Origin of the sequence: Streptomyces sp. NPDC050546 (assembly GCF_044457425.1) — a bacterium.
Lineage (GTDB): Bacteria > Actinomycetota > Actinomycetes > Streptomycetales > Streptomycetaceae > Streptomyces.
Genome location: NZ_JBITGX010000014.1, coordinates 1 through 55067 on the forward strand (window position 1 = coordinate 1; position 55067 = coordinate 55067).

At 71.5% G+C, this 55067-nt stretch carries 52 protein-coding genes and 1 pseudogene (1 of these 53 running past the window's edge); 19 read left to right on the forward strand and 34 right to left on the reverse strand.

Going from position 1 to position 55067, the window contains the following annotated elements; genetic code table 11:
• Window positions 1–599: 599 nt before the first annotated feature.
• Entirely contained in the window at window positions 600–1595 is a 996-nt protein-coding gene (trpS, locus tag ACIBK5_RS30515) for a tryptophan--tRNA ligase (RefSeq protein ID WP_399024478.1), read from the forward strand.
• Between the two features lie 40 nt (window positions 1596–1635).
• Here trpS and proC read toward each other — a convergent pair whose 3' ends face one another.
• The 6 genes and pseudogenes from proC to ACIBK5_RS30545 all read right to left on the reverse strand — a co-directional run bounded on the left by proC (window position 1636) and on the right by ACIBK5_RS30545 (window position 6123).
• The gene (gene proC / locus ACIBK5_RS30520) at window positions 1636–2448 is read right to left on the reverse strand and encodes a pyrroline-5-carboxylate reductase (RefSeq protein ID WP_399024480.1); all 813 of its coding nucleotides are present in this window, start codon (window positions 2446–2448) and stop codon (window positions 1636–1638) included.
• Window positions 2449–2568: 120 nt separating this feature from the next.
• Window positions 2569–3360, reverse strand: coding sequence for an ABC transporter permease (locus ACIBK5_RS30525; RefSeq protein ID WP_399024482.1), 792 nt, complete (start codon window positions 3358–3360; stop codon window positions 2569–2571).
• Window positions 3360–4169: pseudogene (locus tag ACIBK5_RS30530) on the reverse strand (ABC transporter ATP-binding protein); the annotation flags it as partial. The pseudogene ACIBK5_RS30530 and the gene ACIBK5_RS30525, both read right to left, overlap by 1 nt.
• Before the next feature lie 44 nt (window positions 4170–4213).
• Window positions 4214–5074 (reverse strand): class I SAM-dependent methyltransferase, encoded by an 861-nt coding sequence (locus ACIBK5_RS30535; protein ID WP_399024484.1) that lies wholly within the window; start codon window positions 5072–5074, stop codon window positions 4214–4216.
• Window positions 5075–5134: 60 nt separating this feature from the next.
• Window positions 5135–5617: an EamA/RhaT family transporter gene (locus ACIBK5_RS30540; RefSeq protein WP_399024487.1), complete on the reverse strand. Its 483-nt coding sequence runs from the start codon at window positions 5615–5617 to the stop codon at window positions 5135–5137.
• A 194-nt stretch (window positions 5618–5811) separates the two neighbouring features.
• Entirely contained in the window at window positions 5812–6123 is a 312-nt protein-coding gene (locus tag ACIBK5_RS30545) for an SH3 domain-containing protein (protein WP_399024489.1), read from the reverse strand.
• Window positions 6124–6305: 182 nt separating this feature from the next.
• On the opposite strand from ACIBK5_RS30545, the gene ACIBK5_RS30550 reads away from it, so the two are divergent.
• Window positions 6306–8456, forward strand: coding sequence for a PQQ-binding-like beta-propeller repeat protein (locus tag ACIBK5_RS30550; protein ID WP_399024491.1), 2151 nt, complete (start codon window positions 6306–6308; stop codon window positions 8454–8456).
• A 39-nt stretch (window positions 8457–8495) separates the two neighbouring features.
• Here ACIBK5_RS30550 and ilvD read toward each other — a convergent pair whose 3' ends face one another.
• The 4 genes from ilvD to ACIBK5_RS30570 form a co-directional block, all read right to left on the reverse strand.
• Entirely contained in the window at window positions 8496–10349 is a 1854-nt protein-coding gene (gene ilvD, locus ACIBK5_RS30555; RefSeq protein ID WP_399024493.1) for a dihydroxy-acid dehydratase, read from the reverse strand.
• A 166-nt stretch (window positions 10350–10515) separates the two neighbouring features.
• Window positions 10516–11214: a TetR family transcriptional regulator gene (locus ACIBK5_RS30560; RefSeq protein WP_399024495.1), complete on the reverse strand. Its 699-nt coding sequence runs from the start codon at window positions 11212–11214 to the stop codon at window positions 10516–10518.
• Entirely contained in the window at window positions 11211–12035 is an 825-nt protein-coding gene (locus ACIBK5_RS30565; protein WP_399024497.1) for a sugar phosphate isomerase/epimerase family protein, read from the reverse strand. The genes ACIBK5_RS30560 and ACIBK5_RS30565 overlap by 4 nt, the downstream gene beginning before the upstream one ends.
• 119 nt (window positions 12036–12154) lie before the next feature.
• Window positions 12155–13087: a Ppx/GppA family phosphatase gene (locus ACIBK5_RS30570; RefSeq protein ID WP_399024499.1), complete on the reverse strand. Its 933-nt coding sequence runs from the start codon at window positions 13085–13087 to the stop codon at window positions 12155–12157.
• Between the two features lie 71 nt (window positions 13088–13158).
• Here ACIBK5_RS30570 and ACIBK5_RS30575 point away from each other — a divergent pair, with 71 nt between their 5' ends.
• The gene (locus tag ACIBK5_RS30575; protein ID WP_399024502.1) at window positions 13159–13959 is read left to right on the forward strand and encodes a hypothetical protein; all 801 of its coding nucleotides are present in this window, start codon (window positions 13159–13161) and stop codon (window positions 13957–13959) included.
• Window positions 13960–14034: 75 nt separating this feature from the next.
• On the opposite strand, the gene ACIBK5_RS30580 is transcribed toward ACIBK5_RS30575, so the two are convergent.
• A complete protein-coding gene (locus ACIBK5_RS30580; RefSeq protein WP_399024504.1) occupies window positions 14035–15747 on the reverse strand; it encodes a hypothetical protein in 1713 nt (570 codons plus the stop codon).
• Window positions 15748–15992: 245 nt separating this feature from the next.
• Here ACIBK5_RS30580 and radA point away from each other — a divergent pair, with 245 nt between their 5' ends.
• Together radA and disA are read left to right on the forward strand one after the other, a co-directional pair.
• Window positions 15993–17402: a DNA repair protein RadA gene (radA, locus tag ACIBK5_RS30585; RefSeq protein WP_399024506.1), complete on the forward strand. Its 1410-nt coding sequence runs from the start codon at window positions 15993–15995 to the stop codon at window positions 17400–17402.
• Window positions 17403–17482: 80 nt separating this feature from the next.
• A complete protein-coding gene (gene disA / locus ACIBK5_RS30590) occupies window positions 17483–18607 on the forward strand; it encodes a DNA integrity scanning diadenylate cyclase DisA (protein ID WP_399024508.1) in 1125 nt (374 codons plus the stop codon).
• Between the two features lie 117 nt (window positions 18608–18724).
• On the opposite strand, the gene ACIBK5_RS30595 is transcribed toward disA, so the two are convergent.
• Window positions 18725–19621 carry a hypothetical protein gene (locus ACIBK5_RS30595; protein WP_399024510.1) on the reverse strand — a complete coding sequence of 299 codons (897 nt, stop codon included), beginning with the start codon at window positions 19619–19621 and terminating at the stop codon, window positions 18725–18727.
• Between the two features lie 175 nt (window positions 19622–19796).
• Here ACIBK5_RS30595 and ACIBK5_RS30600 point away from each other — a divergent pair, with 175 nt between their 5' ends.
• Window positions 19797–20438 (forward strand): phosphatase PAP2 family protein, encoded by a 642-nt coding sequence (locus tag ACIBK5_RS30600; protein WP_399024513.1) that lies wholly within the window; start codon window positions 19797–19799, stop codon window positions 20436–20438.
• Window positions 20439–20450: 12 nt separating this feature from the next.
• Here ACIBK5_RS30600 and ACIBK5_RS30605 read toward each other — a convergent pair whose 3' ends face one another.
• Complete coding sequence (locus tag ACIBK5_RS30605; RefSeq protein ID WP_399024515.1) at window positions 20451–21107, reverse strand: response regulator; 657 nt, start codon at window positions 21105–21107, stop codon at window positions 20451–20453.
• Window positions 21104–22666, reverse strand: coding sequence for a sensor histidine kinase (locus tag ACIBK5_RS30610; RefSeq protein WP_399024517.1), 1563 nt, complete (start codon window positions 22664–22666; stop codon window positions 21104–21106). The genes ACIBK5_RS30605 and ACIBK5_RS30610 overlap by 4 nt, the downstream gene beginning before the upstream one ends.
• Window positions 22667–22783: 117 nt before the next feature.
• Here ACIBK5_RS30610 and ACIBK5_RS30615 point away from each other — a divergent pair, with 117 nt between their 5' ends.
• The 5 genes from ACIBK5_RS30615 to cseC all read left to right on the forward strand — a co-directional run bounded on the left by ACIBK5_RS30615 (window position 22784) and on the right by cseC (window position 27404).
• Complete coding sequence (locus ACIBK5_RS30615) at window positions 22784–23725, forward strand: A/G-specific adenine glycosylase (protein ID WP_399024519.1); 942 nt, start codon at window positions 22784–22786, stop codon at window positions 23723–23725.
• Between the two features lie 282 nt (window positions 23726–24007).
• Complete coding sequence (locus ACIBK5_RS30620) at window positions 24008–24547, forward strand: SigE family RNA polymerase sigma factor (protein ID WP_030251439.1); 540 nt, start codon at window positions 24008–24010, stop codon at window positions 24545–24547.
• Window positions 24535–25191 carry a hypothetical protein gene (locus ACIBK5_RS30625; protein WP_399024520.1) on the forward strand — a complete coding sequence of 219 codons (657 nt, stop codon included), beginning with the start codon at window positions 24535–24537 and terminating at the stop codon, window positions 25189–25191. The genes ACIBK5_RS30620 and ACIBK5_RS30625 overlap by 13 nt, the downstream gene beginning before the upstream one ends.
• 152 nt (window positions 25192–25343) lie before the next feature.
• Window positions 25344–26045, forward strand: a complete 702-nt coding sequence (gene cseB / locus ACIBK5_RS30630) for a two-component system response regulator CseB (RefSeq protein ID WP_382490815.1) — start codon at window positions 25344–25346, stop codon at window positions 26043–26045.
• A 9-nt stretch (window positions 26046–26054) separates the two neighbouring features.
• The gene (gene cseC / locus ACIBK5_RS30635) at window positions 26055–27404 is read left to right on the forward strand and encodes a two-component system sensor histidine kinase CseC (RefSeq protein WP_399024521.1); all 1350 of its coding nucleotides are present in this window, start codon (window positions 26055–26057) and stop codon (window positions 27402–27404) included.
• On the opposite strand, the gene ACIBK5_RS30640 is transcribed toward cseC, so the two are convergent.
• The 4 genes from ACIBK5_RS30640 to ACIBK5_RS30655 form a co-directional block, all read right to left on the reverse strand.
• Window positions 27380–27505, reverse strand: coding sequence for a hypothetical protein (locus ACIBK5_RS30640; protein WP_399024523.1), 126 nt, complete (start codon window positions 27503–27505; stop codon window positions 27380–27382). The two genes, cseC and ACIBK5_RS30640, sit on opposite strands and share 25 nt — an antisense overlap.
• A gap of 65 nt (window positions 27506–27570) precedes the next feature.
• The gene (locus tag ACIBK5_RS30645) at window positions 27571–28794 is read right to left on the reverse strand and encodes an RNA-guided endonuclease InsQ/TnpB family protein (RefSeq protein WP_399024525.1); all 1224 of its coding nucleotides are present in this window, start codon (window positions 28792–28794) and stop codon (window positions 27571–27573) included.
• A 152-nt stretch (window positions 28795–28946) separates the two neighbouring features.
• Entirely contained in the window at window positions 28947–29348 is a 402-nt protein-coding gene (locus tag ACIBK5_RS30650; RefSeq protein WP_399024527.1) for a helix-turn-helix transcriptional regulator, read from the reverse strand.
• A 136-nt stretch (window positions 29349–29484) separates the two neighbouring features.
• Window positions 29485–31080 (reverse strand): MDR family MFS transporter, encoded by a 1596-nt coding sequence (locus tag ACIBK5_RS30655; RefSeq protein ID WP_399024529.1) that lies wholly within the window; start codon window positions 31078–31080, stop codon window positions 29485–29487.
• Between the two features lie 138 nt (window positions 31081–31218).
• Here ACIBK5_RS30655 and ACIBK5_RS30660 point away from each other — a divergent pair, with 138 nt between their 5' ends.
• On the forward strand, window positions 31219–31815 hold the full coding sequence (locus tag ACIBK5_RS30660; RefSeq protein ID WP_399024531.1) for a TetR/AcrR family transcriptional regulator: 597 nt from the start codon (window positions 31219–31221) through the stop codon (window positions 31813–31815).
• Window positions 31816–31841: 26 nt separating this feature from the next.
• On the opposite strand, the gene ACIBK5_RS30665 is transcribed toward ACIBK5_RS30660, so the two are convergent.
• Window positions 31842–32555: a M23 family metallopeptidase gene (locus ACIBK5_RS30665; protein ID WP_399024533.1), complete on the reverse strand. Its 714-nt coding sequence runs from the start codon at window positions 32553–32555 to the stop codon at window positions 31842–31844.
• Window positions 32556–32993: 438 nt separating this feature from the next.
• Between ACIBK5_RS30665 and ACIBK5_RS30670 the strand changes: the two genes are divergently transcribed.
• Window positions 32994–33635, forward strand: a complete 642-nt coding sequence (locus tag ACIBK5_RS30670) for an HAD family acid phosphatase (RefSeq protein ID WP_399024535.1) — start codon at window positions 32994–32996, stop codon at window positions 33633–33635.
• An 81-nt stretch (window positions 33636–33716) separates the two neighbouring features.
• Here ACIBK5_RS30670 and ACIBK5_RS30675 read toward each other — a convergent pair whose 3' ends face one another.
• Entirely contained in the window at window positions 33717–36242 is a 2526-nt protein-coding gene (locus ACIBK5_RS30675; RefSeq protein WP_399024537.1) for an ATP-dependent Clp protease ATP-binding subunit, read from the reverse strand.
• Window positions 36243–36672: 430 nt separating this feature from the next.
• Between ACIBK5_RS30675 and ACIBK5_RS30680 the strand changes: the two genes are divergently transcribed.
• Window positions 36673–37566, forward strand: coding sequence for an SCO3374 family protein (locus tag ACIBK5_RS30680; protein ID WP_399024538.1), 894 nt, complete (start codon window positions 36673–36675; stop codon window positions 37564–37566).
• A gap of 9 nt (window positions 37567–37575) precedes the next feature.
• On the opposite strand, the gene ACIBK5_RS30685 is transcribed toward ACIBK5_RS30680, so the two are convergent.
• From ACIBK5_RS30685 to ACIBK5_RS30730, 10 genes are all read right to left on the reverse strand, one after another.
• On the reverse strand, window positions 37576–37911 hold the full coding sequence (locus ACIBK5_RS30685) for an Lsr2 family protein (protein ID WP_184594809.1): 336 nt from the start codon (window positions 37909–37911) through the stop codon (window positions 37576–37578).
• A gap of 223 nt (window positions 37912–38134) precedes the next feature.
• Window positions 38135–38668, reverse strand: coding sequence for an amino-acid N-acetyltransferase (locus ACIBK5_RS30690; RefSeq protein ID WP_399024540.1), 534 nt, complete (start codon window positions 38666–38668; stop codon window positions 38135–38137).
• A 9-nt stretch (window positions 38669–38677) separates the two neighbouring features.
• Window positions 38678–39187, reverse strand: a complete 510-nt coding sequence (locus ACIBK5_RS30695; RefSeq protein WP_399024894.1) for a BlaI/MecI/CopY family transcriptional regulator — start codon at window positions 39185–39187, stop codon at window positions 38678–38680.
• Window positions 39188–39375: 188 nt separating this feature from the next.
• The gene (locus ACIBK5_RS30700) at window positions 39376–39558 is read right to left on the reverse strand and encodes a hypothetical protein (RefSeq protein ID WP_399024542.1); all 183 of its coding nucleotides are present in this window, start codon (window positions 39556–39558) and stop codon (window positions 39376–39378) included.
• Between the two features lie 18 nt (window positions 39559–39576).
• Entirely contained in the window at window positions 39577–40305 is a 729-nt protein-coding gene (locus ACIBK5_RS30705; protein WP_399024897.1) for a hypothetical protein, read from the reverse strand.
• A 222-nt stretch (window positions 40306–40527) separates the two neighbouring features.
• The gene (locus tag ACIBK5_RS30710) at window positions 40528–41325 is read right to left on the reverse strand and encodes a type III pantothenate kinase (RefSeq protein ID WP_382490849.1); all 798 of its coding nucleotides are present in this window, start codon (window positions 41323–41325) and stop codon (window positions 40528–40530) included.
• 14 nt (window positions 41326–41339) lie between these two features.
• A complete protein-coding gene (nadC, locus tag ACIBK5_RS30715; RefSeq protein WP_399024544.1) occupies window positions 41340–42314 on the reverse strand; it encodes a carboxylating nicotinate-nucleotide diphosphorylase in 975 nt (324 codons plus the stop codon).
• 5 nt (window positions 42315–42319) lie between these two features.
• Window positions 42320–44029: an L-aspartate oxidase gene (locus tag ACIBK5_RS30720; protein ID WP_399024546.1), complete on the reverse strand. Its 1710-nt coding sequence runs from the start codon at window positions 44027–44029 to the stop codon at window positions 42320–42322.
• The gene (gene panC / locus ACIBK5_RS30725) at window positions 44026–45027 is read right to left on the reverse strand and encodes a pantoate--beta-alanine ligase (protein WP_399024548.1); all 1002 of its coding nucleotides are present in this window, start codon (window positions 45025–45027) and stop codon (window positions 44026–44028) included. Before panC ends, ACIBK5_RS30720 begins: the two co-directional genes overlap by 4 nt.
• A complete protein-coding gene (locus ACIBK5_RS30730; protein ID WP_399024549.1) occupies window positions 45024–45962 on the reverse strand; it encodes a Rossmann-like and DUF2520 domain-containing protein in 939 nt (312 codons plus the stop codon). The genes panC and ACIBK5_RS30730 overlap by 4 nt, the downstream gene beginning before the upstream one ends.
• Before the next feature lie 220 nt (window positions 45963–46182).
• On the opposite strand from ACIBK5_RS30730, the gene ACIBK5_RS30735 reads away from it, so the two are divergent.
• Window positions 46183–47355 (forward strand): threonine aldolase family protein, encoded by a 1173-nt coding sequence (locus ACIBK5_RS30735; protein ID WP_399024551.1) that lies wholly within the window; start codon window positions 46183–46185, stop codon window positions 47353–47355.
• Window positions 47356–47423: 68 nt separating this feature from the next.
• On the opposite strand, the gene ACIBK5_RS30740 is transcribed toward ACIBK5_RS30735, so the two are convergent.
• Window positions 47424–47645 carry a hypothetical protein gene (locus ACIBK5_RS30740; protein ID WP_399024553.1) on the reverse strand — a complete coding sequence of 74 codons (222 nt, stop codon included), beginning with the start codon at window positions 47643–47645 and terminating at the stop codon, window positions 47424–47426.
• 158 nt (window positions 47646–47803) lie between these two features.
• Here ACIBK5_RS30740 and ACIBK5_RS30745 point away from each other — a divergent pair, with 158 nt between their 5' ends.
• Window positions 47804–48913 (forward strand): DUF5937 family protein, encoded by a 1110-nt coding sequence (locus ACIBK5_RS30745; RefSeq protein WP_399024555.1) that lies wholly within the window; start codon window positions 47804–47806, stop codon window positions 48911–48913.
• Between the two features lie 156 nt (window positions 48914–49069).
• Here the strand turns inward: ACIBK5_RS30745 and ACIBK5_RS30750 are convergent, their stop codons facing one another.
• Both ACIBK5_RS30750 and ACIBK5_RS30755 read right to left on the reverse strand, forming a co-directional pair.
• Complete coding sequence (locus tag ACIBK5_RS30750; protein WP_193483021.1) at window positions 49070–49741, reverse strand: response regulator transcription factor; 672 nt, start codon at window positions 49739–49741, stop codon at window positions 49070–49072.
• Between the two features lie 68 nt (window positions 49742–49809).
• Window positions 49810–50997, reverse strand: coding sequence for a sensor histidine kinase (locus ACIBK5_RS30755; protein WP_399024557.1), 1188 nt, complete (start codon window positions 50995–50997; stop codon window positions 49810–49812).
• A gap of 118 nt (window positions 50998–51115) precedes the next feature.
• Between ACIBK5_RS30755 and ACIBK5_RS30760 the strand changes: the two genes are divergently transcribed.
• Window positions 51116–52126 carry an SAM-dependent methyltransferase gene (locus ACIBK5_RS30760; protein ID WP_399024559.1) on the forward strand — a complete coding sequence of 337 codons (1011 nt, stop codon included), beginning with the start codon at window positions 51116–51118 and terminating at the stop codon, window positions 52124–52126.
• 59 nt (window positions 52127–52185) lie between these two features.
• Here ACIBK5_RS30760 and ACIBK5_RS30765 read toward each other — a convergent pair whose 3' ends face one another.
• Entirely contained in the window at window positions 52186–53337 is a 1152-nt protein-coding gene (locus tag ACIBK5_RS30765; protein WP_399024561.1) for an NADH-quinone oxidoreductase subunit D, read from the reverse strand.
• 31 nt (window positions 53338–53368) lie between these two features.
• Between ACIBK5_RS30765 and ACIBK5_RS30770 the strand changes: the two genes are divergently transcribed.
• Window positions 53369–53926, forward strand: a complete 558-nt coding sequence (locus ACIBK5_RS30770) for a PH domain-containing protein (protein WP_399024563.1) — start codon at window positions 53369–53371, stop codon at window positions 53924–53926.
• 44 nt (window positions 53927–53970) lie between these two features.
• On the forward strand, window positions 53971–55067 hold the 5' portion of the coding sequence (locus tag ACIBK5_RS30775; RefSeq protein ID WP_399024899.1) for a PH domain-containing protein. The gene runs 334 nt beyond the window's last position; the window shows 1097 of its 1431 coding nt (coding positions 1–1097); its start codon is at window positions 53971–53973; its stop codon lies off the right edge, out of view.

A 55067-nucleotide genomic window follows, 5' to 3' on the forward strand; every position in this document is an offset into this window, starting at 1 on the left:
CTTGCGTTTCCGACTCTATCAGATCTTTCCGATCCGATTTCCTCGGTGCTTTCCAGGTTCCCGCTTCCGCGTTTCCCTTTCCGGCGGTTCCGACTCTATCAGATCCTTTCGGGCCTGATCCCCAGTCAGTGGGGGTTGTCTTTGCGGCTGTTGGGCCGTTCCGACGAGTGAGACTTTAGCGGATTCCCCGGCTCCCGAGCGAATCGGGGGCCTCGTCCTTTCGAACGGGGATTCCTCATTCCGTAAATACGCATACCAATGAAACGACGACAGGTGTACTGCGCGTCGAAGAGTGGTTGGTACTTCCGGAGTGGCTGCCCGGGGACCGACCGGAGTCGGCGCTCACGTCGGGCAACTCGGAGAACACTACGGATGGGGGTTGGGCGTGTCAACTCGAGGGCGGGCGGCACTCCGGAGGCGTAGCGTGGGGTGCATGACGACGCGTACGTGTAGCCAGCTCTGGTGGGCCGCCTGACGGCGGCCGCTCTCACGTATGCATTCAACGGCCGCCGCTTCGGCGGCCGTTGTTGTTTCTCCCTCCGGAACCACCGAGGGGCGGCCGCCCGGGGCGGCGGTCCCGGCCAGGAGGTGGAGGAGAGATGACACGGGTCTTCAGCGGGGTCAAGCCGACGGGGCATCTGACGCTGGGGAACTACCTGGGAGCCATGCGGCGGTGGGCTGCCGTCGACCAGCACGAGGCCGATGCCTTGTTCTGCGTCGTCGATCTGCATGCGCTGACCGTGGAGCATGATCCGGCGCGGGTGCGCCGGCTGAGTCGGCAGGCGGCGACGTTGCTGCTGGCGTCAGGGCTGGATCCGGATGTGTGCACGGTGTTCGTGCAGAGCCATGTGGACGAGCACGCTCGGCTGTCGTACGTGCTGGAGTGCGTCGCCACCGACGGTGAGATGCGGCGGATGATCCAGTACAAGGAGAAGGCCGCGCGGGAGCAGCGGCGGGGTGGGAGTGTGCGGCTGTCGCTGCTGACCTACCCGGTGCTGATGGCGGCGGACATCCTGGCCTACAGGGCCGGTGAGGTGCCGGTCGGGGACGATCAGCGGCAGCATGTGGAGCTGGCGCGGGATATCGCCGTGCGGTTCAACCAGCGGTACGGGCATACGTTCGTGGTGCCTCGGGCCACGCGTCCCGACGTCGCGGCTCGGGTGATGAATCTGCAGGATCCGATGTCGAAGATGGGCAAGAGTGACGACGTCGGGCCGGGGATCGTCTATCTGCTGGACGAGCCGGACGTGGTGCGGAAGAAGGTCATGCGGGCGGTGACCGACAGCGGCCGGGAGGTCGTGTACGACCCGGAGGCCCGGCCGGGGCTCGCCAATCTGCTGGAGATTCTCGCCGCGTGCGCGGGTGAGGAGCCGGAGAGGTTGAGCGGCGCGTACGTGTCGTACGGGGATCTGAAGAAGGACACCGCTGAGGCTGTGGTGGAAGTGCTTCGGCCGGTTCAGAAGCGCCACAAGGAGTTGTGCGCGGACCCCGGGTATGTGGAGCGCGTGCTGCGGGACGGGGCGGAGCGGGCGCGGGGGATGGCCCGGCCGACTGTGGATGCCGCTTATCGCGCGATCGGGTTGCTTCCGGCGTGATGTGCCGCGGGGGCGGGTGGTCGGCCCGCCCCCGGGTGCTTCAGCTGTTGTTGCCGGAGGCCAGGGCGCGGCTGCGGTCGCGAGCGGCTTCGAGGGCGGCGATGAGGGCGGCTCGTACGCCGTGGCTCTCGAGTTCGCGGATGGCGTTGATCGTCGTGCCGGCGGGGGACGTGACGTTCTCGCGGAGCTTGACCGGGTGCTCGCCGCTGTCGCGGAGCATCGTCGCGGCGCCGATGGCGGACTGGACGATCAGGTCGTGGGCCTTGTCGCGGGGCAGGCCGAGGAGGATGCCGGCGTCGGTCATGGCTTCGACCAGGTAGAAGAAGTAGGCCGGGCCGGAGCCGGAGAGGGCGGTGCAGGCGTCCTGCTGGGACTCGGGGACGCGGAGCGTCTTGCCGACGCCGCCGAAGATCTCCTCGGTGTGGGCGAGGTGGTCGGCGGTGGCGTGGGTGCCTGCGGAGATGACGGACATCGCCTCGTCGACCAGGGCGGGGGTGTTCGTCATGACGCGTACGACCGGAGTGCCGGCGGCGAGGCGCTCCTCGAAGAAGGCGGTGGGGATGCCGGCCGCGCCACTGATGACCAGGCGGTCGGCGGGGACGTGGGGGGCGAGTTCGTCGAGGAGCGTGCCCATGTCCTGCGGTTTGACCGTGAGGATCAGGGTGTCGGCGGTCTTCGCGGCTTCCGGGTTGGTGACCGGGGTGACGCCGTAGCGGGTGCGGAGTTCTTCGGCTCGTTCCGCGCGGCGGGCGGTGACCAGGAGATCGGCCGGGTTCCAGCCGGCGCGGATCATTCCGCTGAGCAGGGCTTCGCCGATCTTGCCGGTGCCGAGGACTGCGACTTTCTGGGTCATGGCGCGGGGTGCCTCCGGGGGTGCGTCGTCCGGTGTCCATCGTCGCATCGGGGAGGGCGGGGTGGCTCGGGTGTCCGGTGGGCGGGATGTCGGGTGGACCGGATGTCGGGTGGCCCCGGCTCACGCCGTCCTGCGTCGCAGGGTCGCGGCGCCCAGGGCCAGGACCAGGAGGGCGCAGCCCGCCACGATCAGGACGTCGCGTACGAAGGTGGCCGTCATGTCGGTGTGGTGGAGGACCTCGTTCATGCCGTCCACGGCGTAGGACATGGGGAGGGCGTCGGAGATGCCCTCGAGAACGGGGTGCATGGTGTCGCGCGGGGTGAACAGGCCACAGAGGAGGAGCTGGGGGAAGATCACCGCCGGCATGAACTGGACCGCCTGGAATTCCGAGGCCGCGAAGGCCGAGACGAAGAGGCCCAGGGCCGTGCCGAGGAGGGCGTCGAGGAGGGCCACCAGGAGCAGGAGCCAGGGGCTGCCGGTGACGTCGAGGCCGAGGAACCAGACCGCGAGGCCCGTGGCCAGGGCGGACTGGATGATCGCGAGGGTGCCGAAGGCGAGGGCGTAGCCGGCGATCAGGTCGCCCTTGCCGAGGGGCATGGCGAGGAGGCGTTCGAGGGTGCCCGAGGTGCGTTCGCGCAGGGTGGCGATGGAGGTCACCAGGAACATCGTGATCAGCGGGAAGATCCCGAGGAGGGACGCGCCGATGCTGTCGAAGGTGCGGGGGTTGCCGTCGAAGACGTAGCGGAGCAGGAACAGCATCACGCAGGGGATGAGGATCAGGAGCGCGATGGTGCGCGGGTCGTGGGTGAGCTGGCGCAGGACTCGGGTGGTGGTGGCGGTGGTGCGGGCCGCGCTCAAGGCTTTCGGTGACGTGTTCGGTGAGGTGGGGGTCGGGGTGGACGTGGTCGTCATCGCGTCGTCTCCTTCGGGCGGGGTGCCGCCTTCGCCTCGTCCACCAGGTGCAGGAAGGCCTCCTCGACCGTCTCGGCGCCGGTGGCGGTGCGCAGGGCGTCGGGGGTGTCGTCGGCCAGGAGCTCGCCCTCGCGCATGAGGAGGAGGCGGTGGCAGCGCTCGGCCTCGTCCATGGCGTGGGAGGAGACGAGGAGGGTCGCGCCGCGGCTGGCCGCGATGTCGTGGAAGAGGCTCCACAGGTCGCGGCGCAGGACCGGGTCGAGGCCGACGGTCGGTTCGTCGAGGACCAGGAGTTCGGGGGTGCCGAGGAGGGCGACGGCCAGGGAGACGCGGTTGCGCTGGCCGCCGGAGAGGTTGCCGGCCAGGGCGTCGGCGTGGGTGGTGAGGTCGACGTCGGCTAGGACGCGATCGACATCGTCGCGGCGGTCGGCTGCGGCGCGGCCGGGGTCGAGGATCGCGGCGAAGTAGTCGAGGTTCTGGCGGACGGTGAGATCGTCGTAGACGGACGGGGCCTGGGTGACGTAGCCGATGCGGGTGCGCAGGGTGGGGTGGCCGGCGGGGTGGCCGAGGACGTCGAGGGTGCCGGTGACGTTGGCCTGGGTGCCGACGATGGAGCGCATCAGGGTCGACTTGCCGCAGCCGGAGGGGCCGAGCAGGCCGGTGATCTGGCCGCGGGGGACGGTGAAGGCGAGGGCTCGCAGGACTGTGCGGGGGCCGCGGGTGACGGTGAGGTTCTCGGCGTGTACGGCCGTGGGGTCCGGGGTCGTGTTCACGCCGGAGCATGGTGGGCCGGGAGCATTATTCATCATGTGATGAATAATGCTCCCGGCTGCGGGGTGCGTCAAGCAGGGGGTCAGGCCGGGGTCTTGGCGAGCAGCAGGACCACCTCGTAGACCTCCTCGACGGAGCCGTCCGGGAAGGCCCTGAGCAGGTGCTCGCGTTCCGCGGCGAGGAAGGACGCGGTGTGTTCCTCGTCGTGGACCAGGAAGACCGAGTGGCTGGCGAGGTTGGCGAGGTGGGTGTCGACCGGGACGCGGCGGCTCCAGCGCACCGTGCGGCGGGTGAAGTCGAGGCGGCCGGTGGGATCGGCGGCCCGGGCGTTGACGTTCCGCTTCTCGGCGGAGATGTCGATGCCGAAGTGGCGCCCTGTGCGGGCGGCTGCCTCGGCGATCCAGGGGACGTCCAGGGCGTCGGTGTTCCACCAGAGGGCGAGTGCGCCGCCGGGGCGCAGGACGCGGAGGGCCTCCGGGACGGCTCGGGCGGGGTCGGTCCAGTGCCAGGCCTGGGCGTAGGTGACGAAGTCGAGGGAGGCGGTGGCCAGGGGGAGGTCGTCGCCGGTGCCGCGGATGATCGGGATGGCGGGGAGGGTGCGGCGGAATTGCGCTGCCATGCCGTCGCCGGGTTCCACCGCGACGACGTCCGCGCCTCGGGCGTTCAGGAGGGCGGTGGCTATGCCGGTGCCTGCGCCGATGTCTGCGACGCGGGAGCCGGGGAGGGGGTGGCCGGCCAGGTCTTCTATCGCGTCGAGGAGGGCTGGGGGGTAGGAGGGGCGGTTGGCCGCGTACTGGGCTGCGGCGGTGTTGAAGGAGTGGGCCCGGGCAGTGCGGGTGGTGCGGGTGGGGTGGGGTTCTGTGGTGAGCGGTTCCGTGGTGAGGGGTTCTGTGGTGGTGTCGGCTCCGGGGGTGGGGTGGTGGGCGGAGGGAGGTGTGGTCATAGGGCCATCGTGGCCGGGGGTGGGGTGGGGCGCGGTGAGATTTCGGTGAGAGGGGGCGGGTTATCGGCGCTTCTTCGACGGGTTGCCCGAGCGGCGGGTGGTGCTCTTCTCGTGTCGCTTGCGGGCTGCCTCGTACTCCCCGCGGTGGAGCTTCTCGCCGGGGGCCTCGGTGAGGGAACGGAAGAAGTACGCGAGGAGGGAGCCGACGAAGCCGATGGCCAGGAGGCCGCGGAGGGATGCCTGGCGGTCGGGGTCGGGGCGGCGGGTGAAGCCGTCCCAGGTGTGGCGGAAGGCCATCGCGCTGCAGATCGCGAACATCACGATCATGAGGAGCGAGACGAAGCCGCCGATCGCGGCGATCTGGAGGCCCTGGTAGGCGAGGCGGAGGACCAGGCAGGCCGCTGCCGCGGTGACCAGTGAGCCGATGGCTACGGCGATGCGGCGGGGGGTGTAGCCGTTGTCGTGGTTCAGCCAGGTCGTGCCGAAGAAGCGGATGGGGTCGGGGGTCGGGCCGGGGGGTGGGGTGCCGTTTTCTGCGCTCACAGGGCGATTATCGCGCTTGGCTGTGGGGTGCCTGCGGCGGCCTGCGGGGCTTTGGTGGGGGTGCGCGTAGCGCACTCTCGCCGGGGGTGGGGCGGGGCCGTACGCGGGTGCGGGTGCGTCGCGGGTCGCGGTGTCCGCCCCGGCCGCGGGCGGCCCGCAGTGGGGGCGGGCCGCACGCGGGCGGGTGGTGCGGGTCAGGAGCAGCGGGGGCGGATGTAGCCGTCGCTGCCGGTGTTCACGTAGGCGTCCGAGATGTACTGGCCGCTCGCGATGTTGTCCCAGATGGTGGTCGTGCCGTACGGGCCCGTGACGCGGGTGCCGGGTGTCTGGCAGTGGATGGCTACCCGGGCGCCTGCCGACAGGGTCCTGACGACCGGGTAGCCGGTGCCGGGGCCGCTGCGGACGTTGAGGCTGACGCCGGGTGCGATCGAGTAGTACGTGGCCGCGGCGGCCAGTGTGGTGACCACCGGCTTGGCGGTGCTGGGTCTGACCTGTTCTACAGACATGAAAAACCTCCCCCGTTGAACCCCATGGCAGCCATGGGGTCCCGTTGATTCCCCTGAATCACGCCACCAAACACTTGTGCGTGATTCGCCAGCGGAGGCTAGCAAGCCGCCTCTGTCTCGTACGAGTCATCGACTAGGCTCCGTGCGTCGCGCGCGCGGACGATCAGCACGGGGGTGGTTCCATGGCGGCGCAGGGAAACGCCGGAGCGGGCCCGGAAGCGGAACTTCCTGAACATGCCGGTCACTACCGGCTCGAGGAGCGTCTGGGCTCGGGCGGCATGGGTGTCGTCCATCTGGCCCGGAGTACCTCCGGGATGAAGGTGGCCGTGAAGGTCGTGCACGCGCAGTTCGCCGAGGACCCCGAGTTCAGGGGGCGTTTCCGGCAGGAGGTGGCTGCCGCTCGGCGGGTCAGCGGGGCGTTTACCGCGCCCGTTGTCGATGCCGATCCCGAGGCCGGGCGGCCTTGGATGGCCACGCTGTTCATTCCTGGGCCGACGCTGGCCCAGGAAGTGAAGCGGAACGGGCCCCTGGCTGCGGCCCAGTTGCGGCGGCTGATGGCCGGGCTCGCTGAGGCGCTGCGCGACATCCATCGGGTCGGGGTCGTGCACCGGGACCTGAAGCCGAGCAATGTCCTGCTCGCCGAGGATGGGCCGAAGGTCATCGACTTCGGCATTTCCCGGCCAAAGGACAGCGAGTTGCGGACCGAGACCGGGAAGCTGATCGGTACGCCGCCGTTCATGGCGCCCGAGCAGTTCCGGCGGCCCAGGGAAGTGGGGCCCGCCGCCGATGTCTTCGCGCTCGGCTCTGTGATGGTGCACGCGGCTACCGGGCGGGGGCCGTTCGACTCCGACAGTCCCTACGTCGTCGCCTACCAGGTCGTGCACGACGAGCCTGAGTTGGCCGGCGTACCGGAACAGCTGGCGCCGCTCGTGCTGCGGTGTCTCGCCAAGGAGCCCGAGGACCGGCCCTCGCCCGACGAGTTGATGCGGGAACTGCGGTCGGTGGCGGCGTCGTACGACACGCAGGTGTTCATACCGGCGCAGCGCGGGGACGAGACGCCGGGTGCGGGTGAGACGCCGGGTGCGGGTGCGGGTGAGGCAGCGGGTGCGGGTGCGGCGGTGGTCGTCGCGGGGCCGCGTCGGGCCAGGCTGCGTCTTGGCAGGCGGGCCGCTCTGGGGGCCGGGGCACTTGGGCTGGCCGTCGTCGGCGCGCTCGCGGCGGTGCCCTTGCTCGGGGGCGGTTCCGCTCCGGCGCCCGCGGTCAGCGCGCCGCGGACCACGGCTGCCGCCTTCACCGCGTGGACGGCTGCGCCGTTGTCCAGGACGGGCACTCCTCTGTGTTCCTACGCGGCCGGGAAGTTGCTCTGCGCGCAGAGCGGGCTGGTCTTCGCTCTCGATCCGGCCGACGGGCGTCTGCTGTGGAAGTACCCGCTGGAGGGGATCGCAGCCGAGGGGCCGCCGAGTGGGGCTCCGGTCGTGTCGGGTGGCCTGGTGCTGGGCGGGCTCGGTCACGGGGAGCGGCTGACCGCGCTGGATCCGGACTCGGGGGATGTGGTTCGGCGGCAGGCCATGTCCATGTCCGGCGGGGTGCAGGCCGTGGGCGGGATGGTGCTGCTCACCGCGGCCGACGGCACGGTCACGGGTGTGGACAGTGCCTCCGGGGACGTGAAGTGGAGTCAGCGGATTCCGGGGCAGGACGTGCCGTACTTCGTGTCGTTCCCGGGTGATCCGCTGGCGTACGCGGCGACCCTGTCCCGTGACGGGTCGGGTACGACGGTCACCGCGGTGGACCCGGGCACGGGCGCGGTGCGGTGGGACGCGCGGCTGGAAGGGGCCCTGGAGCCGATCGGGACGGTGGGCGGGCGGGTCGTGTTCGTCTCCGAGGATGCCGTGCGCGGGGAAGCGCGGGCCGTGGTCCGGTACAGCCCGGAGGGGCGTACGACCGAGCGTGTGCCGTTGCGTATCCCGTTGCAGGGGGTTCAGGGCAGTGTGCGCGGGGACGTCGTCCATCTGATGGCGGAGGGCGGGGGGCTGGTCGCCGTCGATCTGAAGGCGCGCAAGCAGCTGTGGAGTCTGCAGACCGGTGTCGCGCGAGGGTCCGTGCCGGTCGCCGATGATCGGTACGTGTACGTCACCACGCCGGACGGGCGGCTGCTCGCCGTCGACGGGCGGCGCGGGAAGCTCGTCGGGCAGACGTCTCCCCGGCTGGCGGATCAGTCGGACCGGGTGCCGGCCACGCTGCCCCAGCCCGTGGTCGTGGACGACCATGTCTACGTCGGCGCTCCGGACGGCACCGTCTTCGGTGTGGACGGGCGTGATCCGGCCGGGTGGTAGGGGCCGCCGCCTTGCCCTTGCGGGGCGGCCCCGGGGTGGTCAGCCGAGCTTCGACACGTCCCGGACGGCGCCCTTGTCCGCGCTGGTCGCCATCGCGGCGTAGGCGCGCAGGGCGGCGGAGACCTTGCGGTCGCGGTTCTTCGGGGCGTAGACGCCGTTGAGTGCCTTCTCGCGGCGGGTCAGTTCGGCGTCGTCGACGAGGAGTTCGATGGTGCGGTTCGGGATGTCGATGCGGATACGGTCGCCGTCCTCGACGAGGGCGATGGTGCCGCCGCCCGCCGCCTCGGGCGAGGCGTGCCCGATGGAGAGGCCGGACGTGCCGCCGGAGAAACGGCCGTCGGTGATCAGGGCGCAGGCCTTGCCGAGGCCGCGGCCCTTCAGGTACGAGGTCGGGTAGAGCATCTCCTGCATGCCGGGGCCGCCCTTGGGGCCCTCGTAGCGGATCACGACGACGTCGCCCTCCGTGATCTGTTTCAGCAGGATCTTCTCGACGGCCTCCTCCTGCGACTCGCAGACGACCGCCGGGCCCTCGAAGGTCCAGATCGACTCGTCGACGCCGGCCGTCTTCACCACGCAGCCGTCGACCGCGAGGTTGCCCTTGAGGACCGCGAGGCCGCCGTCCTTGGAGTACGCGTGCTCGACGGAGCGGATGCAGCCGCCCTCGGCGTCCTCGTCGAGGGCCTCCCAGCGCTCGGACTGGGAGAAGGCCTCGGCGGAGCGGACGCAGCCGGGGGCCGCGTGCCACAGTTCGAGGGCCTTGGGGGACGGGGAGCCGCCGCGCACGTCCCAGGTCTTGAGCCAGTCGGCCAGGGTCGGGCTGTGGACCGAGTGCACGTCCTCGTTGAGCAGGCCGCCGCGGTGCAGTTCGCCGAGGAGGGCGGGGATGCCGCCCGCGCGGTGCACGTCCTCCATGTAGTACGTGCGGTTCTTCGCGACGTTCGGGGCGACCTTGGCGAGGCAGGGGACGCGGCGGGAGACCTCGTTGATCTCCTCCAGACCGAAGGGGACGCCCGCCTCCTGGGCCGCGGCCAGCAGGTGCAGGATCGTGTTGGTCGAGCCGCCCATGGCGATGTCGAGGGCCATGGCGTTCTCGAAGGCCGCGAAGGTGGCGACGCTGCGCGGCAGGACGGTGTCGTCGTCCTGCTCGTAGTAGCGGCGGGTGATGTCCATGACCGTGTTCGCCGCGTCGACGTAGAGCTGCTTGCGCGCGGTGTGCGTGGCCAGGACCGAGCCGTTGCCGGGGAGGGAGAGGCCGATGGCCTCGGTGAGGCAGTTCATCGAGTTGGCGGTGAACATGCCGGAGCAGCTGCCACAGGTCGGGCAGGCGTTCTCCTCGATGCGGAGGATGTCCTCGTCCGAGATCTTGTCGTTCACGGCGTCGGAGATCGCGTCGACCAGGTCGAGCGTGCGGACCGTGCCGTCGACCAGCGTGGCGCGGCCGGACTCCATCGGGCCGCCGGAGACGAACACCGTGGGGATGTCGAGGCGCAGGGCCGCGTTCAGCATGCCCGGGGTGATCTTGTCGCAGTTAGAGATGCAGATCAGCGCGTCGGCGCAGTGAGCCTCGACCATGTACTCGACCGAGTCCGCGATGAGGTCGCGGGAGGGGAGGCTGTACAGCATGCCGCCGTGGCCCATGGCGATGCCGTCGTCCACCGCGATGGTGTTGAACTCGCGCGGGATGCCGCCGGCCTCGACGATCGCCTCGCTGACGATCCGGCCGACCGGCTGGAGGTGGGTGTGGCCCGGCACGAACTCGGTGAAGCTGTTGGCGACCGCGATGATCGGCTTGCGGCCGATGTCCGCACCCGGTACACCGGAAGCCCGCATAAGGGCGCGGGCGCCCGCCATGTTGCGGCCGTGGGTGACTGTGCGGGACCTCAGCTCGGGCATCGTCGCTCGCTCCTTCGGATACGGCTGTCAGAGGTATCGGAGAATTCTGACTGCTATCGAGCGTACGCCGGTCATCCAGAGGGCGGGACGGAGTGTCCGGAATGCGGGATGCGATGTCTCGCCGGCAGCGGTCGTGGATGGCTCCCGGCAGGGGGGCGTGGATCGCTCAGGGGCCGGTGAGGTGTCCCTGTACGACCGGGGACAGCCGCGCGATGATCTGCTCCGGGTCCGCCGAGGCCAGCGGTTCGACCTTGATGACGTAGCGCAGCATGGCCGTGCCCACGAGCTGGGCGGCGGCGAGCTCGGCGCGCAGTTCGGCGTCCGGCAGGTCCAGGCGGTCCGCGATGCGGCGCAGCACCTGGGTGGCGACGATCCGGCGGAAGACGGCCGCCGCGGTCTCGTTGGTGACGGCGGAGCGGACGATGGCGAGCAGGGGCGCGCGGGTCGCCGGGGTCTCCCAGATACCGAAGAAGAAGCGGACCAGGCGCTCCCCCACGCCGTCGAGCGGGCCCTCCTCGATGGCTTTCGGTGCCTCGATGGCGGGGGCGAAGGACTGGGTGATCGACGCCTCGAAGACCTGCTCCTTCGTCCCGAAGTAGTGGTGCACGAGTGCCGGGTCGACGCCGGCCGCCTTGGCGATGCCGCGCACGGACGTCTTCTCGTAGCCGCGCTCGGAGAACTCCTCCCGGGCGGAGGTCAGGATGCGGTCCCGGGTGTCGGCCGACTCCGCGCGCGGGGGGCGGCCCCGGCGGCGGGCGGTGGTGCCTTTTCCTGTGTCTTTCCCTGTGTCTTTTTCTGTGCCTTTTTCTGTGCCTTCTTCTGTGCCGTTTTCGGCCGGGGGCCCGCCCGGGGGCCGGTCGTTCATCGTCGCGGCACCTTCACCGCCGAGGCCAGGTGCAGGCGCGTGAAGGCCAGCGCCTCCGCCAGGTCGGCCTCCCGCTCCGCGCTCGACATGGCACGGCGGGTGTTGACCTCGATGACGACGTGCCCGTCGAAGCCGGTCAGGGCGAGCCTCTCCAGCACCTCGGCGCAGGGCTGGGTGCCGCGGCCGGGCACCAGGTGCTCGTCCTTGGCCGATCCCCTGCCGTCGGCGAGGTGGACGTGGCCGAGGCGGTCTCCCATGCGGTCGACCATGTCCAGGGCGTCGGAGCGTGCCGTCGCGGTGTGGCTGAGGTCGATCGTGAAGTGCCGGTAGTCGTCCTTCGTCACGTCCCAGTCGGGGGCGTACGCGAGCATCTCGCGGTCGCGGTAGCGCCAGGGGTACATGTTCTCGACGGCGAAGCGCACGTCCGTCTCGTTCGCCATGCGCCAGATGCCCGCGACGAAGTCCCTGGCGTACTGGCGCTGCCAGCGGAAGGGCGGGTGCACGACGACGGCGCTCGCGCCGAGCTTCTCGGCCGCCGCACGGGCCCGCTGGAGCTTGGTCCAGGGATCCGTGGACCAGACGCGCTGCGTGATGAGCAGGCAGGGCGCGTGCACGGCCAGGACGGGGATCTGGTGGTAGTCGCTGAGTCTGCGCAGGGCCTCGATGTCCTGGCTCACGGGGTCCGTCCAGACCATGACCTCGACCCCGTCGTAGCCGAGGCGTGCGGCGATCTCGAAGGCCGTGGCCGTCGACTCCGGGTAGACCGAGGCCGTCGACAGGGCGACCTTCGCGTCCGGGATCTTTACGGCTGGCTCTGCCATGCAGGACAGATTACGGGGTGTGGTCGGGGCGGGGCGGGGGGCCTCTTCGCCGTTGTGGTGTTCGCCACGGCGGGGGTGCATGTTTCTTCGCAGCTCTCTTACGCGGACTCCATGCCTTGCTACGCGGACTCCATGTGGTCCAGGCGCCGGAGGATCACGCCCTCGCGCAGCGCCCAGGGGCAGATCTCCACGCGCTCGACGCCGAACAGGTCCATCGCGCCCTCGGCGACCAGGGCGCCGGCCAGGAGCTGGTTCGCCCTGCCCTCCGAGACGCCCGGCAGCTCGGCCCGTTCCGCCTCCGTCATGCCGGCCAGCCTCGGGACCCAGGCCTCCAGGGACTCCCGCTTGAGCTCGCGCTGGACGTAGGGGCCCTCGGCGGAGCGGGCGGCGCCGGCGATGCGGGCCAGCTGCTTGAAGGTCTTGGACGTGGCCACGACGTGGTCGGGGGAACCGATTCGGCTGAACTCGCCGACCGTGCGGGCGATCTCGGTGCGCACATGGCGGCGCAGGGCGCGGACGTCGTCCGGGGAGGGCGGGTCGCCGGGCAGCCAGCCGGAGGTGAGGCGGCCCGCGCCCAGCGGCAGCGAGACGGCCGCGTCGGGCTCCTCGTCGATGCCGTAGGCGACCTCGAGGGAGCCGCCGCCGATGTCCAGGACCAGCAGTTTCCCGGCCGACCAGCCGAACCAGCGGCGGGCGGCGAGGAAGGTGAGACGGGCCTCCTCCGCGCCGGTCAGGACCTGGAGCTCGACGCCGGTCTCAGCCCGCACGCGCGCGAGGACGTCGTCGGCGTTGCGGGCCTCGCGTACGGCGGAGGTGGCGAACGGCAGCAGATCCTCGACGCCCTTGTCCTCGGCGGCCTGGAGCGCCTCCTGGACGACCGAGACCAGCCGGTCGACGCCGTGCGGGCCGATCGCGCCGTCGTCGTCGAGGAGCTGGGCGAGGCGCAGTTCCGCCTTGTGCGAGTGCGCGGGCAACGGGCACGCGCCGGGATGCGCGTCCACCACGAGCAGATGCACCGTGTTCGATCCCACGTCGAGGACACCGAGTCTCATGTACGGAACGCTACTGCCAGCCGGACCGTCCGCCGTCCTCGGTGTGGGCACAAGGCCCGTACCCTGGAGCTGTGCCAAAGACGAAAAAGGCGAAGCGCGACAAATCATCGGGCCCCGCGGTGTCCGACGAGAAAGGCCTCGACTTCGCCCGCGCGTGGGTGGAGTTTCCTGATCCGGCGGACGACGAGCAGGTCTTCCGCTGCGATCTGACATGGCTGACCTCTCGCTGGAACTGCATCTTCGGCAGCGGCTGCCAGGGCATCCAGGCCGGCCGCGCGGACGACGGGTGCTGCACGTTGGGTGCCCACTTCTCCGACGAGGACGACGAGAAGCGGGTCGCCGAGCATGTGGCGCGGCTCACGCCGGACATCTGGCAGAACCACGCCGAGGGCACGAGCAGCGGCTGGATCTCCGAGGACGAGGACGGCGACCGGCAGACGCGGCCCTTCCAGGGGTCGTGCATCTTCCAGAACCGGCCGGGCTTCCCGGGCGGCGCGGGCTGCTCGCTGCACATCCTCGCCCTGAAGGAGGGCCGCGAGCCGCTGGAGACCAAGCCGGACGTGTGCTGGCAGCTTCCGGTGCGGCGGACGTACGAGTGGATCGACCGGCCCGACGACACTCGGGTGCTGCAGGTGTCGATCGGTGAGTACGACCGCCGCGGCTGGGGCCCGGGCGGCCATGACCTGCACTGGTGGTGCACGTCGGCGACCTCGGCGCACGGTGCGGGCGATCCGGTGTACGTGTCCTACCGGCCGGAGCTGATCGAGCTGATGGGCAAGGCGGGCTACGACCGGCTGGTCGAGCTGTGCGAGGAGCGGCTGGCCTCGCAGCTGCCGTTGCTGGCGCCGCATCCGGCTGATCCGGTCGACTGACCTGCGTTGATGTCGGCCGGCTGACGTGCGTTGGTGTCGGCCGGCTGACCTGTATTGATGTCGGCTGACCTGCGCCTATGACGTGGACGGTCCAGGGTCGTCGCCCTCCGAGGGCGGGGGTGCCGGGTCCGTCGGGTCGGTCGGGCCCGGGTCGGTGGGCGTGGGGTCCGGGTCGGGCTCCGCTGACGGGGGCGGAGTCGTCGGCGTCGGGTCGGGGTCCGGTGCCGACGTCGTGGGCGTCGGGTCGGGGTGGGCCGGCGGCGGGTCGCTGGGGTGGGGATCCGGGCCGGGGCCGGGATCGGTGGGGGTGGGCGCGGTGCCGAAGCCCTCGATGTGGACGACGGCGCCGACGGGTGCGACCGCCACCTGCGCGTGCCAGGGGCCGGAGGGCTCCCGCAGGTGGTCGACGTACACCTTGATCGTCAACGACTCGCCGGGCCGGAGCGTTCCCGAGGTCTGGCTGAGGTAGAGCCAGTCGGCTCCCGTGGAGGCGGACCAGCGGACCGGGGACGGGCCCGTGGCGGTGAGGGTGATCAGGGTGGTGTCGCCCGTGTTGTCCGCCGTGACCTCCAGAGCGCTCGCCCGGCCGGCGACGGCGACGCCGATGACCTCCACGGACACGTCGGCCTTTCCGTTCTTGCCGAAGCGGGGGCCGGGTCTGGTGCTCGCGTTGCCGGTGTTCTCATAGCCGCCGCCCGCCATCTCGCCGTCCAGGCGGAGCGGGTCGTCCACCTCGAGCGCGGAGGCGGAACGGCCGTCCTGGGCCTCACCCACGGGGGTGCCCCGGTAGGCGGCCCACAGGGCGAGCACAGGGGCGGCCACGACGGTGGCGACGACGGTCGTGGTGACGGCACGCGCGCGGAGACGTTCCCTGCGGGCGGCGCGGTCCTTGGGGTCCATCGGGTAGCCGCGCCGGTCGAAGCGGGGTGCGGCGCCACGCGCGCGTGGATGGTGGGCCATGGCGACGTGCAGGTCCGCGAGGGGCGCGGGCAGGACGGGCAGCGCGGCGGGCGTGACGCTGGTGCCGGGCCAGCGGCCGGGGATGGCGCGCTCGGCGGTGCGGCGGCAGCGCGGGCAGTCGTCGACGTGCCGGACGAGTTCGCGGCGCAGGGCCGTGCCGAGCACGAGCCGGTCGTCGCCGACGAGGTGGGCGACGCTCGGACACGCCCCGGTCTCGACCACGGCGAGGGCCGCGCGCGTGCGTTCGACCTCACAGGCGGCGGAGGCGAGCAGGTCGCGGGTGGTGGCGAGATCCATGCCGAGGACGGCGGCGACCTCGTGGGCGGCGAGGTGGTGGCGCACGGCCAGTTCGAGCGCCTCGCGCTGCTCCGGGGTGGTGCCTGCGGCCTCCGGCCAGGCCAGCAGGGCCAGTTCGCCGCGACGCCGTTCCTGGACCTCCTCGGAGAGGGCCGGGGCGGCCGGGGGTTCGGCGCGCCCCGTGCGGCCCGCCGCGTGGCTGCTCGTACGTTTCTGCTTGGCCTCGGCCAGCCCCCGCAGGCATGCCCAGCGGGCCAGCGCGTACAGCCAGGCCCTGCGGTCCGCGGGCGCCTCCGGGACGTGCCGGCCGCGGCGTTCGGCGAGTGCGAGGACGTCGCCCAGGGCGGCGGTCGCGGCGTCGTGGTCGCACAGCACGGACAGGCAGTAGGTGAACAGGCCGTCCAGGTAGGGCTCGTAGCGCGCGGGCGGCCGCTGCACCAGCGTGCGCGCCGCGCCGTGGTCACGCGCTTCCCGGTGCGCCCGGTGGGCGCCGGCCGAGCGGGTCGAGATCTCCGGCGTACTGCTCGTCATTCGGCGACCGTAGGGGGCCGGGAGTGTTACCTTCCGGCGGCTTGAGCACATTTAATCCGTACGGGTGAAACGATCCCTCAATAGGGGACAGGAACCAGTTGTTCCGCCGCTGGCGCGGGGTGGCGGGGCCCTGGCGCGCGGATGGCCGGGCCATCCGGGCGTGCGGGTGGCCGGGCCATCCGGTCGCACCGACGCCGCGCACTCCGGTCACCGCGGTGTCAGTGCCTGCGGCTACGGTTTCGTCCATGGCTGCCCGTACGAAGACCACCAAGGACCGTCCGTCCTACCGCTGCACGGAGTGCGGGTGGCAGACGGCGAAGTGGCTCGGCCGCTGCCCCGAGTGCCAGGCCTGGGGGACGGTCGAGGAGTACGGCGCGCCCGCGGTCCGTACGACGACACCGGGCAGGGTCACCACCTCCGCCCTGCCCATCGGCCAGGTGGACGTCCGCCGGGCGACGGCCCGCTCCACCGGCGTGCCCGAGCTGGACCGCGTGCTCGGCGGCGGCCTGGTCCCCGGCGCGGTGGTGCTGGTCGCGGGCGAGCCGGGGGTCGGCAAGTCGACGCTCCTGCTCGATGTGGCGGCCAAGTCGGCGAGCGACGAGCACCGCACGCTGTACGTGACGGGCGAGGAGTCGGCGAGCCAGGTCCGGCTGCGCGCCGACCGCATCAACGCCATCGACGACCATCTGTACCTGGCCGCCGAGACGGATCTGTCGGCGGTGCTGGGCCACTTGGACGCGGTGAAGCCGTCGCTGCTGATCCTGGACTCGGTGCAGACGGTGGCCTCCCCGGAGATCGACGGCGCGCCCGGCGGCATGGCCCAGGTGCGGGAGGTCGCGGGCGCCCTGATCCGGGCGTCGAAGGAACGCGGCATGTCCACGCTGCTGGTGGGCCATGTCACCAAGGACGGCGCCATCGCCGGCCCGCGTCTGCTGGAGCACCTCGTGGACGTCGTCCTGCACTTCGAGGGCGACCGGCACGCCCGCCTCCGCCTCGTCCGGGGCGTCAAGAACCGCTACGGCACCACCGACGAGGTCGGCTGCTTCGAACTGCACGACGAGGGCATCACGGGCCTCGCGGACCCGAGCGGACTTTTCCTGACACGTCGGGCGGAACCGGTCCCGGGCACCTGTCTGACCGTCACCCTTGAGGGCCGCCGCCCGCTGGTCGCCGAGGTCCAGGCCCTCACGGTCGACTCGCAGATCCCCTCCCCGCGCCGCACTACCTCGGGCCTGGAGACCTCCCGCGTCTCGATGATGCTGGCGGTGCTGGAACAGCGCGGCCGGATCAGCGCCTTGGGCAAGCGGGACATCTACTCCGCGACGGTCGGCGGCGTGAAGCTCTCGGAGCCCGCGGCGGATCTGGCCGTCGCCCTCGCCCTGGCGAGCGCGGCGAGTGACACACCTCTCCCCAAGAACCTGGTCGCGATCGGGGAAGTCGGTCTCGCCGGCGAGGTGAGGCGGGTCACGGGCGTGCAGCGCAGGCTGGCGGAAGCCCACCGTCTGGGCTTCACACACGCCCTGGTACCGGGCGACCCGGGCAAGATCCCCGCGGGTATGAAGGTTCTGGAAGTCTCGGACATAGGGGACGCGCTGCGGGTCCTTCCCCGCTCCCGTCGCAGAGAGGCCCCACAGGACGAGGAGGGTCGCCGGTAGACTTTGCCCAGGTCTCGCCCGTCCGTGCGAACCGAGTGTGCGACACGGGGCGCCCCAGAACCTGCGACCGGAGGAGTGCAGTGGCAGCCAACGACCGGGCAGCAGCTCCCGGAAAATCCGGTGGGAGTGCCGGTACCGATGGCCTGATGCGCGCTTCACTGAGCGCCGTGGCACCCGGAACCGCCCTGCGTGACGGCCTGGAGCGGGTGCTCCGGGGCAACACCGGCGGTCTCATCGTGCTGGGCTCCGACAAGACCGTCGAGGCGCTGTGCAGCGGCGGTTTCGTGCTGGACGTCGAGTTCACCGCGACCCGGCTGCGCGAGCTGTGCAAGCTGGACGGCGGCATCGTGCTGTCCTCGGACCTGTCGAAGATCCTGCGCGCGGGCGTGCAGCTGGTCCCGGACCCGACGATCCCCACGGAGGAGACCGGCACCCGGCACCGCACCGCGGACCGTGTCAGCAGGCAGGTCGGCTTCCCGGTGGTCTCGGTCTCCCAGTCGATGCGGCTGATCGCCCTGTACGTCGACGGCCAGCGCCGTGTCCTGGAGGACTCGGCGGCGATCCTGTCCCGCGCCAACCAGGCCCTCGCCACCCTGGAGCGCTACAAGCTCCGCCTCGACGAGGTCGCGGGCACGCTGTCGGCGCTGGAGATCGAGGACCTGGTGACCGTCCGGGACGTCTCGGCGGTCGCCCAGCGCCTGGAGATGGTGCGCCGCATCGCCACGGAGATCGCCGAGTACGTGGTGGAGCTGGGCACCGACGGACGTCTGCTGGCCCTCCAGCTCGACGAGCTGATCGCCGGCGTGGAGCCCGAACGCGAACTGGTCGTCCGGGACTACGTGCCCGAGCCGACCGCCAAGCGGTCCCGCACGGTGGACGAGGCGCTGGCCGAGCTCGACGCCCTCACCCACTCCGAGCTGCTCGAACTGCCCATCGTGGCGCGGGCCCTGGGTTACACGGGCTCGCCCGAGACGCTGGACTCGGCGGTGTCCCCCCGCGGCTTCCGCCTCCTCGCCAAGGTGCCCCGGCTCCCCGGCGCGATCATCGACCGCCTCGTGGAGCACTTCGGCGGCCTGCAGAAGCTGCTCGCCGCGAGCGTCGACGACCTCCAGACGGTGGACGGTGTGGGCGAGGCCCGGGCGCGCAGCGTGCGGGAGGGCCTGTCGCGGCTGGCGGAGTCCTCGATCCTGGAGCGGTACGTCTAACCTTCAGCGCACGCTGACGCGTGAGGGGGGTGTTCCCGGTCGGGAACACCCCCCTCACCCATGAAGGCGTGGCCGCCGGCTGAACGACAAGCGGCTGGTCGTTCTTCAGCACGGCGGCTAATCGTTTTTCAGCACGAACGACGTCTGCACCTTCGCGTAGCCCGGAGCCTTGGCCTCCACCAGGTAGGTGCCCGCCCCGGCCGAGCCGGAGGGAGGTGTGGCGCACTCGGGGGCGCTGGGCTTGCGGTCCCACTTCAGGGCGTAGGTGATGCCGCTGCCCGCGGGAACGCGGTACAGCCGGCTGCCGGCGACCCTGGGGCAGTCCTTGGAAGACCAGTAGTCGTCGTCGGCGCTGGCCTCGGTGATCGTGAACACCGCGTTCTTCGGCCCGAGATCGATCTTGCAGTCGTGGCCGGAGACGTTCCGCGCGGTCAGCAGGAATGTGGGCGTCTGCTGGGGGTCGTAGCTGTTGTGCTGGCTGCGCAGGCTGAACTTGACCATGCTCGCGGTGCAGTTGGGCAGCATGGAACCGGCCGGCAGCGTGTCGCCCGCGCCGACGCCGCCCACCGTGGTACCGCCGTCATAGCCACCGGCACCGCCGGAGCCGCCCGAACCGCCCGAACCGCTCGATCCCTCGGACCCGCCCGAGCCGACGCCGCCGGAGCCCGTGCCGGAACCGCCCTCTGCTCCGCCGCCCGAGCTGTCACCGGAACCGCCGCCGGACCCTGCCCCGGACCCGGACGACGAGCCGCCGGAGCCTTCGTCGCCCGACTCGTCGCGCCCGCCGGGCGCTTGGCTGATCGCCGGACCCGAACTCGACGGGCCGGGAGTGATGGAGGGCGCGGGATTCTTGCCGTTGGCGCCGTTGTCGCCGTCCTTGCCGCCTTCGCCGCCCATGGTCACGAGCCAGGTGGTCAGCAGCGCCAACAGGGCAGCCACGGACACCAGTACGACCCTCCGACGCCAGTAGATGGAGGAGGGAAGCGGCCCGACCGGATTGCGCAGAGATCCCACGGCGCAAACCTTACGAGAGATCGGAGCGTTAGCCGGTCCCACCCGCCGCTCAGGCCCACAACTTTTCCGGATCATCATGCCGGAAGCAGCCGCCCCGCCCCTGTCTTTCGTCAGGTACGGTCCCCGACGATCGCTGGGTGTGACGGGATCGGCCCGTCACCTACCGTCCGTGACCATGGACTTCGAGGACACCGCGCTCTACCGCGACATCACGGATCTCGCCGACGACTCCCCTGTGTGGATACAGCACGGGGCCGGGTTATGGACGGAGGCCGGACTGCTGTTCTTCGTCGCGCTGTTCGCCACCGCCTGGTGGCGTGCCCGCCACGACACCCTCCACGCGTTCGCGATCGCGGCCCTTGCACCTCTGGCCACGGCTGTGGCGTATGTGTGCAGTGAGGTGCTCAAGTCGGGTGTCACGCAGGAGCGTCCGTGCCGGGCGGTCGCCGGTGCGGCGGCGTCCCTGGCCGAGTGTCCGCCGCACGGGGACTGGTCGTTCCCGTCCAACCACGCCACGATCGCGGGCGCCGCGGCCGTCGCCCTGGGCCTGGTCCGGCGCGCACTCCTGTGGCTGACGGCCCCGCTCGCCCTGCTGATGGCCTTCTCCCGGGTCTTTGTCGGCGTGCACTATCCGCACGACGTGGTCGCGGGGCTGGGTCTCGGCACGCTCGTCGCCCTCGTCGCCGTACGGCTGGGCACGGGCCCGATGACGCGGCTGGCCGGGGCGATGCGCGGTTCGCCGGCACCGGCCGCGCGGTGGGTCACCGGGCCGGGTCCGGCGCCCGTACCGTCGTACGGGACACACGCGCGGCCCTGAGCCGGCGGGGCGTCACGGTTCCACCAGTCCCGCCTCGTACGCCACGATCGCCGCCTGCACGCGGTTGCGCACGCCCAGCCGGTCCAGGACCGCGCTGACGTACGCCTTCACCGTGCCCTCGACGAGATGCAGCCGGGCGGCGATCTCCGGGTTGGACAGGCCGGCGCCGACCAGGCCGAGCACCTCGCGTTCGCGGGGGCTCAAGGCGGACACACGGGCGCGTGCCTGTGCCTCGCGGGTGAGCCGGCCGCCGCCGAGACCCTCGTCGATGACGTACCGGGCCACCTTCGGCGACAGGAACGCGGCGCCCGCGGCCACCGCCCGTACGCCGGCGATCAGTTCGTACGGGTCTCCGGACTTCAGCAGGAACCCGGTGGCGCCGCCGCCGAGGGCGCGGGTGACATAGGCGCCCTCGGAGAAGGTGGTGAGCATCGCGACGGCCGTGCCGGGCACGGTCCGGACGATCTCCTCCGCCGCCGTGAGACCGTCCAGCCGCGGCATACGGATGTCGAGCAGGGCCACGTCCGGGCGGTGGGCGCGGGCCAGCTCGACCGCCTCGCGGCCGTCGCCCGCCTCGGCGACGACCTCCGTCTCCCCACCACTGCCCAGGATGGCGCGCACCCCGGCCCGCACCATCGCCTCGTCGTCGGCCAGCAGCACGCGGATCACTGTAAGAACTCCTCGTATTCTTCCCGGCCTTCGCCGGACCGGCCGGCGCGCGGGACGACGTCCTTGGCGACGAGCCGCCCGGCGTCGAAACACAGTCTGAAGTGGTCGACGGAGACGAACAGCTCACCGCTCGCCCGGTAGTAACGGCAGTCGGCACCCTCCGGTGCCGGTGTCGCCGCCCGCTCGGCGGGCGGGTCGTTCACGTCCCGGTCGGGCAGGACGCGCTCGACGTCGGCGGCCGGGGCGCCCAGTCGCAGTTTCGCGTAGGCGGTGGGTGCGAGCACCGAGTGCTTCTCCACGTACGCGTACCAGCCGAAGGCGGCACCGACGAGGACGACGCCCACGCCGGCCGCGGTGCCGAGGCCGGCGGCCACGCGGCGTCGGGCGTGGGTGAACGGGGCGGGGGCGGGGCGGGTGGGCCTGGTCGCGGTCTGCTGTGCGGGGACGTACGCCCTGACGCGGAAGCCCTCCCCCTGCGGGCCCGCCTCGAACTCCCCGCCGACGGCGGTCACAGCGGTCCGCAGCCCGAGCAGGCCCGTGCCGCCTCCGGAGGGCCGGGAACTGTGCTGGGTGGACGGGCCGTTGGTGACGGTGACGGACGTCCCCTCGGCCCGCCCGGTCACCGCCACGGCCACGGAGGCGCCGGGGGCGTGCCGTGTCGCGTTGGTCAGTGCCTCGCGGGTCACGCGGTACAGCAGGCGTTCGGTGAGGCCGCCGGGCGCCGGGGACGTGTGTTCCCAGCAGACCTGGAGGCCGGACTCGGCGGTGCGGGCGACGAGTTGCTCCAGGGTCTCGCCCGCGGGGGTCAGCGGCACCGGCTCGTCGTCCTCGCGCAGGACGCCGATGATGCGGTGCAGCCGGTCCGTGGCGTCCGCGGCCGCCCCGCGCAGTTCGGCCGCCGCCGCCCGGTGTTCGCCGGCGAGGCCCGGGGCGACCTGGAGTGCGCCCGCGCGCAGGGCGATGAGGCTCAGCTCGTGGCCGAGGGAGTCGTGCATGTCCTGGGCGATCCGCGAGCGTTCGCGCAGCCGGGCGCGTTCCTCGGTGAGGCGCTGCTCGTCCTCCAGCCGGGCCGCCCGCAGCCAGCCCTCCGCGGCCAGCTCGCGGCTCTGCCGCCAGTAGCGCCCGCCGAGCCAGGGGAAGACGCAGCCGAAGAGCAGTGTGCCCGTCATGACCAGCCACTCGGGGGCCGGGTCGACCCCGGCGAGCACGATCCGCGCGGTGCCCGCGCCACCGACGGCGGCGAAGCACAGCACCGCGGGGCGGGCCCGGGCCGCTCGCAGCCCGAGGAGCAGCGCGGACACGCCGAGGGCCGGGCCGTAGGAGACGGTGAACAGGGCCGGGGAGGCGACCAGGCTCAGGGCGGCCGCCAGTGCGAAAGCGGCGAGCGGCAGCCGTCGCGACAGGCCGGCGGCCGCGGCCAGCACCGCCACACCGGCGGCCTCCTGCCAGGCCGTGCGCGGCTCGTTCAGCCCGATCCGGTCCGCCGTGAGCGCGGGCAGGGCGAGGGCGGCCCAGAGGAGTGCGCCACGGGCGAGCCGCGCCGAACGAGGACGTTCCATTCGGCCGACGCTATCGGCGGACGGCGGGGCGGCACTGCTGCCGATCGTCAGGTACCTCTCCCTGTCGGGTGGCGGTGTGCCCGATTCGCGGCTCCCGCGTGGCAGGATCGAATGGCCATGACTGCTCCCACGAACACCCCGCGCACCAGCCCCGGCCCCTCCGACACCGCGTCCGGCCCGCCGCCGGGCGGGGACCTGCACTTCCCGGTCATCGACTGGTTCGACGACAACGCCCGCGACCTGCCGTGGCGGCGCCCCGAGGCCGGGGCGTGGGGCGTGATGGTCAGTGAGTTCATGCTCCAGCAGACGCCGGTGAGCCGCGTCCTGCCCGTCTACGAGCAGTGGCTGGCCCGCTGGCCCCGCCCCGCCGACCTGGCCAAGGAGGCGCCCGGCGAGGCCGTCCGCGCCTGGGGCCGGCTCGGCTACCCGCGCCGCGCGCTGCGGCTGCACGGCGCCGCCGTCGCCATAACGGAACGGCACGGCGGTGACGTACCGGCCGACCACGCCCAGCTGCTGGCGCTGCCCGGCATCGGCGAGTACACGGCCGCCGCGGTCGCCTCCTTCGCCTACGGGCAGCGGCACCCGGTGCTGGACACCAATGTGCGCCGGGTCTTCGCCCGCGCGGTCACCGGCGTGCGGTACCCGCCCAACGCCACCACCGCCGCCGAGCGCAAACTGGCCCGCGCGCTCCTCCCCGAGGATGAGGCGACCGCCGCCCGCTGGGCCGCCGCCTCCATGGAACTGGGCGCTCTCGTGTGCACGGCGAAGAGCGAGTCGTGCCACCGCTGCCCGATCGCCGCGCAGTGCGCGTGGCGGCTGGCGGGCAAGCCGGAGCACGACGGGCCGCCGCGCCGCGGCCAGACCTACGCGGGCACCGACCGGCAGGTGCGCGGGCGGCTGCTGGCCGTGCTGCGGGAGGCCCACGCCCCGGTTCCGCAGGCGGCGCTCGACCGTGTGTGGCACGAGCCGGTGCAGCGGGCCCGCGCCCTGGACGGCCTGGTCGCCGACGGCTTGGTGGAGCCGCTGGCGGGCGGGATGTACCGGCTGCCGCTGACCTGACGTACAGGCAGGTCACAGCCACGGGTCTTTCGTGACGGCGACCCGAGGTGGACAAATCACCCCATAGCCTCCTCAACACCCCCATCGCTGTACCCCGTTCCGGCTTCCGTTACACAACCGACGGACAGCCGAGTGCTAGCCGAAGGCTGCTTCGGACAGCGCCGTGACAACGCCTCCGTACCTTCAGTTGCGTTCCCGGAAGACACGGGACGACCAAGGAACACAGGCAGTGCACGGGCGGCGGGGAGCCGGCCCGAACGGGGAAACGGGAGGCGGTTCACCATGGCGCAGGGCGAGGTGCTCGAGTTCGAGGAGTACGTCCGCACCCGGCAGGACGCACTGCTGCGCAGTGCTCGCCGCCTGGTCCCGGACCCGACGGACGCACAGGACCTGCTGCAGACGGCGCTGGTACGGACCTACGGCCGCTGGGAGACCATCGAGGACAAGCGGCTGGCGGACGCCTACCTGCGCCGGGTCATGATCAACACGCGGACCGAGTGGTGGCGGGCCCGCAAGCTGGAGGAGGTCCCCACCGAGCAGCTCCCGGACGCCTCGGTCGACGACGCCACCGAGCAGCACGCGGACCGCGCCCTGCTGATGGACATCCTGAAGGTGCTCGCCCCGAAGCAGCGCAGTGTCGTGGTGCTGCGACACTGGGAGCAGATGTCCACGGAGGAGACGGCCGCCGCCCTCGGTATGTCGGCCGGAACGGTCAAGAGCACGCTGCACCGGGCGCTCGCCCGGCTCCGCGAGGAGCTGGAGAGCCGCGATCTGGACGCACGCGCGCTGGAGCGTGAGGAGCGGGAGCGGTGCGCGGCCTGACCGGCGAGGGGTCCCCACGGACCCGGGGCAGCATCCAGGCGGTGAGCACGGCATCGGTCGTGGTCACCGCCCTCGCCCTTTTCGTGTCCGGGTGCGGCACCGGCGGCACCGGCGCCCGTGACGAGGGCCCGGCGCACGCCGACGCGGTGGCGGGCGCCACCGCGGCCACCCCCTCGGCCTCCCCCTCCAAGACGCCCGACACCGTGAACGCGGTCCGGCTCGTCAAGGACGACCCCGAGGTCTCCCCCGAGGTGAAGCGCGAGCTGAAGCCGTGCGTGGCCGACGAGTATCCCGTCGACGTGTCCTACGGCAAGCTGACCGGCGGGACGGCCGACGATGTCGTCGTCAATGTGCTGACCTGCGGTGACGCGGTGGGCGTGGGCAGCTATGTGTATCGCGAGCGGGACGGCTCGTACGAGAATGTGTTCAAGGCCGAGGAACCCCCGGTCTACGCGGAGATCGACCGCGGCGACCTGGTGGTGACCAAGCAGGTGTACGACAAGGGCGACCCGGTGTCGAGCCCCTCCGGGGAGAACGTGATCACGTACAGATGGGCTTCCGGCCGGTTCAGCGAGAAGTACCGCACGCACAACGACTACGGCAAGGTCGTCGGCGACAGCCCGTCGCCGGTGCCCGCGAGCTGACGCGGGCGCGGTGTGCGTGAACCGATCGGGCCGCTCGGAACGATCTCTGGGTGAACGCGATGCACGGACCGTGCGTCCCCTGAGAGGACGGACCGTGCGTCCTGTGAGAAGTACGCACCCCCACGACCCACACGAGGACTGAGAGCACCGGGATGGCAGACCAGACCCACGTTCTGTTCGTCGAGGACGACGACGTCATCCGCGAGGCCACACAGCTCGCCCTGGAACGGGACGGCTTCGTGGTCACCGCGATGCCCGACGGCCTGTCGGGCCTGGAGGCGTTCCGGACGGACCGCCCCGACATCGCGCTGCTGGACGTCATGGTTCCCGGTCTCGACGGGGTCAGCCTGTGCCGCCGCATCCGGGACGAGTCGACCGTGCCGGTCATCATGCTGTCGGCGCGGGCCGACTCCATCGATGTGGTGCTCGGCCTGGAGGCGGGCGCCGACGACTATGTGACCAAGCCGTTCGACGGGGCCGTGCTGGTCGCCCGGATCCGCGCGGTGCTGCGCCGCTTCGGGCACGCGGGCGGCGGCAGGGCCGAGGAGCCGGACGCCCCGGCGAGCGGCGGGATGCTGGCCTTCGGGGACCTGGAGGTCGACACCGAGGGCATGGAGGTCCGCCGGGCCGGGCAGCCGGTGGCGCTGACACCGACCGAGATGCGGCTGCTGCTGGAGTTCTCCTCGGCGCCGGGCACGGTGCTCTCCCGCGACAAGCTGCTGGAGCGGGTGTGGGACTACGGCTGGGGCGGGGACACCCGGGTCGTCGACGTGCATGTGCAGCGGCTGCGACAGAAGATCGGCCAGGACCGTATCGAGACGGTCCGTGGTTTCGGCTACAAGTTGAAGGCCTGAGCAGGGGTTATGAGGGGGCATTTCCGGCGCCTGGTCGCCTCGGGCGTGGAACACGCGGGGATCCGTACGGGCCTCAGATGGAAGCTGAGCGCAGCCATCGCGCTGGTCGGCGCGCTGGTGGCGATCGCGCTGAGCCTGGTCGTGCACAACGCCGCGCGGGTCTCGATGCTGGACAACGCGCGCGATCTCGCCGACGAGCGCATCATGATCGCCCAGCGCAACTTCGAGCTGTCCGGGCGGATGAACTTCCCCAACACCAAGATCGACGACCCGGATCTGCCGGCGGCCCTGCGGGACCGGGTCGAGGCGGGCCAGCGGGCGACCTATGTGGCGGACCGGCCGGGTGGCTCGCCGGACATATGGGCCGCCGTGCCGCTGAAGAACGGGCATGTGATGTCCCTGCACTCGGGCTTCACGGACCGCAGCTCGGACATCCTCCAGGACCTCGACCAGGCCCTGCTCATCGGGTCCATCGCGGTCGTCCTCGGCGGCAGCGCGCTCGGTGTGCTCATCGGCGGGCATCTGTCGCGGCGGCTGCGCAAGGCGTCCGTCGCGGCCCACCAGCTCGCGGGCGGCGAGACGGACGTACGGGTGCGAGACGCCATGGGCGGGGTCGTCCGGGACGAGACCGACGACCTGGCGAGCGCGGTGGACGCCATGGCGGACACCCTGCGGCAGCGCATAGAGGCGGAGCGCCGGGTCACCGCCGACATCGCGCACGAGCTGCGCACTCCGGTGACCGGGCTGCTGACCGCGGCCGAGCTGCTGCCGCCGGGCCGCCCGACCGAGCTGGTGCTGGACCGGGCGAAGGCCATGCGCACGCTCGTGGAGGACGTGCTGGAGGTGGCCCGGCTGGACGGGGCCTCGGAGCGGGCGGAGCTGCAGGACATCATGCTGGGCGAGTTCGTCGCCCGGCGGGTGACGGCCAAGGACCCGGCCATCGAGGTGCGTGTCGTGCACGAGTCGGAGGTCACGACCGACCCGCGCCGTCTGGAGCGGGTCCTGTTCAATCTCCTGGCCAACGCGGCCCGGCACGGCAAGCCGCCCATCGAGGTCACCGTCGAGGGCCGGGTCATCCGGGTCCGCGACCACGGCCCGGGCTTCCCCGAGGACCTGCTCGCCGAGGGGCCGAGCCGCTTCCGCACCGGCAGCAAGGACCGGGCCGGTCACGGCCACGGCCTGGGCCTGACCATCGCGGCCGGACAGGCCCGGGTGCTGGGCGCCCGGCTGACCTTCCGCAACGTCCGCACGCCCGGGACGCCGGAGCACCTGCCGGCCGAGGGTGCCGTGGCCGTGTTGTGGCTGCCGGAGCACGCGCCGACGAACACGGGGAGCTATCCGATGCTGCCGGGGTCGTAGTCGTAGGGCCGGTTCTCGCGGACCGGCTTTTCGCGGATCAGCAGGACCAGTCCTGGTCCATGTCCGGGCGCCGAGCGGAAGCCGAAGCCAGCCCAGAGCATGGCTTGACATGCTCCTCGCCCTGAAGGGCGAGGATTCTGGCCTTCTCGGCCGGATCCCTGTGCCGCTAGGCGACACGTGGTTCGGTCGAGAATCCGTGGCTTCCTGTTTCTTCACGCTGTGCCGGGATCGCTCCCGGTCTTACCGGCGCTCCGCAGGCCGATACCGCCAGTCCGGCGGCCGTCTTCACATTGATCGCGGCATTGGTGTCCCGGTCATGGACGGTGCCGCACGCGGCACAGGTCCACTCCCTCACATTCAGGGGTTTGGGCCCGTCCTTGACGCCGCAGGTCGAGCAGGTCTGGGAGGTCGGCTCGAACCGGCCGATCTTCACCAGGGTCCGGCCGTACCGGGCCGCTTTGTACTCCAGCATGCCGAGGAACGAGGACCACCCGGCGTCGTGCACGGACTTGGCCAGCCTGGTGCGGGCCAGTCCCGCCACCGACAGGTCCTCCACGGCGATCCCTTGGTTCTCGGAGATCAGCTTCGTGGAGAGCTGGTGGTGGAACTCACGGCGGGCGTCGGTGACCTTGGCGTGGGCGCGGGCGACCCTGAGACGGGCTTTTTCGCGGTTCTTCGAGCCTTTCTGTTTGCGGGACAGCTCTCGCTGGGCCTTCTTCAGCTTCTTTTCCGCGCGGCGCAGGAACCGAGGGGAGTCGATCTTCGTGCCGTCGGACAGGACCGCGAAGTGCGTCAGGCCGAGATCGATGCCGATCGTCTGGCCGGTTTCGGGCATCCGGGTCGCGTCGACGGCCGGGTCGGTGTCGATGACGAAGGAGGCGAAATACCGCCCCGCCGCATCCTTGATCACGGTGACCGAGGTGGGGGCAGTGGGCAGCGTGCGGGACCACTTCACCTTCACCGCACCGATCTTCGGCAGGCTCAGCCGGCCGCTGGCGGTGATGTTCCAGCGGGCGTTGGCGGTGAACCGGATCGACTGCCGGGCGTCTTTCCGAGACTTGAAGCGGGGCGGGCCAATTCTGGGGCCCTTGCGGGTGCCCGTGAGGGAGGCGAAGAAGTTGCGGTACGCGCTCTCGGCGTCCCGCAGGGACTGCTGCAGCACCACCGCGGACACCTCACCCAGCCAGGACCGCTCCACGCTCCGCTTGGCCTCGGTGATCAATCGCCTGGACAGCTCCCCGGCCGTCGGGAACGGCCGCCCGGCCTCACGGGCGTCCTCACGGGCGCGGACCGCGTCGTTGAACACAACACGGGCGCACCCGAACGCCCTCGCCAACGCCCTCTGCTGGCCAGTGTCCGGGTACAGGCGATAGCTGTACCTGAGCTGCATGACGATCACATTAGGGACGTCGCACAGGTGTCACCAGAGAGAACATACGGACGAATCATCACCCTGACTCCCCCACCTCACGCCGCCACCGCAGCGTCCAGCTCAGCCGGAACGACGCCGCGACGCCCCGCGCCGCGACGATCGGATTTGCTTCACCCCCGACCTGAAGGCCGGAGCCCTGCGAATGAATCCAGGTAGCAGCCGGGGATGAGGGCGGCTCCCCTGCCGACATGCTTGGTGCGGTACTCGCTGGGGGTGAGGCCGGTCCAGGTCTTGAAGCGGGCCGAGAACGTGCCGACGCTGCTGAAGCCGACCAGGTGGCAGATCTCTGTGACCGACAGGTTCGCCGTGCGCAGCAGGTCCTCGGCGCGTTCTATGCGGCGGTGGGTGAGGTACTGGCCGGGGGTCTCGCCGTAGGCCTCCTTGAAGGCGCGGATGAAGTGATACCGCGAGTACCCGGCGTGCGCGGCGACGGTGTCCAGGTCCAGCCCGGGGTCGGCCCAGTCCCGGTCCATGGCGTCCTTGGCGAGCCGCAGCTGCCGCGTCTTGTCCATGACGTCGATGGTGGCACGGGGGTCTGACAGCGGCACCGGCCTCGCTCCCCGGCAAGGCGAAGGCCCCGGGCGGGTGTGTGTCCCGTCCGGGGCCTTCGTCAGCAGCTGGTGCGGGTCGGAAGGGGCCGGAGAGCGGTCAGACCGCCTCGACGACCGGCGTCTGTGCGGCCGGGCCGTCGGCCTTGTCGTCGTCCGAGGTCTTCGGTCCCGCTCCCTTCAGCGGGACCTCCTTCACGAACAGCGCCGCGGCGAGCGCGACCACCGCCACCACGGCTCCGAGCAGGAACGCCGAGTGGATGCCGGCGGAGACCGCGTGCTGGTAGGCCTCGCGGGCCAGCGCCGGGAGCTTTTCCAGGCCCTTCGCGTCGAGCTGAGCCGACTGCTCGGTCACCTTGGAGCCCAGCGCGCCGGCCCGCTCGCTCATGACGTCCTGGACGCGGTTGTTGAACAGCGCGCCCATGATCGCGACGCCGAAGGAGGAGCCGAGGGTGCGGAAGAGCGTGGTGGACGAGGACGCGACGCCCATGTCCTTCATCTCGACGCTGTTCTGCGCGACCAGCATGGTGATCTGCATCAGACAGCCCATGCCGAGCCCGACCACGGCCATGAAGACGCCGGAGGTGAGGCGGGAGGTGCCCGTGTCCATCGTGGAGAGCAGATAGAGCCCGACGATCATCAGGGCGCTGCCGAGGACCGGGAAGACCTTGTACTTGCCGGTGTTCGTGGTGACGCGCCCCGCGACCATCGAGGTGACGAGCATCGCGCCGAGCATCGGCAGGAGCAGCAGCCCGGAGTTCGTCGCGGAAGCGCCCTGCACGGACTGCTGGTAGAGCGGCAGGAAGAGCGTGGCCCCGAACATCACGAAGCCGGTGATGAAGCCGATGACCGACATCAGCGTGAAGTTGCGGCTGCGGAAGATGTGCAGCGGCACGACCGGCTCGGCGGCCTTCGTCTGCCAGAACACGAACCCCACGAGCGACGCGACCCCGATGCCGATCAGCTCCATGATCCGCGCGGAGCTCCAGGCGTACTCCGTGCCGCCCCAGGTGGTGACGAGCACGATCGCGGTGATGCCGACGGTCAGCAGCGCGGCGCCCAGGTAGTCGATCCGCGCCTCGGACCGCTTCTTCGGCAGGTGCAGGACGACACTGACGGCGGCCAGCGCGACGACGCCGAGCGGCAGGTTGATGTAGAAGGCCCAGCGCCAGCCCCAGTTGTCGGTGATGGTGCCGCCGACCAGCGGGCCGCCGATCATCGCCAGCGCCATGACGCCGGCCATCATGCCCTGGTACTTGCCGCGCTCCCGGGGCGGGATCAGGTCCCCGATGATCGCCATGACGCCGACCATCAGACCGCCGGCGCCGAGGCCCTGGACGGCACGGAAGCCGATCAGCTCGCCCATGTTCTGGGCCATGCCGCTGAGCGCCGAGCCGATCAGGAAGATGACGATGGACGTCATGAACGTGCCCTTGCGGCCGTACATGTCGCCGAGCTTGCCCCACAGCGGGGTGGAGGCCGCGGTCGCGAGCGTGTAGGCGGTGACGACCCAGGAGAGGTGTTCGAGCCCGCCCAGCTCACCGACGATCGTCGGCATCGCCGTACCGATGATCATGTTGTCGAGCATCGCGAGCATCATCGCGATCATCAGCGCGAGCAGCACGACCCGTACGCTCTTCGGCTGTTTCCCCCCGCTGCCGGCGTCGACCGCCGGTGTGTCCGTCGTGTCCGCCATCGCTTCCCACTCCCCCAGCTACCGCTACTTGAGCTACCGCTACTTACTTGCCGACCGGCTAGTGACTACACTCGGAAGTTAGCCCCGTAACTAGCCGGGCGTCAAGTAAGTTTTATGGAAAGCGGGCGGCGTAGGAGGATGGGCGGCACCATGGACGGCACCAGGCAGCGGCGCCGCGGGAACACCCGCCAGCGCATCCAGGACGTGGCCCTCGGACTCTTCGCGGAGCAGGGCTACGAGAAGACGTCCCTGCGCGAGATCGCCGAGCGCCTGGACGTCACCAAGGCGGCGCTCTACTACCACTTCAAGACGAAGGAAGAGATCCTCGTCAGCATCTTCGAGGACCTCACCCAGCCGATCGAGGACCTGATCGAGTGGGGCGGGCGGCAGCCGCGGGGCCTCGCGACCAAGCAGGAGATCATCCGCCGCTACGCGGACACGCTCGCCCAGGCGGCGCCGCTGTTCCGCTTCATGCACGAGAACCAGGCGACGGTCCGGGAACTGCAGATCGGCGACTCCTTCAAGGCCCGCATCCACAGGCTGCGCGACATCATCGTCGACCCGGACGCGGACCTGGTCGACCAGGTCCGCTGCGCCAGCGCGCTCTTCACGCTGCACGCCGGGATGTTCCTGCTCCAGGACCTCGAAGGCGACCCCGAGGAGAAGGACAAGGCCGTCCTCGAGGTCGCCACCGAACTGGTGACCCGGGCCCACCGGGGAGCCGAGGGCCCCTAGGGGCCCTTATCGGGTCAGGAGGGTCGTCAGACCTTCACGCCCTTGGCGCGCAGGAACTTCACCGGGTCGACGGCCGACCCGTAGTTCGCGGTCGTACGGATCTCGAAGTGCAGGTGCGGACCGCTCGAGTTACCGGTGCTGCCGGACTTGGCGATCTCCTGGCCGGTCTTGACTATCTGGCCGACGTTCACGGTGACCTTCGACAGGTGGGCGTACTGGGAGTACGTGCCGTTGCCGTGCTTGATCACGACGGCGTTGCCGTAGGCGGGGCCGTCACCGGCGCCGTTGCCGCCGGCCTTGACCACGGTGCCGCCGTGCGCGGCGACGACCTGGGTGCCGCTCGGGACGGCGAAGTCCTGGCCACTGTGGGTGGACTGCCACATGCCGCCGTTCTGGGCGAAGCTCGCGGAGAGCTTGTACTTCTTCACCGGGTCGACCCAGGACGGCTTGGCCTTCTTGGCGGCGGCCTTCTTGGCAGCGGCCTTCTTCTCGGCCGCCTTCTTCGCGGCGGCGGCCTTGGCGGCCTTCTCGGCCTTCACGGCCTCGGCCTTGGCGTGCTTGGCCTGGGCGGCGGCCTGCGCCTGGACGGCACTGGCGGCGCCGGACGCGGACGTGGTGTCGGCGGCGGACGCGACCCCGGCTCCCAGTGCGACCGAGACGCCAAGGCCGGCGGCCAGCACGGTCGCACGGGTGCGGAGCTGGGACGTACGGGAAGAACGGGACGTGACGCGCTGGGACATCGAAACCTCGTGTGGAAGGGGACGGAGAAAACCACCCGGCGCACAGACGCTCGCCGAATGGCCATCCCTTGGTAACCCGAAGTCCGACAAACCCCAAAAAGCGTGATCTACGACTGAAGTTAGTAATTTGGTTCAGTGTTCTACGTCTCTTGACACAGCAGTCATACGGGACGAATCAGCGCACTGCACGCACTTTCCCCCACCCTGCGGGGCAAGGATCCCTTTCCTCCTGGTCCGTTAGCCACTATTCCACCTAGTAACGGACATATCGCCTGTGCGCCATGTCACCGGTGGCCCTCTTCGGTCATTCCGAAAATGTGGCGCACGCCTCTAGGCACCTACCGTCCGGTAACCCTACGGTTCCCCTCGCGCCACCCTCGCGCACGAACATGCACACGACATGTTGCAGCGTCATTGACGTGAGAGGACCCCCACGACATGCAGACCCGACGACCCTGGTTGCGCCGCGCATCGGTGACCGCCGTATCGGCGGCAGCCCTGGTGGCGATGGCCGCACCGGCCGACGCCACGACCCCCACCCGTGCCTCCACGGCCGCCACCGCCACCACCACCGCCGCCGCGGCGGACGTCGACTACAACACCTGGCAGAAGGACTGCCAGGCGGTGATGGCCCAGGCACTGCCCTATCTGAAGCAGCGGATCGCGGCCACGAAGCCGGGCGAGAAGCAGGCGATCGTCTTCGACATCGACAACACCACGCTGGAGACCGACTTCGGCTTCAGCTTCCCGCAGCCGGCCAACAAGCCGGTCCTGGAGGCCGCCAGATACGCGCAGGAGCACGGCGTCGCCCTGTTCTTCGTGACCGCCCGCCCGGACATCATCTACTCGGTCACCGAGTACAACCTGAAGCAGGCCGGCTACCAGGTCTCCGGCCTCTACGTCCGGAACTTCATCGACCTCTTCAAGAACGTCGCCGAGTACAAGACGGCCCAGCGCGTGAACGTCGAGAAGAAGGGCTACACGATCATCGCGAACATCGGCAACAGCGCCACCGATCTCTCGGGCGGCCATGCCGAGAAGACGTACAAGCTGCCGGATTACGACGGGCAGCTGTCGTAGGGCACGGCGCGTGCCCCGCCGCGGGCATGCGAAAAGGGCCGGTGCCTTTCAGCACCGGCCCTTTTCGTTCAGTCGTGACGCTTACGCGTCCTTGCTCAGATTCGGTCCGGTTCCACCGGCCGCCTGCTCGATCGGCGGGACGTCCGGCAGGGCCGCCTTCTCCTCGCCACGGAAGGTGAAGGTCTTGGAGTCGCCCTCGCCCTCCGTGTCGACGACCACGATGTGACCGGGGCGCAGCTCGCCGAAGAGGATCTTCTCCGACAGCGAGTCCTCGATCTCGCGCTGGATGGTGCGACGCAGCGGACGCGCACCCAGCACCGGGTCGTAGCCCTTCTGGGACAGCAGCTCCTTGGCGGACTGGGAGAGCTCGATGCCCATGTCCCGGTCCTTCAGGCGCTCGTCCACCTTGCCGATCATCAGGTCGACGATCTTGAGGATGTCGTCCTGGCTGAGCTGCGGGAAGACGACCACGTCGTCGACGCGGTTGAGGAACTCGGGCCGGAAGTGCTGCTTGAGCTCGTCCTGGACCTTGTTCTTCATGCGCTCGTAGTTGGACTTGGTGTCACCCGAGGCCGCGAAGCCCAGGTTGAAGCCCTTGGAGATGTCCCGGGTGCCGAGGTTGGTCGTCATGATGATGACCGTGTTCTTGAAGTCCACGACCCGGCCCTGGGAGTCGGTCAGGCGACCGTCCTCCAGGATCTGCAGCAGCGAGTTGAAGATGTCCGGGTGGGCCTTCTCGACCTCGTCGAAGAGGACGACGGAGAACGGCTTGCGGCGGACCTTCTCGGTCAGCTGGCCGCCCTCTTCGTAGCCCACGTAGCCGGGGGGCGAACCGAAGAGCCGCGACACCGTGTGCTTCTCGCTGAACTCCGACATGTCGAGGGAGATCAGCGCGTCCTCGTCGCCGAAGAGGAACTCGGCGAGCGCCTTGGACAGCTCGGTCTTACCGACACCGGACGGGCCGGCGAAGATGAACGAGCCACCGGGACGCTTCGGGTCCTTCAGACCGGCACGCGTACGGCGGATCGCCTTCGACAGCGCCTTGACGGCGTCGACCTGGCCGATGACCCGCTTGTGGAGCTCGTCCTCCATGCGCAGCAGACGCGAGGACTCCTCCTCGGTCAGCTTGAAGACCGGGATGCCGGTGGCGGTCGCGAGGACCTCGGCGATCAGCTCGCCGTCGACCTCGGCGACGACGTCCATGTCGCCGGCCTTCCACTCCTTCTCCCGCTTGGCCTTGGCGGCCAGGAGCTGCTTCTCCTTGTCGCGGAGGGAGGCGGCCTTCTCGAAGTCCTGCGAGTCGATCGCGGACTCCTTGTCCCGGCGGACACCGGCGATCTTCTCGTCGAACTCGCGCAGGTCCGGCGGCGCGGTCATCCGGCGGATGCGCATCCGGGAACCGGCCTCGTCGATCAGGTCGATCGCCTTGTCCGGCAGGAAGCGGTCCGAGATGTACCGGTCGGCCAGCGTGGCGGCCTGGACCAGCGCCTCGTCGGTGATGGAGACGCGGTGGTGGGCCTCGTACCGGTCACGGAGACCCTTGAGGATCTCGATCGTGTGCGGCAGGGACGGCTCCGCGACCTGGATGGGCTGGAAGCGGCGCTCGAGGGCCGCGTCCTTCTCCAGGTGCTTGCGGTACTCGTCCAGCGTGGTGGCGCCGATGGTCTGCAGCTCACCGCGGGCCAGCATCGGCTTCAGGATGGAAGCCGCGTCGATGGCGCCCTCGGCGGCACCCGCACCGACCAGCGTGTGGAGCTCGTCGATGAACAGGATGATGTCGCCGCGGGTGCGGATCTCCTTGAGCACCTTCTTCAGGCGCTCCTCGAAGTCACCGCGGTAGCGGGAGCCGGCGACCAGTGCGCCGAGGTCCAGGGTGTAGAGGTGCTTGTCCTTGAGGGTCTCGGGCACCTCGCCCTTGACGATGGCCTGAGCGAGGCCCTCGACGACGGCGGTCTTGCCGACGCCGGGCTCACCGATCAGGACCGGGTTGTTCTTCGTACGGCGGGACAGCACCTGCATGACCCGCTCGATCTCCTTCTCGCGCCCGATGACCGGGTCGAGCTTGGACTCACGAGCGGCCTGGGTGAGGTTCCGGCCGAACTGGTCGAGGACCAGGGACGTCGAGGGGGTGCCCTCGGCAGGCCCGCCGGCGGCGGCGGTCTCCTTGCCCTGGTAACCGGAGAGCAGCTGGATGACCTGCTGCCGCACCCGGTTGAGATCTGCGCCCAGCTTGACGAGGACCTGGGCGGCGACGCCCTCGCCCTCGCGGATCAGGCCGAGCAGGATGTGCTCCGTGCCGATGTAGTTGTGGCCCAGCTGAAGGGCCTCGCGGAGCGACAGCTCCAGGACCTTCTTGGCACGGGGGGTGAAGGGGATGTGGCCGGACGGGGCCTGCTGGCCCTGGCCGATGATCTCCTCCACCTGCTGGCGGACCGCCTCGAGCGAAATCCCGAGGCTCTCAAGGGCCTTGGCGGCGACACCTTCACCCTCGTGGATCAGGCCCAGGAGGATGTGCTCAGTGCCGATGTAGTTGTGGTTGAGCATCCGGGCTTCTTCCTGAGCCAGGACGACAACCCGCCGCGCGCGGTCGGTGAACCTCTCGAACATCGTTAATCGCTCCTCAGAGCGGTCAGGCAGTGGGGGGAACTTCCCCTCCCTGTCCTTCCGCAGCTTAGTCCCGCAAGCGGGGACCGCTCATTCCAACTGCCGACACCGTCGATGGCCTCCTGACCCCGAACGCCGACATCTGCTCCAACCCGATGGTGCGAGACGATGTTCCCGCAGGCCAGGCACTTACCCCCATCGCCAGTACGCCGATGGCGAACGTGAGACGGCCTTTCCTGCGTGTCGCCCCCTCCCACTAGGGATGTCTTACCCGTAGAGCCCGGATGTCCATGCCGGGTGCCCCGGTTCCCTCCGCTACGGGCGAACAACCTTGCGCCTCCCGGCAGCCCCCACACGCCCCCGTTTCGTCACTCTGTGCGGTCACGGCGGGACCCAGCGTAACTCGCACGTCCTTCCGGCGGTTGCACTTGGCATGTTCGGCGCCCCGCACCCCGTGACCGCGTCCGCGTCCGCGTCCCCGCTCGTCCCGCTCCCCCGCCGGCCGCTCGACGAGAGCTGTCAGGTCCGGCGGTGGTACGAGAGGGAGCTGGGCTGGCCGACGGTGCCCGGGGATCCTGTGCGGCTGGCGGTGGGCGCTCGCTTCGACGTCCTGGACGTGCCGGCCGAGGCGGGACACGCGGCCCTGTGGCGCCTGGGGCCGGGCTCTCCCGTGGCCGTACGGGGCGACCGCATGCTGCTGCTGGTGGCGGCGGGCAGCGCGGAGGAGTTGCCCGGGCTGCTGGAGTGGCTGGAGTGGGGGTCGCTGGCGCTCGACCTGGTCGCGATCGGCGCGGGCGGGTCCGTGGAGGCGCCGGTGCCGGCCGGGGTGCGCGGGGCAGGCGGAGCCAACGGGGTGCGCGGGGCGGGCGGAGCCGACGGGGTGCGCGGGGCGGGCGGAGCCGACGGGGTGCGCGGGGCAGGCAGGGTGTACGGGGCGGGTGGGGTGCCGCCGTGTGTGACGGATGCCTCGTCGCGCTGCGGGGTGGGCGGGCCGTCGCTGCCCGGCCAGCGGGCCTCGCCGGTGCCTCCTGGGGCGGCTGTGGCGCCGGCTCCCGACAGGGCTGTGCCGTCGCGTCCCGGGGCCGGGTCGTTCACCGGCCGGACGCTTCCCCCGGGGCCGGTCGGTTCCCAGGGGGCCGCCGTGTGGCTGCGGCCCCCCGAGCCGGGATGCGAGGTCGAGGCCTCGCTGCCGACGCTGTCGGCATTGGGGGGTGGTGGGGGCGCCCCCGATCTCGTACGGCTGGTGGACACGGTGGCCACGCACTGCCACCGGGTCCGGCTGCGGCGCGCGTGCGCCCAGCCGGCCTTGCGTGCGCAAGGTCAGTAGTGCCGCTGTTCAGCCGTTGGCCTTCTCGTAGGCCTCGCGGATGGTCGCGGGGACACGGCCGCGGTCGTTGACCTCGTAGCCGTTCTCCTTCGCCCAGGCGCGGATGGCCGCGGTGTCCTGGCTGCCGCTCGAAGCCGCGCGCGCCTTTCCGCGCCCGCCCGAAGCACGGCCTCCGGTACGACGACCGCCCTTCACGTAAGCCTCGAGAAGGCCACGGAGCTTGTCCGCATTGGCGGTGGTGAGATCGATCTCGTACGTCTTGCCGTCCAGCGCAAACGTCACGGTCTCGTCCGCCTCGCCACCGTCGAGGTCGTCGACAAGAAGGACCTGAACCTTCTGTGCCACCGGATTTCCTTTCATCGATATCTTCAGGGCCGGGGAGTGTGCCGGCGTCCGCCGTATCGCCGTCCCCTGTTATATGCAGTACTGCAGTACGTCGGAAAGCAAACCGCTTTTGCCGGAAAAACACAAACCCTCGGCAGAGACCGGGAGGCCTGGCTCCGTCCGGAAACGTGCGCGTTTCGGACATAGGGCACCGGGGCAGGTGTCGATCCCCAATCGCCGACGATCACAGATGCAGAAGCATCCGGCTGTTGCCCAAGGTGTTCGGTTTCACTCGTTCGAGACCGAGGAACTCCGCGACACCCTCGTCATAGGAACGCAGCAGCTCCGCGTAGACATCCGTGTCGACCGGCGTCTCGCCGATCTCCACGAAGCCGTGCTTGACGAAGAAGTCGACTTCGAAGGTCAGACAGAAAACGCGGCGAACGCCGAGCCAGCGGGCGGTGTGCAGCAACTTCTCCAGCAACTGGTGTCCGACGCCCGCGCCCTTCAGGCCGCGCTTCACCGCGAGAGTGCGGACTTCCGCGAGGTCTTCCCACATCACGTGCAGGGCGCCGCAGCCGACGACCTCCGCGTTGTCGTCCCGTTCCGCGACCCAGAACTCCTGGATGTCCTCGTAAAGCGTCACCGTTGCTTTGTCGAGCAGGATGCCGCCGCGGACGTAGGCGTCAAGGAGACTGCGCACCGCCGGGACATCGCTGGTGCGGGCCCGCCGGACGGTGATGGCTTTTGCGGTGGCTTCGGGGCTCTTCGCGGACATGGGCGGACGCTATCGCCCGCCGCGGTCCTGAGCGGAGGCGGGGTTCTCGGGAGTGCCTTCTCTCGGTTCTGCCGGTTGAGGCCGTTCTGCGGGTTGTGGCGGTTCTGCGCGTAGAGCCGGTTCAGCAGGTTGAGGCGGTTCAGTGGGGTGAGCCGGTTCGGTCGAATCAGACGCTTCGGTCGGTTCCAGGGTTTCCGGGACCTGGACGATGCGTACGGCATCGCGGAGAGCATGTCGCTGTTCCTCGCTCATCATGCCGAAGAAGGCGACGAGAGCGGCTGCGGGGTTGTCGCTCTGTGACCAGGCGTCGTTCATCAGGGCGGCGGCGTAGGCGGCGCGGGTGGAGACCGCCTCATATCGATAGGCGCGGCCTTCCGCCTCGCGGCGCACCCAGCCCTTCTGATGGAGATTGTCCAAAACGGTCATCACCGTGGTGTAGGCGATGGACCGCTCCTTCTGAAGATCTTCCAGGACTTCTCGAACGGTCACCGGGCGGTTCCACTTCCACACCCGCGACATGACCGCGTCTTCGAGTTCTCCCAATGGGCGAGGCACAGCTCAGAACAATAGTGGGAGATCTCGGTAATGGCGTGGCGGACGTGCGCTTCAGCGGCGAACAGGAACAAAAAGGGCGTACGACTCGAAGGTGCGGGCCTCGTGGCGGGCGGGCCTCGCCGAGTCGTACGCCGGGTGGGGTGAAGGTGCGGTCAGGCCTTCGGGGTGCTCACGGAGGACTGCTGGGCGCCCTCCACGCGCGCGAGGGCGGCGTCCACGGCCGCGTCCTCCTTGGCCTTGTTGGCGCCACCCTGTGTCTTCACGATCACCCGGATCACGCCGATGAAGAAGACGGCCATGACGACCGGGGGCAGAAGCGCGGAGACATAGTCCATGGATCCAGGGTAGCCACGTCAGCCCGCGGCGAGCTGCTGGGGGTTCGCGGGGGGCGGCGGGGTGGGCTTGCGGCGCGGGAAGACCTCGCCCGGGGTGGGGATCGGGCGACGGCTGGGCTTCGGGGTGCCCGGGGTGGGAGGTGAGGTCGGGGCCGGGGTGGGCTTGGGGGCGGGTTTCGGGGCCGGTGGCTTGCGTGCGGGCTTCTTCGCGGGGTCCTTTCCGGGGGTGTCCTTGGCGGAGTCCGCGGAGTCTCCGGGGGTGGAGAGGGCCGCGGAGAGGCCTCCGGGGAGGGCCAGGAGGCGGGTGCGGGCGGCGGGGACGGTGGGGGTGGGCGTGGCGGGGGTGACTCGGACGACCGGGCGGGGGGTCTGGGAGTGCCGCTGCGCGTGGGTGCGTACGCGCTGCTCGGCGAGCAGGCGGCAGCGGTCCAGGAGGGCGGCGGCGGTGGGGTTGCCGCGCAGGGCGCGGAGGGCCGTGAGGTCGTGCGGGTGGGGGCGGTATCCGGCGCCAAGGGCCTCGTCCAGGAGGGTGAGATAGCCGGCGGCGGTGCCGGGCAGGGCGGCGCGGTACCGGCCGAGATCGGCCACGAGGAAGGCGCGCAGCCTGACCCCCTCCCGCGTCGCCTCGTCGAGCGACTCTGCTAGGCGGAGGCAGTCCTGGACGTCGTCGGACGAGGCGGAGGTGGGGTGGAGGGCGAGGGCGAGAGCGCGGCGGAGCACACGCAGCTCCTCCACGCCGAACGCCATGCCGCCGCGGGATCCGTATGGCGTGGGCATGCTTGCGACGATACGCGCTAATCAGACAAATTACGCATAGGGGGTGGGTGTGTCTCGCCTTGCGGTGGGTGGGGGGCGTGGTCCCTCCCCCTAGCTGCGGGCATGCGTGCCGCTGGGGCGGCACGGGTGGGCGCGGCGGCACCTCGCTCCGCCGAGTTGCGCACCCACCCGGGCCCCAGCACCAGCGCCTGCTCACATACGCGACACGTTCCGCTCGTACACCAGTCGCAGGCCGATCAGGGTCAGCCATGGCTCGTGCTCGTCTATGACCGACGACTCGCCCAGGACCATCGGTGCGAGGCCGCCCGTCGCGATCACGGTGACGTCCTCCGGGTCCTCCGACAGCTCGCGGGCCATACGGTTGACGACGCCGTCGACCTGGCCGGCGAAGCCGTAGATGACGCCCGACTGCATCGCCTCGACCGTGTTCTTGCCGATGACGCTGCGGGGCCGGGCCACCTCGATCTTGCGGAGCTGGGCGCCGCGGACGCCGAGGGCCTCCACGGAGATCTCGATGCCGGGCGAGATGACCCCGCCGACGTACTCGCCGCGCGCGCTGATCGCGTCGAACGTCGTCGCCGTGCCGAAGTCGACGACGATGGCGGGACCGCCGTAGAGCTCGACCGCCGCCACCGCGTTGATGATGCGGTCGGCGCCGACCTCCTTGGGGTTGTCCATGAGGATCGGGACGCCGGTCTTGACGCCCGGTTCGACGAGGATGGCGGGCACGTCGCCGTAGTAGCGGCGGGTCACCTCGCGGAGCTCGTGCAGGACCGAGGGGACGGTCGCGCAGATGGCGATGCCGTCGATGCCGTCGCCCAGGTCGTCGCCGAGGAGCGGGTGCATGCCCATCAGGCCCTGGAGGAGGACGGCCAGTTCGTCGGCGGTGCGGCGCGCGTCCGTGGAGATGCGCCAGTGTTCGACGATGTCCTCGCCGTCGAACAGGCCGAGGACGGTGTGGGTGTTTCCTACGTCGATCGTCAGCAGCATGGCCCGTATCCGCCCTACTCCGCCGGGCGCAGGTCGAGGCCGATGTCCAGGATCGGCGAGGAGTGGGTGAGCGCTCCGACGGCCAGGTAGTCGACGCCGGTGTCCGCGTACGCCTTGGCGTTGTCGAGGGTCAGGCGGCCCGAGGCCTCCAGGGCGGCGCGGCCCTGGACAATGGCCACCGCCTCCTCGCATTCGCCCGGCGTGAAGTTGTCCAGGAGGATCAGGTCGGCGCCGGCGTCCAGGACCTCGCGGAGCTGGTGCAGGGTGTCGACCTCGACCTCGATGGGGAGGTCGGGGAAGCGGTCGCGGACCGCCTGGAAGGCCTGGGCGACGCCGCCCGCGGCGACCACGTGGTTGTCCTTGACCAGGGCCGCGTCCGAGAGGGACATACGGTGGTTGACGCCGCCGCCGCAGCGGACCGCGTACTTCTCGAGGCTGCGCAGTCCGGGGGTCGTCTTGCGGGTGTCGCGGACCTTGGCCTTGGTGCCGGCGAGGGTGTCCGCCCACGCGCGCGTGGCCGTGGCGATGCCCGACAGGCGGCACAGGATGTTCAGCGCGCTGCGTTCGGCCGTGAGGAGGTCGCGGGTGCGGGTGGTGACCGAGAGGAGCTTCTGGCCCGCCTCGACCTTGTCGCCGTCCTCCGCGTGGCGCTCGATCTCGAGTTCCTCCTCGCAGACGACCGAGATGACCGCTTCGGCGATGCGCAGGCCGGCCACGGTGCCCGCCTCGCGTGCGGTGAAGTCGGCGGTGGCCACGGCGTCCTCGGGGATCGTCGCGACCGTCGTCACGTCCACGCCGTTGGCCAGGTCCTCCTGGAGGGCCACGTTGGCGATGTCCTCGACCTCGACCGGGTCGAGGCCGGCGTCGGCCAGGAGCTGGGCGAGTGCGGGGTCCAGGCCGCACTCCAGGTACGCCTGCTCGTCCGCGCCGCAGGCACAGCCGTCGCCGCAGCCTCCGGACGAGGCGAGGGGAAGGTCGGGGGTGGTCACGTCGGTCACTGCTCCTGGGGGGCCTGGGTGGGGAGGGTCGTGGGGAAGTGTGTGGTGTCCGTGGTGTGCACGGCCAGCGAGCGGTCCGGGTTCAGGCGTACGACGATGTGGCGCCGCCAGCCGGTGTCGTCGCGCTCGGGGCGGTCCTCGCGCCAGTGGCAGCCCCGGGTCTCCTCGCGGAGCCGGGCCGCGGCGACCAGGACCCGGGCCACGCACAGGAGGTTGGTGGCCTCCCAGGTGTCGACGCCGGGCTCGGCGGTCTTGCCGTTCTCGGCGAGGGCGTCGCGGGCGTCGGTGTGCAGCCGCTGGAGCTGGTCGGCGGCCTTGGCCAGGGAACCGGCCGAGCGGAGCACGCCCGCGCCGTCGGACATGATCCGCTGGATCGTGAAGCGGGCCTCTGCGGTCTGCAGGGGATGCTCGGGGATCTCCGGGTGCGGGAGGGGTTTCGGCACGCGCGCGTGCAGGACGTTCGCCTCGATGTCGGCCGCGATGCGCTCGGCGTAGACCAGGCCTTCGAGGAGGGAGTTGGAGGCCAGGCGGTTGGCACCGTGCACGCCGGTGCAGGCGACCTCGCCGCACGCGTACAGCCCGGGGACGGTCGTACGGCCCCGGGAGTCGGTGCGGACGCCGCCGGAGGCGTAGTGGGCGGCCGGGGCGACCGGGATGGGGCCGGTGACCGGGTCGATGCCGTGGGCGCGGCAGGCGGCGAGGATCGTCGGGAAGCGGTGTTCCCACATCTCGGCGCCGAAGTGCCGGGCGTCGAGGAACATGTGCTCGGCGTCCTGCTCCTGCATGCGGCGCATGATGCCCTTGGCCACGATGTCCCGGGGGGCGAGTTCGGCGAGTTCGTGCCGGCCGAGCATGAAGCGCGTGCCGTCGGCGTCGACCAGGTGGGCGCCCTCGCCGCGGACCGCCTCGGAGACCAGGGGCTGCTGGCCCTCCGCGTCCGGGCCGAGGAAGAGGACCGTCGGGTGGAACTGGACGAACTCGAGGTCGCTGACCTCGGCGCCCGCGCGGAGCGCCAGGGCCACGCCGTCGCCCGTGGAGACGGAGGGGTTGGTGGTCGCCGAGAAGACCTGGCCCATGCCGCCGGTCGCCAGGACCACGGCGGGTGCGTGGACCGCGCCCACGCCGTCGTGCTGGCCCTCCCCCATGACGTGCAGGGTGACGCCCGCGGTGTGGCCCTCTGCGTCCGTGAGGAGGTCCAGGACGAGCGCGTTCTCGACCGTGCGCACGCCACGCGCGCGTACCGCGTCGACCAGGGCGCGGGAGATCTCGGCGCCGGTGGCGTCACCGCCCGCGTGGGCGATACGGCGGCGGTGGTGGCCGCCCTCGCGGGTGAGTTCGAGGCCGCCCTCGGACGACTCGTCGAACCGGGCGCCGGTCTCGATGAGACGGCGTACGGCGTCGGGGCCCTCGGTGACGAGGATGCGGACCGCTTCCTCGTCGCACAGTCCCGCGCCCGCGACCAGGGTGTCGTCGAGGTGCTGTTCGGGGGTGTCGCCCTCGCCGAGGGCCGCGGCGATACCGCCCTGGGCCCAGCGGGTGGAGCCGTCGTCGAGTCGGGCCTTGGTGACGACGACGGTCCGCAGGCCCGCGGCCTGGCAGCGCAGGGCCGCGGTCAGGCCGGCTACGCCGGAGCCGACGACGACCACGTCCGCGTCGATGGACCAGCCGGGCGCCGGCGCGTGCAGTCGTATGCCTGTGCTGGTCACGAGGCGGCTCCGAAGGTTCCGAAGGTGAGGGGGAGATTGTCGATCAGCCGGGTCGCCCCGACCCGGGCGGCCACGGCGAGGACCGCCTCGCCGGTGAAGTCGCGCTCGATCTCGGTGAAGTCGGCCGGGTCGACCAGCGCGAGGTAGTCCAGGGCGAGCGGCGGGTCGAGGCGGGCGGCCTCGTCGAGGACCTGGCGGGCGGCCGCGCGGACGGCCGCCGGGCCGCCCGGGACGGCCGTCGCCACGGCGTGCGCGTCGGCCGCCGCGCGGGACTCGCCGATGGCGCTGAGCGCCTCGGCACGCGCGCGTGTGGCGGGCACTTCACGGGCCCGGGCCCGCAGTGCCTCCTGCGCGGCATGCCGGTCCTGCCCTGCGAACAGGGCGCTGGACAGCGCGAGGGCGGTGCGCCGCTCGGCGGGCGAGAGGTAGCGGTTGCGGCTGGACAGGGCCAGGCCGTCGTCCTCGCGGACGGTGGGGACGCCGACGATCTCCACACCGAAGTTCAGATCCCGCACCATGCGGCGGATCAGGGCGAGCTGCTGGGCGTCCTTCTGGCCGTACAGGGCGACGTCGGGACGGGTCAGGTGCAGCAGCTTGGCGACGACCGTGAGCATGCCGTCGAAGTGGCCCGGGCGGGCGGAACCCTCCAGGCGCTCGCCCATGGGGCCCGCGGTGATGCGGACCTGGGGCTCGCCACCGGGGTACACCTCGTCCACGGCGGGGGCGAACACGACGTCCGCGCCGGACTCCTCGGCGAGCTTGAGGTCGGCGTCCAGGGTGCGCGGATAGCGGTCGAGGTCCTCGCCCTGGCCGAACTGCAGCGGGTTGACGAAGACGGTGACGACGACCTCGCCGTCCCGGCCCGCGATGCTTCGCGCGGCGCGGATCAGTGTGGCGTGGCCCTCGTGCAGAGCGCCCATGGTCATCACCACGGCGCGACGGCCCGCACGCACGCGTGCGTGCAGCTCGCCGGCGGTGCTCAGCAGGGTGGTGGTCATCGGGCGTCCCCTTCGGTGCCGTCGGTGCCGTCCGTCCCGTCGGCGAGTACCCCGAGGAGGTCCTCGGCGAGCTCCGGCTTCAGCAGGCCGTGGGCCAGGGCCCGGTCGGCGGTCGCGCGGGCCATCGCCAGATAGCCGGCGACGGTCCCCGGGGCGTGCCGCCGCAGCTCGGTGACGTGGGCCGCGACCGTGCCCGCGTCGCCGCGCGCGACCGGGCCGGTGAGGGCAGCGTCGCCGGAGCGCAGGGCGTTGTCCAGGGCCGCGCCGAGCAGCGGGCCGAGCATCCGGTCGGGGGCGGCGACCCCGGCCGCGCGCAGCAGCTCCAGGGACTGGGCGACCAGGGTGACCAGGTGGTTGGCGCCCAGGGCGAGTGCCGCGTGGTAGAGCGGCCGGTTCTCCTCGGCGATCCACTCGGGCTCGCCGCCCATCTCGATGACGAGGGCCTCGGCGGCCAGCCGCAGTTCCTCGGGCGCGGTGACGCCGAAGGAGCAGCCGGCCAGCCGCTGGACGTCCACGGGCGTGCCGGTGAAGGTCATCGCGGGGTGCAGGGCCAGCGGCAGGGCGCCCGCGCGCAGGGCGGGGTCGAGCACCTGGGCGCCGTAGCGCCCGGAGGTGTGGACGAGCAGCTGCCCCGGCCGTACGGACCCCGTGTCGGCGAGTCCGGCGACCAGCTCGGGCAGGGCGTCGTCCGGAACGGTCAGCAGGACCAGGTCGGACCGCTGGAGGACCTCGGCGGGCGGCAGCACGGGCACGTCGGGCAGCAGTTGCGCGGCACGGCGCCGGGAGGTCTCGGAGACCGCGGAGACGGCGACCGGGCGGTGCCCGGCGAGCTCCAGGGCGGCGGCCAGTGCGGGTCCCACGCGGCCGGCGCCGACGACGCCGACGGTGAGGCGCGCGGGGCGGTCCTTGGGGTCTGGCTGTGGGCTTGTGTTCACTCGACGGCGGCCTTCCCGTTCCAGTCCGCTCCGGGTACCGGACGATTTCTCGTCATGTTAACGCGATCGGTTCGAGGGGTGTTCGGTCGTCCACAGGGTGTGCGGAAAGCCATCCACAGGGTGTGGGGGAAACCGTCCACCGGGCGTGCGGGAAACCGTCCACCGGGCGTGCGGGAAATGCGGGTGCCCGCCCGTACGCGCGCGAGGCAGGATCCGGGGCATGACTGAGACGACGGAACAGCAGGACGAGGAGCAGCTGACGGGGCTCCGTGAGCGGCGGCTGGCCGCCCATCGCGGCGCACGGCGGGTGCTCGCGCGCTTCGCCTTCCACAAGACGCTCCGGGAGCGTCTGGCGGAGCTGGCCGGGGTGGGGGACCTGTACGACCTGGACGAGCTGTCCGACGCGTACGGCGACGGGGTCGTCGGGGCGCTGGAGGCGAAGGTCGCCGGGCTGCTCGGCACCGAGGCCGCCGCGTTCTTCCCGACGGGCACGATGGCCCAGCAGGTGGCCCTGCGCTGCTGGGCGGGCCGCACCGGCAACCCGACCGTCGCCCTGCACGCGCTCGGCCATCCCGAGGTGCACGAGCGGAACGCGTTCAGCGAGGTCGGCGGTCTGCGCCCGGTGCGTGTGACGGACGAGCCGCGGCTGCCCACCGCCGCCGAGGTGCGCGACTTCGAGGAGCCCTTCGGGGCGCTGATGCTGGAACTCCCCCTCAGGGAGGCCGGTTTCGTGCTGCCCTCCTGGGAGGAGCTCACGGAGGTGGTGGAGGCCGCTCGGGAGCGGGACGCCGTGGTGCACTTCGACGGGGCCCGGCTGTGGGAGTCCACGGTCCACCTCGGCCGGTCCGTGGAGGAGATCGCGGGCCTGGCGGACAGCGTCTACGTGTCGTTCTACAAGGCCCTGGAGGCGGTCGGAGGTGCGGCGCTCGCCGGTCCGAAGGAGTTGGTGGAGGAGGCGAAGACCTGGCGGCACCGGTACGGCGGGGAGGTCTTCCAGCAGTTCCCCACGGCTCTGTCGGCGCTGGCCGGACTGGAGCGGGAGCTGCCCCGGCTGCCGGAGTACGTCGCCCACGCGCGCGTGGTGGCGGCCGCCCTGCGCGAGGGGTTCGCGGCGGCCGGGCTGCCGTGGGCCCGCGTCTACCCGGAGGTGCCGCACACCCACGACTTCCAGGTCTGGCTGCCGTACGAGGCGGACGTGGTCGGGGAGGCGGCGGTCAGGACGGCCGAGGAGACGGGTGTCTTCCTGTTCGCCGCCGCCTGGGGCCGGGGCGGTCCGGGGCTGGCCCGCACGGAGGTGAGCGTGCGGGCCCCCGGGCTGGAGTGGACCGCCGAGGACGTGAAGACGGCGGTCACGGAGTTCGTCGCCCGGTTGCCCGGGGAGGGCGGCAGGTAGCCGGAATCGGGCAGCAGGCCGCCGGCCTCGCGCGGTGGCGGTCGGTCGGCGGCGTGCGGCCGGAGTGGTCAGCCGGTGAAGCGGCGGCGGGGGTGCAGCCACCGGCCCAGGGCGTACCGGATCCGCTGTCGGCCGCCGGCCGGGCGCCCGGCCAGGACCGCACGGAATCGGCGCTCGTCGCGCCACTCTCGGACGACCCGCCGGTCGTGGGTGCCCGGTGCGGGTGGGGTGGGCTCGCCGAGCTGCTGGGCGCGGTAGAGGTCGAGGAGGTGCTGCTGCGTGATGCTCATCGTGGATCGCCTCGGCTGGTCGGGTGATGGAGGTCCGAAGGCTCCGCGGCTGCCCCGGTGCTCCCACCCTGCGCCCGCGCCGGAGGCGAAGTCGCGTCGATTGACGACGCCCGTCAATCGACGGGGGCGTTGTCAGTGGCGGCGTGCACCATAAGGGCATGAGCGTGCACATCGACATCGCGGGGCTGCGGCCGGAGGGGATCGCCGTCGTGCCCTCACCCCTGGCCGAGCTCGGAATGGCGCTGCACGCGCTGTCCGAGCCGGGCCACCACCCGGGCCTCCAGGGCTGGGTGACGGGCGTGACCGCGCGGCTCGACCCGCATCTGGCCGACCGGATGTGCGAGGCCGACTTCCTGTGGCGGTCGACGTTCTCGGACCTGTTCATGCCCTTCGCCGGTGTCCCGGGCCGGAGCACACTCCCGGGCGGCACGCTCGCCGAGGAGCTGGACCTGCTCGACAAGCTGTCGGACGAGCAGTTCGTGGACGCGGCACTGGAGTTCACCTGTGCCCTCGGGTACGGCTCGTGCGGGCCCACCGCGCTGTCCGACCCCGAGGTGCGCCGCCGCGCCCTGGACCTGGCCGCCGCGCGCGGGCCCCAGCAAATGCGGTTCAGCCGGCGGTTGCTGGACGACCCGCCCTCGATCCGGGCCTGGCTGCGGCAGTTCCTCCAGGACTGCGACGAGGCGTTCTTCGCGGAGGCCTGGTCCCGGTTGCGCCATCAGCTCGCGGCGGACGCGCGGCTCAAGACGGACCTGTTCCGGCGCAAGGGCATGGCCGAGGCGCTGGCCGCGGTGTCCCCGGCGATCACACTCGACGAGGCCGCCGCCCGGATCACGGTCGACAAGCTGGGCGGCGACGACGGTACGTCCACCGGCGACGGCGGCCTGCTGCTCGTCCCGACGAGCCTGGGCTGGCCGCATCTGATGGTCCTGCACCGGTACGGCTGGCAGCCGGTGCTGCACTACCCGGTCGGCTCCCCCGAGCTCGCCGCCCCGCCGAACCTCGAACAGCTCGCCCTGCGCATGACCGCGCTGTCCCACCCCGTGCGGATGCGCATGTGCCGCAATCTGGCCCGCAGCGCGTACACCACGGGCGAGCTGGCGCAGGTGCACGGCATGACGGCCCCGGAGATATCCCGGCACCTGGCCGTGCTGAAGAAGGCGGGCCTGCTCACCACCCGCCGCCGCGGCCGCTACGTCCTGCACCAGCTGGACGTGACGGTGGTGGCCCGGCTCGGCAGCGAGTTCCTGGAGGGGATCCTCAGATAGGAGGCAAGCCTCGGACAGGGGGGAGCCTCGGACAGGAGGGGATCCTCGGACAGGAAGCAAGCCTCGGACAGTCAGACAGGAGGGGAACCTCAGACAGGAGGGGATCCTCAGCCGGCCGACGGGAGCCGGCCGGGAGCCGGACGGTCGCCGCCCTGCTCAGCCGTGCCCGCCGGCCCGTACCAGCCCGGTCTCGTAGGCCAGCACCACGACCTGCACCCGGTCCCTGAGGCCCAGCTTGGTCAGGATGCGGCCCACGTGCGTCTTCACGGTCGCCTCGGACAGCACGAGCCGGGCCGCGATCTCGCCGTTGGACAGGCCCTGCGCGACCAGCACCATGACCTCACGCTCGCGGCCCGTGAGCCGCTCCAGCTGCTCGTGCTGGGGCTGCTTCGCGGTGCCCGGCAGCATCGGTGCGAAGCGGTCCAGGAGCCGTCGGGTGGTGGAGGGCGCGACGACCGCGTCGCCGCTGTGCACGGCGCGGATCGCGGCGAGCAGCTCACCGGGCGGCACGTCCTTGAGCATGAAGCCGGAGGCGCCCGCCTTCAGCCCGGAGAAGGCGTACTCGTCGAGGTCGAAGGTGGTCAGGATGAGCACCTTCGGCGGGTCGGTGTCGGCGCAGATCCGGCGGGTCGTCTCCACGCCGTCCAGCTTCGGCATACGGACGTCCATCAGCACCACGTCGACCTCGGTCGAGCGCAGCACCTGGAGGGCCTCGACCCCGTCACCCGCCTCCGCCACGACCTCCATGTCCGGCTGGGCGGCGAGCACCATCCGGAACCCGGTGCGCAGCAGCACCTGGTCGTCGACGAGCATCACGCGGATCGTCATCGGGGCCTCTTCCAAGTCTCTTCTACAGTGGGAGCGTTACAGGTGTCAGCGCGGGGTGTGTGACCGCGTCAGGCGGGTTTGAGCGGCAGCAGCGCACTGATGCGGAATCCTCCGCCCGGGCGCGGTCCGGCGTCCAGGGTGCCGCCGACCATGCCGATCCGCTCGCGCATGCCGATGAGGCCGTGGCCCTGGCCGTCGAAACCGCCCTCCTCGTACAGCTCGTGCGGGGCGCCCTTGCCGTCGTCCTCGACGAGCAGGCCGAGGCCGTCGTCGAAGTACACCAGTCGCACGCTCGCGCCCGCCTTGGGCCCGCCGTGCTTACGGGTGTTGGTGAGCGCCTCCTGCACGATGCGGTACGCCGTGAGCTCGACGCCGCTGGGCAGCGGCCGGGGCGTGCCCTCGACCTTGAAGTCGACGGGCAGTCCGGAGGCGCGGCACTGCTCGACGAGGTCCTCGATCTGCTGGACGTCGGGCTGCGGCACGTACTCGCCGGCCTCCTGGTGCTCCCCGGTGCGCAGCACGCCGAGCAGGCGGCGCATCTCGGCGAGTGCCTGGCGGCCGGTGGAGGAGATGGTCTCCAGGGCCTTCTTGGCCTGGTCGGGAGCCGCGTCGAGGACGTAGGCGGCGCCGTCGGCCTGGACCACCATCACCGAGACGTTGTGCGCGACGACGTCGTGCAACTCGCGTGCGATCCGGGCGCGTTCGGCGGCGACGGCGACCTTGGACTGCGCCTCGCGCTCCTTCTCCAGGCGGGCGGCCCGCTCCTCCAGCTGTGCGAAGTAGGCGCGGCGGGTGCGGATGGAGTCGCCCAGCACCCAGGCGAGGGCGAAGGGCACGGCCATGAAGACCGTCAGAGCGATGTTGCCCGCGACGTTCGTCTGATCGCTGGGCCAGCGCAGCTGGGACACGGGGGCCGCGCACAGGCCCGCGCCCAGCGCGAAACGGGAGGCCCAGCGCGCGCCCTCCGCCGCGACGGTGTAGACGATCACCAGCAGGGCGAAGTCGGCCGGACCCCGCTCCACATCGGTGATCAGCTGGGCCACGCCGACCGCGGTCGCGAGCAGCAGCATCTTCTCCGGCAGGCGGCGGCGCAGCGCGACCACCAGGCACAGCAGCAGCGTGAGCGGAACGGCGACGGCCGGTGAGCCGTAGCCGTTCGCCGCTCCGCCGACCACGGAGATCCCGAGGAGGACCACGGCCCAGGAGCCGTCGACCCACATCGGGTGCCTGCGGAGGAAGTCATAGAGGCGCTGCACGTAACCCAGCGTAGGGAAGCGCGATAGGTGCAGGGGTCAACCGGAGGACCGATCCGTACCGGGCGCACGTACTCCGCAAGGTGGAGTTGCGTTCGTTGTGTGCGCCTAGCCTGGCCCCGTGACACCAGGGACGAGAGGCGAGGGGACCGAGGGTTCCGAGTGGCGTGGGTGGCGGGCCGCGGTGGAGGAGGCGCTGTACGGGCCGGCCGGCTTCTACCGGCGGGATGAGGGACCGGCCGGGCACTTCCGTACGTCCGTGCACGCGTCGTCGCTGTTCGCGGGGGCCGTGGCGCGGTTGCTGTGCCGGGTCGACGAGGCGCTGGGGCGGCCCGCGGTGCTGGACTTCGTCGACATGGCGGCCGGGCGGGGCGAGCTGGCCGGCGGGGTGCTCGCCGCGCTCCCGGCCGAGGTGGCGGCCCGCACCCGCGCGTACGCCGTGGAGATCGCCGGGCGGCCCACGGGACTCGATCACCGGATCGAGTGGCTGGCCGCGCCCCCGGAAAGGACGACGGGGCTGCTGTTCGCCAACGAGTGGCTGGACAACGTGCCGGTGGAGGTCGCGGAGGTGGACTCCGCGGGTACGGCCCGGCTGGTGCTGGTCCGGGAGGACGGGAGCGAGCGGCTCGGGGAGCCGGTCGGAGGGGATCAGGCGCGGTGGCTGGAGCGGTGGTGGCCGCTGGCCGGCGAGGCGGGGCTGCGGGCCGAGATCGGCCCGACCAGGGACGAGGCCTGGGCTTCGGCGGTCGCCACGCTCGACCGGGGGCTCGCCGTCGCCGTGGACTACGCGCACACGGCGGATGCGCGGCCGCCCTTCGGGACGCTCACCGGGTTCCGGGAGGGCCGCGAGACCACACCCGTACCGGACGGCTCCTGCGACATCACCGCCCATGTCGCGCTCGACGCGTGCGCGCTGCCCGGCGGGCGGCTCCTCCCCCAGCGTGAGGCGCTGCACGCCCTGGGCGTGACCGGCGCACGCCCCCCGCTCACGCTCGCGTCCACCGACCCGGGCGCCTACGTACGCGCCCTCGCGAGCGCCGGGGAGGCCGCCGAGCTCACGGCGGCGGGAGGTCTTGGCGACTTCGGGTGGCTGGTGCAGCCGGTGGACATCCCCGACGTGCTCTGCGGCTGAGGGCCTGCTGGGCCTGCTGGGTGCTGGGCCTGCTGGGTGCTGGGCCTGCTGGCCGGGAGCTACTTGTCGATGTCCCCGACCACGAAGAACATCGACCCCAGGATCGCCACCATGTCCGCGACCAGCGTCCCCGGCAGCAGCTCCGTCAGCGCCTGGATGTTGTTGTACGACGCCGAGCGCAGCTTCAGCCGGTACGGGGTCTTCTCGCCCTTGCTGACCAGGTAGTAGCCGTTGATGCCGAGGGGGTTCTCGGTCCAGGCGTAGGTGTGGCCCTCGGGCGCCTTCAGCACCTTGGGGAGCCGCTGGTTGACCGGCCCGGGCGGCAGCTCGGCGAGCCGGTCGAGGCAGGCGTCGGCCAGGTCGAGCGCGTTGTGCGTCTGTTCCAGGAGGCACTCGAAGCGGGCCAGGCAGTCGCCCTCCTGCCGGGTCACCACCTTCAGGACGTCGCCCAGCTCGCCGTAGGCCAGGTACGGCTCGTCCCGGCGCAGGTCGAAGTCGACGCCGGAGCCGCGCCCGATCGGCCCGCTGACCCCGTACGCGTGCACGGCCTCGGGCGTGAGCCTGCCGACGCCCCGGGTGCGGCCCCGGAAGATCTCGTTGCCGAGCACCAGGTCGTCGAACCGGTCCATCCGCGAGCGCACGTCCGCGACGGCGGAACGCGCGCGCGTGGTCCACCCGGCCGGGAGGTCCTCCTTGAGGCCGCCGACGCGGTTGAACATGTAGTGCATCCGCCCGCCGGAGACCTCCTCCATGACGTGCTGGAGCTCCTCGCGCTCCCGGAAGGCGTAGAAGATCGGGGTGATCCCGCCGAGTTCCAGCGGGTACGAGCCGAGGAACATCAGGTGGTTGAGCACCCGGTTCAGCTCGGCGAGCAGGGTGCGCAGCCACACCGCGCGCTCGGGGACCTCCATGCCGAGCATCCGCTCCACGGCGAGGACGACGCCCAGCTCGTTGGAGAAGGCAGACAGCCAGTCGTGGCGGTTGGCCAGCATGATGATCTGGCGGTAGTCGCGCGCCTCGAACAGCTTCTCCGCGCCGCGGTGCATATAGCCGATCACCGGCTCCGCGTGCTGGATGCGCTCGCCGTCCAGGACCAGCTTCAGCCGCAGCACGCCGTGCGTGGAGGGATGCTGGGGTCCGATGTTGAGCACCATGTCGGTGCTCTCCGCGGCGCCGCCGATTCCGACCATGGTCTCCGTCGTAGGAGTCATGGACACAGTCTCTCCTACGTACGCTGGCCTCATGGATACGGGGAGTCCGCACGGGACGGGGCCGACGGCGGCGGCCGAGGGCACGGCTGGGGTGGTCGAGGGCACGGCGGGGGCGGCGGTCGAGGGCGGGCCGGTGTGGATCGCGCTGCCGCCCGGGCTGCTGAAGATGCGGCGGTTGCTGCTGGTGGTGTGGCTGGGGCTGATCGCCCTGGCCGCCGGGCTGCTGCCGGGCCTGCTGGCCGGGCCCGCCTGGGCCGGTTTCGCGGTGCTGCCGCTGGCGCTGATGGCCTGGGGCTGGGTGATGATCGACCGCAACTGGCGTTCCTGGCGGTACGCCGAGCGCGCCGACGACCTGCTGATCAGCCGGGGCGTGCTGTGGCGCGAGGAGACGGTCGTGCCGTACGGGCGGATGCAGCTGGTCGAGGTCACCTCCGGGCCCGTCGAGCGGCACTTCGGCCTGGCCAGCGTGCAACTGCACACGGCCGCCGCGGCCACCGACGCGACGATTCCCGGCCTGGACCCGGCCGAGGCGGAACGGCTGCGCGACCGGCTCACCGAGCTCGGCGAGGCCCGATCGGCGGGGCTGTGACGAAACCCGAGAGCGCCAGGACCGGCGAGGCCGCCGGGGCCGACATGACCACCGGGACCGCCGGGGCCTCCGAGGCCCACAAGACCGCCGGGGGTGACAGGGCCGACGAGACCGCCAAACCCCCCGAGACCACCAAACCCCCCGAGACCACCGAGCCCGCCGAGCCCGCCAAGCCCGCCGGCGCCCTGGCCGAGCGGCGGCTGCATCCCGTCACACCGTTGCGGCGGGCCTGGGCGCCGGTCGCCGTGCTCATCGGCTGGGCCGTGCACGACCCCGACGGGGCGCAGCGCCATCTGACCCGGCTGACCACGACCACGCTGCTGATCGGCCTCGCCGTGATCGTCCCGGCCGCCGCCCTCTACGGCTTCTGCTCCTGGTGGTTCACGCACTTCGCGGTGACCGACACCGAACTGCGCATCCGCACCGGCCTGGTGTTCCGGCGCACCGCGCACATCCGGCTGGAGCGGATCCAGGCCGTCGACGTCACCCAGCCGCTGCTGGCCCGGGTCGCGGGTGTCGCCAAGCTGAAGCTCGACGTCATAGGGACCGACAAGAAGGACGAACTGGCCTTCCTGGGCGCGGACGAGGCGCGGAGACTGCGGGCCGAACTGCTCGCCCGGGCGGCCGGTTTCGCGCCCGAGACCGCGCACGAGGTCGGTGAGGCGCCGTCCCGGCAGCTGCTGCGGGTACCGCCCGGCGTCCTCGCCCTGTCGCTGGTGCTGACGGGCGCGACCTGGGGGTCGCTGGCCGCGGCCCTCGTCGTTCCGCCGGTGCTGTGGCTGCTCACCCACAGCCTGTGGACGGTCCTCGCGGTCGCCCTGCCGCTGCTGGGCGCGGCCGGCGCGAGCAGCGTGGGGCGGTTCGTCGCCGAGTACGACTGGACGGTGGGCGAGTCGCCCGACGGGCTGCGCATCGACCACGGCCTGCTGGACCGGGCCCACGAGACGGTGCCGCCGGGGCGGGTGCAGACCGTGCGGATCGTGGAGCCGCTGCTGTGGCGGCGGCGCGGCTGGGTGCGCGTGGAACTCGATGTGGCGGGCTCGTCCAACTCCGTGCTGGTGCCGGTCGCCCCGCGCGAGCTCGCGGAGACCGTCGTCGCGCTGGTGCTGCCCGGGGTGACCGTGCCGGAGCGCGCGGCCCT

Excerpts from the sequence above, each read along its gene's own strand:
- trpS (WP_399024478.1), top strand. The coding sequence starts at position 600 with ATGACACGGGTCTTCAGCGGGGTCAAGCCGACGGGGCATCTGACGCTG.
- proC (WP_399024480.1), bottom strand. The coding sequence starts at position 2,448 with ATGACCCAGAAAGTCGCAGTCCTCGGCACCGGCAAGATCGGCGAAGCC.
- ACIBK5_RS30525 (WP_399024482.1), bottom strand. The coding sequence starts at position 3,360 with ATGACGACCACGTCCACCCCGACCCCCACCTCACCGAACACGTCACCG.
- ACIBK5_RS30535 (WP_399024484.1), bottom strand. The coding sequence starts at position 5,074 with ATGACCACACCTCCCTCCGCCCACCACCCCACCCCCGGAGCCGACACC.
- ACIBK5_RS30545 (WP_399024489.1), bottom strand. The coding sequence starts at position 6,123 with ATGTCTGTAGAACAGGTCAGACCCAGCACCGCCAAGCCGGTGGTCACC.
- ACIBK5_RS30550 (WP_399024491.1), top strand. The coding sequence starts at position 6,306 with ATGGCGGCGCAGGGAAACGCCGGAGCGGGCCCGGAAGCGGAACTTCCT.
- ilvD (WP_399024493.1), bottom strand. The coding sequence starts at position 10,349 with ATGCCCGAGCTGAGGTCCCGCACAGTCACCCACGGCCGCAACATGGCG.
- ACIBK5_RS30560 (WP_399024495.1), bottom strand. The coding sequence starts at position 11,214 with ATGAACGACCGGCCCCCGGGCGGGCCCCCGGCCGAAAACGGCACAGAA.
- ACIBK5_RS30565 (WP_399024497.1), bottom strand. The coding sequence starts at position 12,035 with ATGGCAGAGCCAGCCGTAAAGATCCCGGACGCGAAGGTCGCCCTGTCG.
- ACIBK5_RS30570 (WP_399024499.1), bottom strand. The coding sequence starts at position 13,087 with ATGAGACTCGGTGTCCTCGACGTGGGATCGAACACGGTGCATCTGCTC.
- ACIBK5_RS30580 (WP_399024504.1), bottom strand. The coding sequence starts at position 15,747 with ATGACGAGCAGTACGCCGGAGATCTCGACCCGCTCGGCCGGCGCCCAC.
- radA (WP_399024506.1), top strand. The coding sequence starts at position 15,993 with ATGGCTGCCCGTACGAAGACCACCAAGGACCGTCCGTCCTACCGCTGC.
- ACIBK5_RS30600 (WP_399024513.1), top strand. The coding sequence starts at position 19,797 with ATGGACTTCGAGGACACCGCGCTCTACCGCGACATCACGGATCTCGCC.
- ACIBK5_RS30610 (WP_399024517.1), bottom strand. The coding sequence starts at position 22,666 with ATGGAACGTCCTCGTTCGGCGCGGCTCGCCCGTGGCGCACTCCTCTGG.
- ACIBK5_RS30615 (WP_399024519.1), top strand. The coding sequence starts at position 22,784 with ATGACTGCTCCCACGAACACCCCGCGCACCAGCCCCGGCCCCTCCGAC.
- ACIBK5_RS30620 (WP_030251439.1), top strand. The coding sequence starts at position 24,008 with ATGGCGCAGGGCGAGGTGCTCGAGTTCGAGGAGTACGTCCGCACCCGG.
- cseB (WP_382490815.1), top strand. The coding sequence starts at position 25,344 with ATGGCAGACCAGACCCACGTTCTGTTCGTCGAGGACGACGACGTCATC.
- cseC (WP_399024521.1), top strand. The coding sequence starts at position 26,055 with ATGAGGGGGCATTTCCGGCGCCTGGTCGCCTCGGGCGTGGAACACGCG.
- ACIBK5_RS30640 (WP_399024523.1), bottom strand. The coding sequence starts at position 27,505 with ATGCTCTGGGCTGGCTTCGGCTTCCGCTCGGCGCCCGGACATGGACCA.
- ACIBK5_RS30645 (WP_399024525.1), bottom strand. The coding sequence starts at position 28,794 with ATGCAGCTCAGGTACAGCTATCGCCTGTACCCGGACACTGGCCAGCAG.
- ACIBK5_RS30650 (WP_399024527.1), bottom strand. The coding sequence starts at position 29,348 with ATGGACAAGACGCGGCAGCTGCGGCTCGCCAAGGACGCCATGGACCGG.
- ACIBK5_RS30655 (WP_399024529.1), bottom strand. The coding sequence starts at position 31,080 with ATGGCGGACACGACGGACACACCGGCGGTCGACGCCGGCAGCGGGGGG.
- ACIBK5_RS30660 (WP_399024531.1), top strand. The coding sequence starts at position 31,219 with ATGGGCGGCACCATGGACGGCACCAGGCAGCGGCGCCGCGGGAACACC.
- ACIBK5_RS30665 (WP_399024533.1), bottom strand. The coding sequence starts at position 32,555 with ATGTCCCAGCGCGTCACGTCCCGTTCTTCCCGTACGTCCCAGCTCCGC.
- ACIBK5_RS30670 (WP_399024535.1), top strand. The coding sequence starts at position 32,994 with ATGCAGACCCGACGACCCTGGTTGCGCCGCGCATCGGTGACCGCCGTA.
- ACIBK5_RS30675 (WP_399024537.1), bottom strand. The coding sequence starts at position 36,242 with ATGTTCGAGAGGTTCACCGACCGCGCGCGGCGGGTTGTCGTCCTGGCT.
- ACIBK5_RS30680 (WP_399024538.1), top strand. The coding sequence starts at position 36,673 with ATGTTCGGCGCCCCGCACCCCGTGACCGCGTCCGCGTCCGCGTCCCCG.
- ACIBK5_RS30690 (WP_399024540.1), bottom strand. The coding sequence starts at position 38,668 with ATGTCCGCGAAGAGCCCCGAAGCCACCGCAAAAGCCATCACCGTCCGG.
- ACIBK5_RS30695 (WP_399024894.1), bottom strand. The coding sequence starts at position 39,187 with ATGTCGCGGGTGTGGAAGTGGAACCGCCCGGTGACCGTTCGAGAAGTC.
- ACIBK5_RS30700 (WP_399024542.1), bottom strand. The coding sequence starts at position 39,558 with ATGGACTATGTCTCCGCGCTTCTGCCCCCGGTCGTCATGGCCGTCTTC.
- ACIBK5_RS30705 (WP_399024897.1), bottom strand. The coding sequence starts at position 40,305 with ATGGCGTTCGGCGTGGAGGAGCTGCGTGTGCTCCGCCGCGCTCTCGCC.
- ACIBK5_RS30710 (WP_382490849.1), bottom strand. The coding sequence starts at position 41,325 with ATGCTGCTGACGATCGACGTAGGAAACACCCACACCGTCCTCGGCCTG.
- panC (WP_399024548.1), bottom strand. The coding sequence starts at position 45,027 with ATGACCACCACCCTGCTGAGCACCGCCGGCGAGCTGCACGCACGCGTG.
- ACIBK5_RS30735 (WP_399024551.1), top strand. The coding sequence starts at position 46,183 with ATGACTGAGACGACGGAACAGCAGGACGAGGAGCAGCTGACGGGGCTC.
- ACIBK5_RS30740 (WP_399024553.1), bottom strand. The coding sequence starts at position 47,645 with ATGAGCATCACGCAGCAGCACCTCCTCGACCTCTACCGCGCCCAGCAG.
- ACIBK5_RS30745 (WP_399024555.1), top strand. The coding sequence starts at position 47,804 with ATGAGCGTGCACATCGACATCGCGGGGCTGCGGCCGGAGGGGATCGCC.
- ACIBK5_RS30750 (WP_193483021.1), bottom strand. The coding sequence starts at position 49,741 with ATGACGATCCGCGTGATGCTCGTCGACGACCAGGTGCTGCTGCGCACC.
- ACIBK5_RS30765 (WP_399024561.1), bottom strand. The coding sequence starts at position 53,337 with ATGACTCCTACGACGGAGACCATGGTCGGAATCGGCGGCGCCGCGGAG.
- ACIBK5_RS30770 (WP_399024563.1), top strand. The coding sequence starts at position 53,369 with ATGGATACGGGGAGTCCGCACGGGACGGGGCCGACGGCGGCGGCCGAG.